The sequence below is a fragment of the Bacillus sp. CCNWLW194 genome, assembly GCF_037120585.1.
GTDB lineage: Bacteria > Bacillota > Bacilli > Bacillales > Bacillaceae_G > Bacillus_A > Bacillus_A basilensis.
This window is the reverse complement of sequence record NZ_JBBBBL010000011.1, coordinates 57672-115342: the sequence shown is the minus strand read 5'-3', so window position 1 is coordinate 115342 and position 57671 is coordinate 57672. Positions and strand designations below refer to the sequence as shown.

Annotated in this window: 49 protein-coding genes and 2 pseudogenes (1 of these 51 only partly in view); 45 read left to right on the top strand and 6 right to left on the bottom strand. The window is 36.1% G+C overall.

Annotation, left to right across the window (positions count from 1 at the left end):
- From V7S50_RS23310 to V7S50_RS23260, 11 genes and pseudogenes are all read left to right on the top strand, one after another.
- A protein-coding gene (locus V7S50_RS23310) for an ABC transporter ATP-binding protein (RefSeq protein ID WP_242255148.1) crosses the window boundary here: on the top strand, positions 1 to 644 show its 3' portion. Its footprint begins 250 nt before the window's first position; 644 of the gene's 894 nt are visible here — the last part of the coding sequence; its start codon lies beyond the left edge, outside the window; its stop codon occupies positions 642 to 644.
- Entirely contained in the window at positions 637 to 1443 is an 807-nt protein-coding gene (locus tag V7S50_RS23305) for an ABC transporter permease subunit (protein ID WP_242255150.1), read from the top strand. The genes V7S50_RS23310 and V7S50_RS23305 overlap by 8 nt, the downstream gene beginning before the upstream one ends.
- Positions 1444 to 1493: 50 nt before the next feature.
- Positions 1494 to 1865, top strand: coding sequence for a VOC family protein (locus V7S50_RS23300; protein ID WP_242255152.1), 372 nt, complete (start codon positions 1494 to 1496; stop codon positions 1863 to 1865).
- A gap of 127 nt (positions 1866 to 1992) precedes the next feature.
- A complete protein-coding gene (locus V7S50_RS23295; RefSeq protein ID WP_242255154.1) occupies positions 1993 to 2526 on the top strand; it encodes a sigma-70 family RNA polymerase sigma factor in 534 nt (177 codons plus the stop codon).
- A gap of 12 nt (positions 2527 to 2538) precedes the next feature.
- Positions 2539 to 3537 carry an anti-sigma factor gene (locus V7S50_RS23290; protein WP_242255155.1) on the top strand — a complete coding sequence of 333 codons (999 nt, stop codon included), beginning with the start codon at positions 2539 to 2541 and terminating at the stop codon, positions 3535 to 3537.
- 17 nt (positions 3538 to 3554) lie between these two features.
- Entirely contained in the window at positions 3555 to 4592 is a 1038-nt protein-coding gene (locus V7S50_RS23285) for an LCP family protein (RefSeq protein ID WP_242255157.1), read from the top strand.
- Between the two features lie 205 nt (positions 4593 to 4797).
- Positions 4798 to 6060, top strand: a pseudogene (locus tag V7S50_RS23280) (dicarboxylate/amino acid:cation symporter).
- A gap of 347 nt (positions 6061 to 6407) precedes the next feature.
- Positions 6408 to 8111, top strand: a complete 1704-nt coding sequence (locus V7S50_RS23275) for a peptide ABC transporter substrate-binding protein (protein ID WP_242255159.1) — start codon at positions 6408 to 6410, stop codon at positions 8109 to 8111.
- 306 nt (positions 8112 to 8417) lie between these two features.
- On the top strand, positions 8418 to 10124 hold the full coding sequence (locus tag V7S50_RS23270) for a peptide ABC transporter substrate-binding protein (protein ID WP_000728445.1): 1707 nt from the start codon (positions 8418 to 8420) through the stop codon (positions 10122 to 10124).
- Between the two features lie 285 nt (positions 10125 to 10409).
- Positions 10410 to 12116 (top strand): peptide ABC transporter substrate-binding protein, encoded by a 1707-nt coding sequence (locus V7S50_RS23265; protein ID WP_242255161.1) that lies wholly within the window; start codon positions 10410 to 10412, stop codon positions 12114 to 12116.
- Positions 12117 to 12232: 116 nt separating this feature from the next.
- Positions 12233 to 12952 (top strand): class I SAM-dependent methyltransferase, encoded by a 720-nt coding sequence (locus V7S50_RS23260; RefSeq protein ID WP_063221258.1) that lies wholly within the window; start codon positions 12233 to 12235, stop codon positions 12950 to 12952.
- 41 nt (positions 12953 to 12993) lie between these two features.
- Here the strand turns inward: V7S50_RS23260 and V7S50_RS23255 are convergent, their stop codons facing one another.
- Positions 12994 to 13383: a hypothetical protein gene (locus tag V7S50_RS23255; RefSeq protein ID WP_147808916.1), complete on the bottom strand. Its 390-nt coding sequence runs from the start codon at positions 13381 to 13383 to the stop codon at positions 12994 to 12996.
- A 134-nt stretch (positions 13384 to 13517) separates the two neighbouring features.
- Between V7S50_RS23255 and V7S50_RS23250 the strand changes: the two genes are divergently transcribed.
- The 4 genes from V7S50_RS23250 to V7S50_RS23235 all read left to right on the top strand — a co-directional run bounded on the left by V7S50_RS23250 (position 13518) and on the right by V7S50_RS23235 (position 19831).
- Positions 13518 to 13853, top strand: a complete 336-nt coding sequence (locus tag V7S50_RS23250) for a hypothetical protein (protein WP_242255163.1) — start codon at positions 13518 to 13520, stop codon at positions 13851 to 13853.
- A 251-nt stretch (positions 13854 to 14104) separates the two neighbouring features.
- Positions 14105 to 16204, top strand: coding sequence for a vWA domain-containing protein (locus tag V7S50_RS23245; RefSeq protein WP_242255165.1), 2100 nt, complete (start codon positions 14105 to 14107; stop codon positions 16202 to 16204).
- Positions 16205 to 16276: 72 nt separating this feature from the next.
- Complete coding sequence (locus V7S50_RS23240; protein ID WP_098608083.1) at positions 16277 to 19639, top strand: tubulin-like doman-containing protein; 3363 nt, start codon at positions 16277 to 16279, stop codon at positions 19637 to 19639.
- A 57-nt stretch (positions 19640 to 19696) separates the two neighbouring features.
- A complete protein-coding gene (locus V7S50_RS23235; protein ID WP_001116178.1) occupies positions 19697 to 19831 on the top strand; it encodes a hypothetical protein in 135 nt (44 codons plus the stop codon).
- Between the two features lie 78 nt (positions 19832 to 19909).
- Here the strand turns inward: V7S50_RS23235 and V7S50_RS23230 are convergent.
- A pseudogene (locus V7S50_RS23230) lies at positions 19910 to 20281 on the bottom strand (Ger(x)C family spore germination C-terminal domain-containing protein); the annotation flags it as partial.
- Positions 20282 to 20572: 291 nt separating this feature from the next.
- Here V7S50_RS23230 and fdhF point away from each other — a divergent pair.
- The 17 genes from fdhF (at position 20573) to V7S50_RS23145 (ending at position 36033) form a co-directional block, all read left to right on the top strand.
- Positions 20573 to 23512 (top strand): formate dehydrogenase subunit alpha, encoded by a 2940-nt coding sequence (gene fdhF / locus V7S50_RS23225; protein WP_242255167.1) that lies wholly within the window; start codon positions 20573 to 20575, stop codon positions 23510 to 23512.
- Positions 23513 to 23524: 12 nt separating this feature from the next.
- On the top strand, positions 23525 to 24007 hold the full coding sequence (locus V7S50_RS23220; RefSeq protein WP_000729893.1) for a DUF1641 domain-containing protein: 483 nt from the start codon (positions 23525 to 23527) through the stop codon (positions 24005 to 24007).
- A gap of 115 nt (positions 24008 to 24122) precedes the next feature.
- Positions 24123 to 24467, top strand: coding sequence for a DUF2294 domain-containing protein (locus tag V7S50_RS23215; protein ID WP_000039582.1), 345 nt, complete (start codon positions 24123 to 24125; stop codon positions 24465 to 24467).
- 16 nt (positions 24468 to 24483) lie between these two features.
- Entirely contained in the window at positions 24484 to 25281 is a 798-nt protein-coding gene (gene fdhD / locus V7S50_RS23210; protein WP_242255169.1) for a formate dehydrogenase accessory sulfurtransferase FdhD, read from the top strand.
- A 20-nt stretch (positions 25282 to 25301) separates the two neighbouring features.
- Positions 25302 to 26318, top strand: coding sequence for a GTP 3',8-cyclase MoaA (gene moaA, locus V7S50_RS23205; protein WP_242255171.1), 1017 nt, complete (start codon positions 25302 to 25304; stop codon positions 26316 to 26318).
- A 189-nt stretch (positions 26319 to 26507) separates the two neighbouring features.
- Positions 26508 to 27287 (top strand): formate/nitrite transporter family protein, encoded by a 780-nt coding sequence (locus tag V7S50_RS23200; RefSeq protein ID WP_242255173.1) that lies wholly within the window; start codon positions 26508 to 26510, stop codon positions 27285 to 27287.
- 24 nt (positions 27288 to 27311) lie between these two features.
- Complete coding sequence (locus V7S50_RS23195; protein WP_242255175.1) at positions 27312 to 28328, top strand: molybdopterin-synthase adenylyltransferase MoeB; 1017 nt, start codon at positions 27312 to 27314, stop codon at positions 28326 to 28328.
- An 18-nt stretch (positions 28329 to 28346) separates the two neighbouring features.
- A complete protein-coding gene (moeA, locus tag V7S50_RS23190; protein ID WP_242255176.1) occupies positions 28347 to 29654 on the top strand; it encodes a molybdopterin molybdotransferase MoeA in 1308 nt (435 codons plus the stop codon).
- Positions 29635 to 30099, top strand: a complete 465-nt coding sequence (moaE, locus tag V7S50_RS23185) for a molybdopterin synthase catalytic subunit MoaE (RefSeq protein WP_242255178.1) — start codon at positions 29635 to 29637, stop codon at positions 30097 to 30099. The genes moeA and moaE overlap by 20 nt, the downstream gene beginning before the upstream one ends.
- A gap of 4 nt (positions 30100 to 30103) precedes the next feature.
- Entirely contained in the window at positions 30104 to 30340 is a 237-nt protein-coding gene (gene moaD / locus V7S50_RS23180; RefSeq protein ID WP_242255181.1) for a molybdopterin converting factor subunit 1, read from the top strand.
- A gap of 55 nt (positions 30341 to 30395) precedes the next feature.
- Positions 30396 to 31445, top strand: a complete 1050-nt coding sequence (locus V7S50_RS23175) for a P-loop NTPase (protein ID WP_242255183.1) — start codon at positions 30396 to 30398, stop codon at positions 31443 to 31445.
- Between the two features lie 15 nt (positions 31446 to 31460).
- Positions 31461 to 31685 carry a group-specific protein gene (locus tag V7S50_RS23170; protein ID WP_242255185.1) on the top strand — a complete coding sequence of 75 codons (225 nt, stop codon included), beginning with the start codon at positions 31461 to 31463 and terminating at the stop codon, positions 31683 to 31685.
- Between the two features lie 42 nt (positions 31686 to 31727).
- Entirely contained in the window at positions 31728 to 32126 is a 399-nt protein-coding gene (locus V7S50_RS23165) for a hypothetical protein (protein WP_242255187.1), read from the top strand.
- A 168-nt stretch (positions 32127 to 32294) separates the two neighbouring features.
- Positions 32295 to 32543, top strand: coding sequence for a DUF1294 domain-containing protein (locus tag V7S50_RS23160; RefSeq protein ID WP_016086864.1), 249 nt, complete (start codon positions 32295 to 32297; stop codon positions 32541 to 32543).
- A gap of 90 nt (positions 32544 to 32633) precedes the next feature.
- Positions 32634 to 33575 (top strand): EamA family transporter RarD, encoded by a 942-nt coding sequence (gene rarD, locus V7S50_RS23155; protein WP_063221240.1) that lies wholly within the window; start codon positions 32634 to 32636, stop codon positions 33573 to 33575.
- A gap of 79 nt (positions 33576 to 33654) precedes the next feature.
- Positions 33655 to 34080 carry a divergent PAP2 family protein gene (locus V7S50_RS23150; RefSeq protein ID WP_063221239.1) on the top strand — a complete coding sequence of 142 codons (426 nt, stop codon included), beginning with the start codon at positions 33655 to 33657 and terminating at the stop codon, positions 34078 to 34080.
- Positions 34081 to 34179: 99 nt separating this feature from the next.
- Positions 34180 to 36033 carry a terpene cyclase/mutase family protein gene (locus V7S50_RS23145; RefSeq protein WP_242255189.1) on the top strand — a complete coding sequence of 618 codons (1854 nt, stop codon included), beginning with the start codon at positions 34180 to 34182 and terminating at the stop codon, positions 36031 to 36033.
- 73 nt (positions 36034 to 36106) lie between these two features.
- Here V7S50_RS23145 and V7S50_RS23140 read toward each other — a convergent pair whose 3' ends face one another.
- The gene (locus V7S50_RS23140) at positions 36107 to 36256 is read right to left on the bottom strand and encodes a YfhD family protein (RefSeq protein WP_001035815.1); all 150 of its coding nucleotides are present in this window, start codon (positions 36254 to 36256) and stop codon (positions 36107 to 36109) included.
- 133 nt (positions 36257 to 36389) lie between these two features.
- On the opposite strand from V7S50_RS23140, the gene fabG reads away from it, so the two are divergent.
- Positions 36390 to 37130 (top strand): 3-oxoacyl-ACP reductase FabG, encoded by a 741-nt coding sequence (fabG, locus tag V7S50_RS23135; protein WP_242255191.1) that lies wholly within the window; start codon positions 36390 to 36392, stop codon positions 37128 to 37130.
- A 50-nt stretch (positions 37131 to 37180) separates the two neighbouring features.
- On the opposite strand, the gene dhaS is transcribed toward fabG, so the two are convergent.
- Positions 37181 to 38665 (bottom strand): aldehyde dehydrogenase DhaS, encoded by a 1485-nt coding sequence (gene dhaS, locus V7S50_RS23130; RefSeq protein WP_000080279.1) that lies wholly within the window; start codon positions 38663 to 38665, stop codon positions 37181 to 37183.
- Positions 38666 to 38938: 273 nt separating this feature from the next.
- Here dhaS and V7S50_RS23125 point away from each other — a divergent pair, with 273 nt between their 5' ends.
- From V7S50_RS23125 to V7S50_RS23100, 6 genes are all read left to right on the top strand, one after another.
- The gene (locus tag V7S50_RS23125) at positions 38939 to 39217 is read left to right on the top strand and encodes a YhdT family protein (RefSeq protein ID WP_000656237.1); all 279 of its coding nucleotides are present in this window, start codon (positions 38939 to 38941) and stop codon (positions 39215 to 39217) included.
- Between the two features lie 3 nt (positions 39218 to 39220).
- On the top strand, positions 39221 to 40660 hold the full coding sequence (gene panF / locus V7S50_RS23120) for a sodium/pantothenate symporter (protein ID WP_242255193.1): 1440 nt from the start codon (positions 39221 to 39223) through the stop codon (positions 40658 to 40660).
- Positions 40661 to 40729: 69 nt separating this feature from the next.
- Positions 40730 to 41710, top strand: a complete 981-nt coding sequence (locus tag V7S50_RS23115; RefSeq protein WP_242255195.1) for a nucleoside hydrolase — start codon at positions 40730 to 40732, stop codon at positions 41708 to 41710.
- 117 nt (positions 41711 to 41827) lie between these two features.
- Positions 41828 to 42937 (top strand): serine hydrolase, encoded by a 1110-nt coding sequence (locus V7S50_RS23110; RefSeq protein ID WP_063221232.1) that lies wholly within the window; start codon positions 41828 to 41830, stop codon positions 42935 to 42937.
- Positions 42938 to 43038: 101 nt separating this feature from the next.
- On the top strand, positions 43039 to 44547 hold the full coding sequence (argH, locus tag V7S50_RS23105; RefSeq protein WP_242255197.1) for an argininosuccinate lyase: 1509 nt from the start codon (positions 43039 to 43041) through the stop codon (positions 44545 to 44547).
- A gap of 66 nt (positions 44548 to 44613) precedes the next feature.
- On the top strand, positions 44614 to 45447 hold the full coding sequence (locus V7S50_RS23100) for a GNAT family N-acetyltransferase (protein WP_242255198.1): 834 nt from the start codon (positions 44614 to 44616) through the stop codon (positions 45445 to 45447).
- A gap of 35 nt (positions 45448 to 45482) precedes the next feature.
- On the opposite strand, the gene V7S50_RS23095 is transcribed toward V7S50_RS23100, so the two are convergent.
- A complete protein-coding gene (locus V7S50_RS23095) occupies positions 45483 to 46232 on the bottom strand; it encodes a (S)-benzoin forming benzil reductase (RefSeq protein ID WP_242255201.1) in 750 nt (249 codons plus the stop codon).
- Between the two features lie 116 nt (positions 46233 to 46348).
- Between V7S50_RS23095 and V7S50_RS23090 the strand changes: the two genes are divergently transcribed.
- Positions 46349 to 53821 carry a DUF7507 domain-containing protein gene (locus tag V7S50_RS23090; protein ID WP_309259189.1) on the top strand — a complete coding sequence of 2491 codons (7473 nt, stop codon included), beginning with the start codon at positions 46349 to 46351 and terminating at the stop codon, positions 53819 to 53821.
- 47 nt (positions 53822 to 53868) lie between these two features.
- Here V7S50_RS23090 and V7S50_RS23085 read toward each other — a convergent pair whose 3' ends face one another.
- Positions 53869 to 54426, bottom strand: coding sequence for a CatB-related O-acetyltransferase (locus tag V7S50_RS23085; RefSeq protein WP_242255204.1), 558 nt, complete (start codon positions 54424 to 54426; stop codon positions 53869 to 53871).
- Positions 54427 to 54561: 135 nt separating this feature from the next.
- On the opposite strand from V7S50_RS23085, the gene V7S50_RS23080 reads away from it, so the two are divergent.
- The 5 genes from V7S50_RS23080 (at position 54562) to V7S50_RS23060 (ending at position 57502) form a co-directional block, all read left to right on the top strand.
- Positions 54562 to 54903: an ASCH domain-containing protein gene (locus tag V7S50_RS23080; RefSeq protein ID WP_242255206.1), complete on the top strand. Its 342-nt coding sequence runs from the start codon at positions 54562 to 54564 to the stop codon at positions 54901 to 54903.
- Complete coding sequence (locus V7S50_RS23075) at positions 54900 to 55295, top strand: NUDIX hydrolase (RefSeq protein ID WP_098555688.1); 396 nt, start codon at positions 54900 to 54902, stop codon at positions 55293 to 55295. Before V7S50_RS23080 ends, V7S50_RS23075 begins: the two co-directional genes overlap by 4 nt.
- Before the next feature lie 86 nt (positions 55296 to 55381).
- Positions 55382 to 56002, top strand: a complete 621-nt coding sequence (locus V7S50_RS23070) for an acetate uptake transporter (protein WP_000070938.1) — start codon at positions 55382 to 55384, stop codon at positions 56000 to 56002.
- Between the two features lie 140 nt (positions 56003 to 56142).
- Positions 56143 to 56586: a flavodoxin gene (locus V7S50_RS23065; protein WP_001062756.1), complete on the top strand. Its 444-nt coding sequence runs from the start codon at positions 56143 to 56145 to the stop codon at positions 56584 to 56586.
- Between the two features lie 16 nt (positions 56587 to 56602).
- Complete coding sequence (locus V7S50_RS23060) at positions 56603 to 57502, top strand: WD40/YVTN/BNR-like repeat-containing protein (RefSeq protein ID WP_097951645.1); 900 nt, start codon at positions 56603 to 56605, stop codon at positions 57500 to 57502.
- Positions 57503 to 57671 lie beyond the last annotated feature (169 nt).

Below are 57671 nucleotides of genomic sequence, written 5' to 3'. Positions count from 1 at the left end.
CTTTTATTGAAGGAATGAATGGATTAGACTTTCTAAAGTTAATGCAAGGAATGCGCGGATTACAGGATACGAAAAGACGAGATGAACTAATAGAATGTCTACAATTTGATGTGAAAACACCAATTCGTAAAATGTCTAAAGGAATGAAGCAAAAAGTAGGGATTGTTGCTGCTTTTATGCATGATCCAGAAGTGCTAATCTTAGATGAACCAACATCTGGACTCGATCCACTTATGCAGCAAGTGTTTATAGATTTAATATTAGAGGAAAAGCAAAGAGGAAAAACAATTCTTATGTCGTCACATATTTTCACTGAGATTGAACGTACATGTGACCGAGTAGCGATTATTAAAGATGGGCGTCTTGTAACGGTTGAAAATATTCACGATTTACAAAGTATGAGACGACAGGTAATAGATGTAACCGTATCATCGCAAGAAGAGATTGAATCTCTTACACAATGTAATTTGCAATTTGAAACGGTGAAAGGTAGAGAGGCATCGATTATTGTGCAAGGAAACTATCAAACTGTTTTACAAACACTTTCAAACTATAATGTAACGGCACTTCAAACGAGAGCAATGGATTTAGAACATTTATTTATGCATTATTACGATAAGAAAGAAGGGGTAAAGCATGAATAAGCAATTGTTTTTAGCTAGTTTGAAAGAAACACAAAAAAGTATTTTGAGTTATGCAACTGGTGCAGCTCTTTATTTATGGTTATTAATTTGGATATTCCCTTCAATGGTATCAGCGAAAGGGTTAAATGAATTAATAAGTGCTATGCCTGATAGTGTGAAAAAAATTGTTGGTATGGAAAGTCCGATTCAAAATGTGATGGATTTTTTAGCTGGTGAGTACTATAGTCTATTGTTTATTATCATATTAACAATTTTTTGCGTTACAGTTGCGACACATTTAATGGCACGACATGTAGATAAAGGAGCGATGGCATATTTATTAGCGACACCTGTATCCAGAGTAAAAGTTGCAATCACGCAAGCTGCTGTTCTCATATTAGAACTACTAATCATCGTAATTGTCACATATGTAGCGGGTATATTGGGTGCAGAATGGTTTTTAAAAGATAATAACTTAAATAAAGAATTATTCCTCAAGATAAACGTAGTCGGAGGGCTCATATTTTTAGTAGTTAGCGCTTATTCATTTTTCTTTTCTTGTATATGTAATGATGAAAGAAAGGCACTGAGCTACTCAGCGAGTTTAACTATTTTATTTTTCGTACTAAATATGGTAGGCAAATTAAGTGATAAGTTAGAGTGGATGAAAAGTCTATCGTTATTTACACTGTTTCGTCCAAAAGAAATTGCTGAAGGAACGTATAATATATGGCCGGTAAGTATAGGTTTAACTGCTGGAGCGCTTTGTATATTTATAATAGCAGTTGTTGTATTTAGGAAGAGGGATTTACCGTTGTAAAGTAGAAAGTCCACTGAGAAAGTGGGCTTTTTTTGATGAGGAGGAAACGAATGAATCATTTGTTCCGGGTGCAGCTATATGTAAATGATATAGAAAAGTCATTATTGTTCTATGAAGAAGTAATTGGTTTAAAGTTGTATAAAAAAGGTATGCATGCAGCACGTTTTAATCACGACCAGTTTTCTTTATTACTAGTTAGTGATTCAACATTGAATGAAAATCACTATTTTTACAATCAAAAAGAAATGAAAGGGAATGGCTTTGAACTAATTATTGTTGTCGACCGAATTGAAGAAGTATATGAACGTTGTAAAGAGAAGCGATGCAAGATACAAGAAGAAATTCAAACTTATCCGTGGGAGATGAGAGGATTTAAAGTTGTGGATCCAGATGGGTATTTCCTTAGGATCACGTCTAAGTAAAGGTAAACATGAAGAATGTTTACCTTTTTTTATGAAAATATTCAAAAAAATGAACCTTTTTCTAGGCTCATCCGTCTAATACATGTAAAGTTAAATTTGAAGTGAGGATGAAACAGGAGGAGCAATTGTGAAAGTAATCCCTTTATATAAAATGTTTGTAAAAGAAGAAACGGATGTTTCCTTAGCGAAAAAAGGTGACCATGAAGCATTTATGACGCTTATACATACAGAAAAAGTGAAGATGTATCGTATTGCAAAGGCTATGTTACGTGATGAGACAAATATAGAGGATGCGATACAAACAACAATTTTAAAAGCCTATGAAAATATAAAAAGATTAAAGAAGGAAGAGTTTTTTCAAACTTGGTTAATTCGAATTTTAATGAATGAATGTAATAACATTATTAGAACGTATAAAAAGATAATTGTGACAGAAGAGAATGATTACAATATGAGTGCGTGCGATCAGTATGAAGATATAGATTTGTGTAATGCGATTCAATCGTTACATGAAGAGTTAAGAGCTGTCACGGTGCTGTATTACTATGAAGATATAAATCAAGATAGCATTGCGAAGCTTTTAGAAATACCAAAAGGAACAGTGAAATCGAGATTGTCGCGCGCGAGGGAACAGCTGCAAAAACAATTAAAGATGGAATAGGGGGTGTATAGGATGGATAATGAAAAATTATTTGATGAGAAATTAAAAAAGAAAATAAAAGATGAAAATATTATAGTGCCACCAGAGTTAAATGAAAAGATTAATAGTACACTACATAATCTTCCGGTAAAAAAGAAAGGCTACAGAGTGTATATGATGGTTATAAGTGCTGCTGTTCTAGCACTTTCAATTGTATCTATGTCGGAGTTTTCTGATCAAATTTTTGCTCAAAACGGCGGAGTCTTTGAATATGTAAAGAAAAAGGCGTTTTCTGATTATGAAAATGAAGAGGAAATAAAATCGAATGTAAATTATCCAGATAAAGAAAAAATTCATGAAAAGATGCTGGATTCCATTGATCATTTTAAAAATATTTCAGGACAATTTGAGGAATATTCTAGCTCATCAAGAATTGCTACAACATATAAGTATGCAATTGATACGGAGAAACAAAGAGGTATCTCTTCGAAAGAAGATAAACTAGCGAAAAAACGAACAATTATATATAACGAGGGTAAGAAAAAAGAATTTGATGATGCGAAGTATACATATAAAGAGACGAAATGGAGCTCGGAAGAAAGGAATAATGAACTATTAAAATTAAATCCTACGGAAAGATTATTAAGAAAATCAGGCGAGAAGAAACGATATGATGATGAATATGTGGGATTCGCGAAGTATAGTATTCAATCAGAATTTGCTGATTTATTAATTCGATATAAAGATTGGAATTATAAAGAAACGAAGTATCTTGGACTTGATTGCTACAAAATAGAAGGGACAATAAATATAGAAATGCCTGTAAGTACATCTGAAGATTTAAGAGGGAAATTTGAAATGGTTGTAGAGAAAAATACAGGGATTATGTTGAAGTTTCTTAGTTTCCACGAAGGTATGATTCAATATTCGATCACGACTGAATGGATACAAATAAACAAAGGATTGAAAGAGAATGCCTTTCAAAAGGATAGCGTTAATTATGAGAAATTGAAAAATATATTAGATGAATAGAAAACGGAGGGAACGATATGGAGAATACCTCTTCTTCAAGAGAAAAGAAAAATAAACGAAAATATAAAAAGACAACGATAATAAGTGTATTGTTAGTAGTATTACTATTTGGCGGAGTTGGATATGGTACTGACGTATATATGAAAACTTCTAATCTCGTACAAAAATCAAATGTTAATTTAGCACGTGGTGAAAAATCAAATTTACGTGAGGAAACTGTTAAACCGATTACCAATAATGTTTCACTTTTAATTATGGGAATTGATGAAAATCAAGAACGACAAAAGGAGTATAATGGTGCATTTCATACAGATGCACTACTGTTAGCTACTTTTAATAAAGACGATAAAACAGTGAAACTAACGAGCATACCACGTGATACATACACATATGTTCCGGTTGAAAAGAAAAAAGATAAAATAACGCATGCATATGGAAGTGGTTTCATTAAAAATGGTAAAGATGGAGGGCCGCAAGCTTCAGTGGAAGCAGTAGAAAAATTATTACAAGTGCCTGTTGATTATTTTGTGAAGTTTAATTTTAATTCATTTACTAAAATTGTTGATGGGTTAGATGGGATTGAAGTAGATGTCCCAGTTGAATTTACGGAGCAAAATAGTAAAGATGAAGCTGACGCAATCCATCTGAAAAAAGGACTACAAAAATTAAATGGGGAAGAAGCACTTGCTCTAGCAAGAACGCGTCATATTGATAGTGATGCAATGAGAGGGCAGCGGCAACAACTTGTTATGGAAGCGATTTTAAGTAAATTAAAAAGTGTAGGATCGATTACGAAGCTAGAAAAAATAGTTGAGGCGGTTGACGGTGATTTTAAAACAAATTTAGCAATGAATGATATTTTATCTTTCTATAAATATGGTTTAAATTGTTCGGTTGAAAAAATTCAATTAGCAGGTGATGATTTATACTTACCTAATGGTCCAAACGGCCAACGTGTATATTATTATAATCCTAATAAAAAAGATTTACAGAGTTTGAGGAATACTCTTAGGACACATCTAGGATTAAGTGAAAAGGAGATTGAGGAGAATTAAAGCAGGCATAATGTCTGCTTTTTTATTATGTTTAATAGTATGTATTTTATCTATAAATGTTATATACTATTTTCAAATTTAAGGTAATAGTGTAACGTAAATTTGTGGTTTAAGTTAAATAACAGGGGGGGCTATTACATAGAATATATGATTAGCAATTATTGAAATAATATGGGAGAAATGAAAAAACAGGGGAGTATTAAAAATGAGAATTGTAAAAAATTTAACATTCCAAGTTATTGTGGCAATTATTTGTGGTATTGCAGTAGGAGCAATTTGGCCGAGTGTTGGACAAGAGATGAAGCCAATTGGTGAAACGTTCATCAATATGATCAAAATGGTTATTGCACCGATTATCTTTTTAACAATTGTGCTTGGTATTGCAAGTATGGGAAGTATGAAAAAGGTAGGTCGTGTTGGCGGAAAGGCACTATTATATTTTGAAATTGTTACAACAGCGGCTTTAATTATTGGTATCATCGTAGCAAATGTTGTTCGTCCAGGAGATGGATTAGATCCTTCAAAACTAAAGGGCGGAGATGTTTCACAATATGTACAAAGTGGGCAAGAAATGAAATGGATGGATTTCTTTTTGCATATTGTGCCGTCTAACATGTTTGAAGCATTTGCAAAAGGTGATATTTTACAAGTGTTATTCTTCTCAATTTTATTTGGTGCAGGGTTAACGATGCTAGGGAAAAATGGACAACCAGTTATCGACTTTTTTGAAAGATTATCGAAAGTATTTTTTAACATTTTATCCATTGTAATGAAATTAGCACCGGTTGGAGCATTCGGTGGAATGGCATTTACAATTGGAAAATACGGTTTAAGCACGCTCATACCACTTGGTAAACTAATGATTTGTGTATATGCGACAATGGCATTATTTGTTTTTATTGTATTAAATTTTATTTGTAAACTGTATAAATTTAGTTTGTGGAAATATTTATCTCACATTAAAGAAGAATTACTCATTGTTCTTGGGACATCATCATCAGAATCAGTACTACCGCGAATGATGACAAAGATGGAAGACTTCGGATGTTCGAAGCCGGTAGTAGGTTTAGTCATTCCGACGGGATACTCTTTTAATTTAGATGGAACAACGATTTATTTATAAATGGCTACTATATTTTTAGCGCAAGTCTTTCACGTCGATCTTTCACTAGGTCAACAATTAACTATAATAGCTATTTTGTTAGTTACATCTAAAGGAGCAGCGGCAGTAACAGGCGGAGGATTTATTGTACTAGCATCTACCTTATCTGCAATGAATGTTATTCTATTAGAAGGGTTAGCACTATTACTTGGGGTAGATCGTTTCATGTCAGAAGCACGTGCTATCGTTAATTTAATTGGTAATGGTATTGCGACTGTAGTTGTTGCAAAAAGTGAAAATGAATTTGATAATGAGAAGTATATGAAAATAGTAGAGGAAATGAAAAGAGAGAAAATGGTCGGATAAAAAGTCAGCTTTGCTGACTTTTTTATTTTTGTAGAAAAGGGGTTTGTTATAATATACATTATTTATTAACAATAATTTACAAGTGTTTTATAGCTAAGGGATATAAAGACTATTAAATCAGTACATATAATTCAATGAGGTATAGTGTTTTAAAAGATTATAGAATTTTTATGAATATTACTGTAAAAAAATAATTTTTTAAAAATTTTCAATAATAACACTTTACAAAACTCAAAAAATTAGTAGAATAATAGTTAATAAGAATCTTCTGATAAATATATAAAGAAAAACAGAATTATCAGAAAATTCTTAAATGAGAGCGTTAAGAATTAGGGAGGGTACAGAAAGTGAAAAAGAAAAAAATGAAAAAACTAACAGCAGTTGTAGCACCAGTTTTAGCAATGAGTATGGCATTAACAGCATGTTCTACATCAGGTGGAGATAAGAAGACAAGCACAAATTCTAGCTCTGGCGGAGATAGCAAATCAGAAGAAAAATTAGCAGCGAAACAAGTGTTCAATAAAACAGAAAATCAGGAAATCCCAACAATGGATACTTCAAAGAGTACAGATACTTTGGGTTCTCAAATTTTAGGGAACACAATGGAAGGATTATACCGTTTAGATAAAGAGAATAAACCAATCCCAGCTGCGGCAGAATCAAGTACGAAGAGTGAGGATGGTAAAAAATATACATTTAAATTACGTAAAGATGCAAAATGGTCAAATGGTGATCCTGTAACAGCGAAAGATTTCGTGTTTGCATGGCAACGTTTATTAGATCCAAAAACAGCTGCTGAGTATGCATTCATTGCATTCCCAATTAAAAATGCAGAAGCGGTTAATAAAGGTGAAAAAGCTGTAACAGAACTAGGAGTTAAAGCAGTAGATGACCTTACTTTAGAAGTTGAATTAGAACAAGCAGTACCATACTTCTTAAACTTAGTAGCATTCCCATCGTACTATCCATTAAATGAGAAATTCGTAAAAGAAAAAGGGGATAAATACGGTTTAGAATCTGATACAACTGTATATAACGGACCGTTCGTTCTTACTGATTGGAAGCATGAGCAAGGTTGGAAACTGAAGAAGAATGATCAATATTGGGATAAAAAGACTGTAAAATTAGATGAAATTAACTATAGTGTTGTAAAAGAGCCAGCAACTAATGTGAATTTATATGATAGTGGTCAAATTGATTTCTCCTTATTAACAGGTGAATTTGTTGACAAATATAGAAATAATAAAGAGGAATATGGGGTGTATAACGAACCAAGTACGTTCTTTATACGTTTAAACCAAAAACGTGGTGGACAAGATACACCATTAAAGAGTAAAAAATTACGTGAAGCAATTGCGCTATCAATTGATAAAAAGAATTTAACAAATGTTATTTTAAATGATGGGTCAAAACCTGCAGATTATTTAGTGCCGAAAGGCTTAGCAGCTGGAGCTGATGGGAAAGACTTCCAAGAAACGTTTAAAAACGGTATTAAACCAGATGCGAAAAAAGCAGCTGCTGCATGGGAAGAAGCGAAAAAAGAACTTGGAAAAGATCAAGTTACAATTGAGTTTTTAAACTATGATACTGGTAATGCGAAAAAAGTTGGGGAATATGTAAAAGATCAAATTGAGAAAAACTTAAAAGGTGTAACAGTAAATATTAAACTGCAGCCGTTTAAACAAAAACTTAAATTAGAATCAGATCAAGATTATGATATTTCATATGGTGGATGGAGCCCAGATTATGCGGATCCAATGACATATTTAGATATGTTTGAAAGTAAGCACTCTCATAACCAAATGAGTTTCTCTGATCAGAAATATGATGAAATAATTAAAAAAGCTGGTGGGGAATTAATGAGTGATGCGAAGAAACGCTGGGAGGAACTAGGAAAAGCAGAGAAATTACTTCTTGAAGAAGATGTAGCCCTTGTACCTTTATATCAAAGTGCTAGATCTTATGTTATGAAACCGCATGTAAAAGGTGTTGTGAAGCATAATATTAGCCCAGAATACAGCTATAAGTGGGCATATGTTACTGAAAAATAATAGAGTTGAAAAAGTACTTCAAAGCAGTCTACATGCCTTGAAGTACTTTTTTTATTGTACAATTGAACGTGAAAATGAAAGAGTAGAGAAGAAATGAAATGTAGTAGATGGAGGATACGTGTAGTATGTCATAGAAAATAGAATGTTACTATCGTTAAGTAAAATAAATTTTCTAAATATTTTAAAAATAACTTTACAAAACTAGAAAAATTAGTAGAATATTAATTAATAAGAATTTTCTGATAACTAGTTATTAGAAAATCTCTCAAAATTAGTTTCGTACATATAATTGGGGAGGGTACAAAAATGAAGAAAAAGATGAAAAAGTTCACGGCGGTTGTAGCGCCAGTTTTAGCGATGAGTATGGCGTTGACAGCGTGTTCTGGGTCTGGTGGGGAGAAGAAATCAACTACGACGTCTAGTGGTGGTGGGGAAGAGAAAAAATCTGAAATTAAATACGCGGCAAAACAAGTGTTAAATCGTACAGAGAATCAAGAGATTCCGACGATGGATGTTTCAAAATCTACTGATACATTAGGTTCTCAAATTTTAGGGAACACAATGGAAGGTTTATATCGATTAGATAAAGATAATAAGCCGATCCCAGCTGCAGCAGAATCTAGTACGAAAAGCGAGGATGGCAAAAAATATACATTTAAATTACGTAAAGATGCAAAATGGTCAAACGGTGATCCAGTAACAGCGAAAGATTTCGTATACGCATGGCAGCGCTTACTTGATAAAAATACAGCTGCAGAATATGCGTTTATTGCCTTCTATATTAAAAATGCAGAAGCAATTAATAAAGGTGAAAAGCCTCTAACAGATTTAGGAGCAAAAGCGGTAGATGATTATACGCTAGAAGTAGAATTAGAAAAACCAGTACCATATTTCTTGAATTTAATGGCATTCCCATCTTACTATCCTTTAAATGAAAAGTTCGTAAAAGAAAAAGGAGATAAATTCGGTTTAGAAGCAGATACAACGTTGTATAACGGACCGTTCGTTATGGCTTCATGGAAACATGAACAAGGATGGCAGCTAAAGAAAAATGATAAGTACTGGGATAATAAGACTGTAAAATTAGAAGAAATTAACTATAGTGTAGTAAAAGAAGTTGCTACGAAAGTAAACTTATATGATACAGGATCAATTGATTTCACACTATTATCAGGAGAATTCGTTGATAAATATAAATCGAACAAAGAAGAGTACGGTGAGTATTCAGAAGCAAGTACATTCTTCTTACGTTTAAATCAAAAGCGTAACGGACAAGATACACCGTTAAAGAGCAAAAAACTACGTGAAGCAATCGCGTTATCAATTGATAAAAAAGGTTTAGCAAACGTTATTTTAAATAACGGTTCAAAAGCAACAGATCAATTAGTGCCAAAAGGGCTTGCGACAGGACCAGACGGTAAAGACTACCAAGATACATTTAAAAATGGTTTAAAATATGATCCGAAAAAAGGTGCAGCAGCTTGGGAAGCAGCGAAAAAAGAACTTGGTAAAGATCAAGTGACAATTGAATTACTAAGCTATGATGATGGAACTGCGAAAAAAATTGCTGACTACTTTAAAGATCAAATTGAGAAAAACTTAAAAGGTGTAACGGTTAACACGAAAATTCAACCGTTCAAACAAAAATTAAAATTAGAGTCAGCACAAGATTATGAAGTTTCGTTTGCAGGTTGGAGTCCAGATTATTCGGATCCAATGACATTTATTGATATGTTTGAATCGAAGAGTCCATATAACCAAATGAGTTATTCGAATCCAAAATATGATGAAATGGTAGCGAAAGCAGGTAATGAATTACTGTCTGATCCGAAGAAGCGTTGGGAAACGTTAGGAAAAGCAGAGAAATTATTCCTTGAAGAAGATGCAGGATTAGTTCCTTTATATCAAACAGGAAGAGCGTATGTAATGAAACCGAATGTAAAAGGAATTGTAAAACACAACATTAGTCCAGAATATAGCTTTAAGTGGGCTTATGTAACGGAAGGTAAATAATAAAAAAGAGCGTGTTTAAAAGTAGATAAGTTATTTTTAACACGCTCTTTTTATATTCAATTAAATAGAGAAGAATAAGAAATGTGGTACTGACATATAGTAGATGGGGGAGAATTCGTATAGTAATAATAGTAAAATACATAGTTACTATAAAAATAAAATTATTAAAACTTCAAAAATGAGGGTAATTAATAGCATGTTAATTGGTGAAAAGGTATTAATAATTATGTTCATAGAAAATCTCTCAAAGTTAGTTTCGTACATATAATTGGGGAGGGTACAAGAATGAAGAAAAAGATGAAAAAATTCACGGCAGTTGTAGCACCAGTTTTGGCAATGAGTATGGCTTTAACAGCATGTTCTGGATCTTCTGGTGGGGAGAAGAAATCGACTACAACGTCTAATAATGGTGGGGAAGAGAAGAAGTCTGATATTAAATATGCGGCAAAGCAAGTGTTAAATCGTACAGAAACGAATGAAATTCCGACGATGGATACTTCCAAAAATACAGATACACTTGGCTCACAAATTTTAGGGAATACGATGGAAGGTTTATATCGCCTTGATAAAGACAATAAGCCAATCCCAGCTGTAGCAGAATCTAGCACAAAAAGCGAGGATGGTAAAAAATATACATTTAAACTACGTAAAGATGCAAAATGGTCAAACGGTGATCCAGTAACAGCGAAAGATTTCGTATTTGCATGGCAACGTCTAGTAGATCCAAAAACAGCTGCTGAGTATGCATTTATCGCTTACTATATTAAAAATGCGGAAACAATTAATCAAGGAAAAGGAGAAGTTTCTACATTAGGTGTAAAAGCGGTAGATGATTATACGCTTGAAGTGGAACTAGAAAGACCAGTACCATATTTCTTGAACTTAATGGCATTTGCGTCTTACTATCCATTAAATGAAAAGTTCGTGAAAGAAAAAGGGAATAAATTCGGTTTAGAGTCTGATACAACACTTTATAATGGTCCATTTGTGCTTACTGATTGGAAGCATGAGCAAGGTTGGAAATTAAAGAAAAATGAGCAGTATTGGGACAAAAAGACTGTAAAACTAGAAGAAATCAATTATAGTGTAGTAAAAGAACCAGCTACTAGAGTAAATTTATATGACACAGGTGCGATTGATTTCACACTTTTATCAGGTGAATTTGTTGATAAGTATAGAAATAATAAAGAAGAGTTTGGCGCATATTCGGAAACAAGTACGTTTTACTTACGTCTAAACCAAAAACGTGGTGGGCAAGATACACCGTTAAAGAGCAAAAAACTACGTGAAGCAATTGCATTATCAATTGATAAGAAAGCTTTAACGAATGTTATTTTAAATGATGGTTCAAAACCAGTGGATTACTTAGTACCAAAAGGTTTAGCGAGTGGACCAGACGGTAAAGATTTTGCAGAAACGTTCAAGAATGGTTTAAAACAAGACTCCAAAAAGGCAGTGGCAGCCTGGGAAGAAGCGAAAAAAGAACTTGGAAAAGATCAAGTAACAATTGAACTGTTAAATTATGATACTGGTAATGCGAAAAAAGTTGGGGAGTATGTAAAAGACCAAGTTGAAAAGAATTTAAAAGGTGTAACAGTAAATATTAAACTGCAGCCATTTAAGCAAAAACTAAAATTAGAATCAGACCAAGATTATGATTTCTCATATGGCGGCTGGAATCCAGATTATGCGGATCCAATGACATACCTTGATATGTTTGAAACAAAAAATTCGCAGAATCAGATGAGCTATTCAAATTCAAAATATGATGACATTATTACTAAAAGTAAGACGGAATGGATGGCTGATGCGAAAAAACGTTGGACAGAGTTAGGGAAAGCAGAAAAATTGTTAATTGAAGATGATGTAGCGCTTGTACCTTTATATCAAAGTGGTAGATCATATGTTATGAAACCAAATGTAAAGGGGATTGTGAAACATAATATTAGTCCGGAATATAGCTTTAAATGGGCGTATGTAGAAGAGAAATAAAAAAAAAGAGAAGAGCATTTTCAAGTTGCGGTATAGCACTAGGAAATGCTTTTTTTATGTGCACGATTTATTGATGGGTGAATATATGTATTATAGAAAATTTAAAGGAGAATTCTATGAAACGAAACACATACATCGATTTCTTAGCGTATTACGGAATAGGGAGTGCTCATCCTGGCGGTTTTACGTTAACAAAACAATTGTTAGCACAACTGCCTTTTAGATATGGAGCTAACGTCCTTGAGATAGGCTGTGGTACGGGGAAAACAGCAGCGTATATGACAAAAGAATGTGGTTATAAAGTAACGGCGGTTGAACAGAATGAGATTATGATTCAGAAGGCGAAAGATAGATGGTCGTTTGAAGGAATAGACATTCAATTAATTGAAGGAAAGGCAGAGCAATTACCTTGTTTGCATGACTCATTTGAATTGGTACTCGGAGAATCGATACTTGCTTTTACAGAGAAAGAAAGGGTTATCTCGGAGTGCTATCGTGTATTACAGAAGGACGGAAAGTTAGTTGTAATTGAAATGATTATTAATGCCCACATTGGGAGGGAAGAGGAAGAGAAAATCGCCCAATTATATGGCATGAACGAACTATTAACTGAGAGTGAGTGGATTCAATTATTTCAGAAAGCAAACTTTAGGCGGGTTACAATTGCTGGCGGTGGCACAATTGCAGAAACAATCTCTAGCTATATAGAAGAGCCAGAATGGAATGTATCACAATTTATTCCGAATGAGTTATATGAGGCATGGGTACAGCATGAAAATGTACGACTTATGTACCAACATATTTTAGGCCATCGTATTTTTATATGTGAAAAATAAAGAAAAAGAGTTGGCTAAAGGTAGTCAACTCTTTACTTATGTTAAATGAAAAATAATGCAGCCAATGTAATTCCGAAGATGAAACCAAATCCGAGTTCAACACCCCAGCCACAACCGCCGCCTCCCCAGCCGCCGCAACTACCACAACCACGACCGCCACATCCACAGCCGCTGAATCCACCACCACAACCAAATCCACAACTATCACATCTGTTAAGGCCGCCGCAAAGATCACAACCACCGTTTGCATATGCGTCGTAGTATCCGAATCCTGAATCAAAAGATGAGTGCTGTTGCACTGGTTCAATCCATACAGAGCTATTTGTCACATCAATTATTTTCCCTAAATGAATGCGACCATCACGATCTTCAATGCGAACGACTTTACCGAAATAACGTCGGCACGTATCATAACATTTTTGTCTATGCATGTTCTTTCCTCCTTCCGCATTACAGTAATACGATATGTAAAGGGGACAAGTGCGGCTTGTACGAATGTCCTAACTATCATAATTGTTATAGGAAAGGGGAAATATAGGAAGAGGATATATAAGGAGGAAAAGTCATGAAATCTACAGATCAGTTTCAGACATACGAAGTACCGTGGGAAGAGTTTATTGAAGCATTGCGAGAGGAAATGAAGAAGCAAGTAGGGGCAGACATTATTGATACAGTAGTTTGCAATTTAGAAGATGGCTTTGAAGTGTATACATATGTGCAGGGGGATTTGGATTTTGAATATAAGGAAGCACTGGAAAGAAAATACGGGAGCGATGCAAAAACTCCTAATGTGTTAACGATTATGTTATTAGCTAGTATTTATAGTACAAGTGAAGAGAATATACGCTTGCATACGGATAATAAAGATAATCCAGTTGTTAAGGTATATGTGAAGCAATAAATCAAACTTTTTGCTAAGTGTTTTGAATATAAAAAGTAGGAAAAGTCTGTTTTAAGTGTAGAGCTTAAACAGGCTTTTTTTACTTATATAATGGGGTAGAGAGTGCGAGAGGAAATATTACCAAGTTAATATAACTATTTACATAATAATTTTATGGTGTGTTCGTTGTCCTAAAATACAAGTCATATATCTTGTATCCTCTCATAAATTTAAACATAGGAATTTGTCTACAAAGGTGGCGAAGCCTCATCATGAAAATTCGAATTTGTGCCACATTCATGTTGTTTCTATTTATATGGTTACATCCTTTTTGGACTTTTGCAAAAGGAGAGGAGGCAAAGGAAAGGGTTGTTTCACTTGTATATGATGATTCGGGCAGCATGAGAAATAACGATCGCTGGAAATATGCCAATTACGCTTTGCAAAGTTTAGTTGCGCTATTAGATGAAAAAGATAAATTTTCCTACGTTCCAATGAGCAAGCCGAATGATCCATTAAACATTTCGTTAACGAAGGATAAGAGACAAACGGAAATTGAGGGAATTGGAGCATGGAAAACGTATTTAAATACTCCGTTTAGCGCAGTAGAAACCGCGATGCAATCTATAAAAAAGGAAGCAGATATAGATGGGAAACGTGAATTTTGGCTTATTGTATTAACTGACGGGGCATTTAATGATTTAGAGAAAGATAAGGTTGGCGGAAAAGAACAAATTACACAGAAGTTAGCACAGTTTAAGAAAGAAATGGATGTAAAAAAGATATCGTTACATCCAATTTTAATTACGATGGAAGAGGATTTAGGACAGCAGGAAAAGGCACAACTAAATACGTTTAAAGAAATATGGAAGAAAGAGATAAATGGAGTTACGATGCCATCTAGTGGAGAGGATGGCATCGTAAAAAGTGTCAATCAAGTGGCAGCATTAGTAGCAAATCGTGATCCATTCTCCTCTGTTGAATCGATTGTAAAAACGAAAGTAGTAGGAAAAAAAGTAGAGATTACAACACCATTTCCTTTAAAGCGTATGACACTTGTACAACAATCACCTTCTTTGTCTAATTATCAGGTCACACAAATTTCTAAACCATTACAATTACAATCTTCTTTTTCCATACATGCACCAGGAGAAGCGAAATTATTCGGAAATATAGTTCATATAAGTACGGAAAATGAGGAAGTTATTAAACCAGGAACTTATACGATAGAAGTGGACCAGGATATTGAGAAAGAAGGGTTACAAGTACTTGTTGAACCGGCGCTTAATTATACGGTTTCTACTTATGACAAAGAAGATAAGGATAGAAAAAAAGTTGAGGAAATGTATGAAGATGTGACAGCTGTTATTGAAGCAAAGCCTACTGAGTTGCCAGTTCAGTCTTCTTACTTCCAGGCAGAAGTAGAAATAGACGGAAAGCAATATGCAATGAAGTGGGACGATAAAAGACATGTGTTTTATTACGAAACTAAGCTTACTAAAGGATTAGTACGTGGGAAAGTTCATATGAACATAAAAGGATTCTACAGACAGACGAAAGAATTTAAAATTGAAACAACTAAAAAGCCTGAATTATCACTTCAAACTGTCACGAAAGATTATGAAGAAAAAGTATCAAATTTAGAGAATAGTAAACCGTTTATTATACAACCACAGTTAGATGGTAAGCCGATGAAAGAAGAGGCTGTAAAGAAACTATTAAAATCTACTGGTGTCACATCTAAACAATCAATCAACTATGAAATAAAACAACATGGTAATCAAATTTATATTTATCCTCGACCTCATTACTCCGACACATTCAATTTTACAGATACCGGCACCGTAGAAGCTACCATCGTAGTGCAGGATTCAAAATTACAAGAAGTAAAGAAAAAAATATCACTTCATATTCAAAATGCACCGTTTTATGAAAAGTATGCGCTTATTTTTAAGTTTGTTATTCCTATCACTTTATTACTGTTAATAGTAGGAATAATCGTTTTAGGATGGATTGTCCGTCCAAGATTTCACCGTAAAGCACTATTGTATTACGAATGGGATCAAGAGGTAGCGAAAGATTGGTTATATCAATCTGAGCCAGAGTTACTTAAAAATAAATGGTGGAAACATTATTTTGGTATTCCGTATAGAGCAGAAAGAAAGACTGTGCAATCCGTTACGTTTATAGCAAAGAAAGGATCGAAATCAATATTTGTAGCGAAAGAGTCACAAGTAGTAGGAATGATTATTGATGGGATGTTTATAACAGAGGATGAGGTTGGAATGGAACATAAGACATTATATCCAAATGAACTTTTAGTAATTGATAGAGGATATGGTAAGGAGATTTATAAATACGAGTGTGAATAATAGATGGGGAAAAGAGTAGAGTACTATCTTCCCCCCTCTTTTTAAACAAGCAAGAATAGGAAGGTGGTTCACATGACGTTACAAGTTCCAACAATATTAATTGGTTTAGGTGGAATCGGTAGTACTGTGACACATCAAATATATGAAAGGCTACCTGAGGAGCGCCGAAAAAAGGTAGCAATGCACGTATTTGATACTGATGTGAATACATTGAGTAAATTTGATCATATTCGAAAGTTTAAGACGCAAACGAGTTCTAGTAAAACGCCTAGGGAGTATATTGCGGGAGATCCGACGATTCCAGAGTGGTTTCCAATGGACCCGACTATACTTGATAAACCACTGACAGAAGGAGCAGGACAGTTGCGCGTTATTTCACGTCTAGCGTTACGTGCTGCAATGAAAGAAGATAAACTCACCTCCTTTTGGCAAGAAATCGAGAAAATTTTCCCGGTTACAAGTGATCAAACGGAATATGGTGTGCGTGTCATTATAGTAACATCACTAGCGGGTGGAACAGGTTCAGGGATGTTTCTACAAATTGCATTATATTTACGTGAAATGCTTCGGAAGAAATTGCAACACCACAACATTTTAATACGTGGTGCGTTTCTAATGCCTGATGTGTTAGTGAAGACGAGAACGGTTAGTGCGAAAGAATTTGAAACGGTGCAAGCAAACGGCTATGCATCGTTAAAAGAATTACATGCCATTACACTCGGTTCTACCGGAGAATTATCAAAACGCGGTGGCGTTACAATTGAATTAGAATATCGACCTGACCAAGTAGATGAAGACGGCAGAACGAATCATACAATTAAACAACATCATTTACCGTACAATTATTGTTTCTTATACGATTACGAAAATCTGCATGGACACCATCTGCATAATTTATCAGATTATATGGAGCAAATGGCAAATACGATTTATTTACAGTTATTTAGTCCGATGTCTGCAAATCATTTTGCACAGGAAGATAATCAAATTCAGCAATTAGCAGAATCAAGCGGGAAAGGACGATATTGCGGGGCAGGAACGGCAAAGATTATTTATCCATATGAGCACGTGTTAAAATATTGTGCTTTAAAATGGGCCGTGCAAGGTTTAGATGAATCTTGGCTTCATTTAGATCAGTTGTTTCAAGAGAAGAAGCAAAGATATGACCAAGATGTAAAACGTGGTATGCAGCGTGAAAAGCCAGAGCGCGGGAAAAGTTATTTAGAAGACTTAGAACATCTTGCTACTCGTCCTGAACAGGCTCATATTTTCTATAGACAAATGTACAATGAAACACGTGAAGGAGCAGAAGGCGGTAAGGTCGGTGTTGCGAAATCTAAACTGTTTTTAGAAGCTGTAGAAAGTTATGTACAGCGTACGGTGCAAAAAGACGAGGAATTAAATCGTCTGCAGCATGAGTGTAAAATTTCGGCTGCGAAGCTGAAAATGATGGAGCAAATGAAAGGTGAAGTAGCAAGGGTGGATCATGCGGTTCGTTTATATGCGTATGCGATTCCAAGCCGTGTACATGAACATGTAACGACACTATTGTATGACATGATTGAATCAGACCGTTTTTCACCAAGTGGTTCTGAGGGACAGTCATATCAACTAAATACATGGTTTTTAAAGAAAACAGATCCTGTTCATCCAGTATCAGCTCGTTTTATGTTGTATGAAATTCGAAAACAGTTAGTAGAAAAAATGAATCGACTACATGAAAATAATGAGCAAAAGCGTAATTTAATTCAAAACTACGATAAGAAATTTAATGTGAGTAATATTGATGGAACGGTAACAGCTGTGCGCCGAGTAGAAATTGCGCAGCAACAAGGCTGGTTTGGAAAAATGATTAATAATCAGCAACGTTTGTTTAAAAAAGAATTTGAAGATATTGTAACGCAGTACGTACACAAATTAAACGAGTATCGTAAAGAAATGCTATTAGAACTCGTGTATCAATCACTATATCAAGCAGTTAACAAAATGATTCAATATTGGGAAAGGTTTTTTGATAATTTACATGAAACACGTGAAAATTTATTGTTTGAAATTCAAAAACGAAGCAAGGAATTTGAAGGGAAAACAAATCCAACGAATGTATACGTATTAGCTGAAGAGAAGTTGCAAGAAAAGATTTGGCAAGATATGCAGCAACATTTAAATTTAGGTGTATTACCGAAAGATATATCTGCGGAAATTTATATGAGTTTGTACGGGGAATATTGCCGAGATGCGAAAACAGAAGAGATTCAATCGAAAAAGGTAGAAGACTTTTATCGTGAGCACATATTAAGTTATTGCTACGATGAATTACAAATACGCTATCGTGATAAATTAGAGCTAAATATCGTTGAGGCGTTACGCAAAGAAGCGGATTATAAGAAGCGTGATCGTGATGAATACGTTCGTGAAAAAATTGAAGACTTGTTCCATTTAGCTAGCCCATTCGTGCCAAAAGTTTCCCATCATAGGGAATTACAATATTGGGGGATACACCCATCTTTAAAGAAAGAACTGCAAGAGGAATTAATTCAAGAAATGTTTAAAGAAAAAGATACAGTACACGAAGCTTTTTCACCATTTGAAGTCATTTGTTATCGTGCGCATTACGGTTTATCTTTGCAAGACTTTCCTAAGCTTTCATCTGGACATATTGCAAATGGATTTATGAATGATAAAGGTGATTATTTTCAATCTTATTATCGCCGTGTGAATAAATTAAATAGTAAAAAATCTAGTTTAACACCGCATTTAGATAAGTATTGGCACTTACCAGCATTCATGCCAGATTTAAATGCAACGCAAACGAAGTTAGATTATGATAAATGTAATCGAGCTCTTCTATACGCGTATATATATCGCTGGATTAGTTTAGTTGCTGTTGATGGCCAGTTCGTGTATCAATATAACGGTGTTGGACGTAGCTTTTTAATTCAGTCGATGGGAAAAAATATTTCAAGCGAAAGTTACAAATTACACAGAGCGTTGCTCCATAACCCATTTATTTATGAAAACATCTTGTCCAGATTTGAAGAAGAACAAGAAAAGGCGATGATACAAGGTGGACATTTATATACACATCCATTTGTATTAGGTGCTCAAGATATTAGATGGCTTCGTAAAGAGCATGTCCATAATATTTTAGATATGATTTTAATGTATGACCGTGAAGCAAAATATGACCCAACGTTAGAAGAAACTTCTGATGAATTATTAAGGTTATTCCTTGATGAAATTGAGTTATATTTCCAAAACTATTACGGTACAGGTGCCGATATGGTTGCAAAGAAAGAGAAAGAAATGTTTATTAAACAATTGTGGGATCGTTCGTACGCAAAAGGTTATGTAGATCCAAATAGTGCTCCTTATAAAAAGTGGCAAAATTTATTAAGCGTTCATGATGAAGAAGAAACGCCAAAAACGAATGTATAATGAATGAAAAGGGAATCCTTAAAAGTGGCAATACAACTTTAGAAAAGAGGGATTCCGATGCCGTTTTTAGGAAGTGTATATCAAATATTTGGATTGTATCCAGAAATTTATTATGGGATGATTTCAGCTGAACTCGCAGAGCAGCAAAGATTGGAACAAGCGGAAAACGAAGAACCAGAAACAGAAGCGTAACTATATAGGAAGCTTCAAAATAAAAATGATACACGCTACTTGCTCTTTAAACGTATAAGAACAAGTAGCGTGTTTTTGCTATTTAATAATCTCGTTTTCTAAAATTTTAATAGTAGGTTTTACTTTTACAGTAGCTTTTGAAAAAGCACTAGGCCAATCGCTTTCAACCTCTTTCCATTTCTTATATTGAAATGCTCTCGCATAATCACCAAATCCGAATGGATCGAGTTGCTGTTTTTGAATTTTGTGGATTAAATCGTTTAAATCTTCGTTTAGTTGTTTCGTAATAAGTGAAGTTAATTTCTTTTTATCAGCATCTATATTCATGTTGAATGTCATCTCAGATACCGCTATATTAAAATTCATTTTTATATTAAATTGGAAGCGATTATCGCTATAGCCGGTCCTGATTTTTCGTTTCATAGTAAGAACATTTATTGTTGCGAAATCGCCACTGATTATAGTTTACTTTATATGGGCTATTATGGATAGTTTCATACGGACATATGCGTAGTTTAAATTTTATATTGTATATTTTTAAATTTAACGCTATAATTATAGTGTTAAAGATGGAATCGTGATATGACCTGTTATGAATCTATCGTTTTATTTATGAATAAATGGATTGGTATTTTAGCAAGATGTGCTAATAAACTACTCCACCATGATAATAACGTGCCGAAATGTGGTGCGTATATTTTCGTGGTGGAGTTTTTTTATTCTCAAAAAGGGGGAAAGACCATGAATGACAACATGGTTCATATTACAATTGACGGAAAAAAGTATACAGCGGAGCCCGGTTCAACGATATTGGGTGTTATTAATGAGAACGGGGTTGAACATCCGCAAATTTGTTACGTGCCAGAAGTAGATCCTATTCAAACATGTGACACTTGTATTGTAGAAGTTAACGGAAAGTTAATGCGCTCTTGTTCGACAGTGGCGACGGAAGGTATGAACATTGAACTGGCTTCTGGTCGAGCGAAAGAAGCACAAACAGAGGCGATGGATCGGTTACTAGAAAATCATTTATTATACTGTACAGTATGTGACAACAACAATGGGAACTGTAAGTTGCATAATACAGCAGAATTAATGGAAATTGAACATCAAAAATATCCTTATGAACCGAAAGTAGATGTAAGTGAAGTTGATATGACGCATCCATTTTATCGCTATGACCCTAATCAATGTATTGCATGCGGTCAATGTGTTGAGGTGTGTCAAAACTTACAAGTAAATGAAACGTTATCGATAGACTGGGAAGCGGAACGCCCACGAGTTATTTGGGATGAAGGAGTAAATATTAATGATTCTTCATGCGTTAGTTGTGGTCAATGTGTAACGATTTGCCCTTGTAACGCTTTAATGGAGAAAACGATACTTGGTGAAGCTGGATTTATGACGGGATTAAAACTAGATATTCTTGAACCGATGGTAGATTTAATTAAAGAAGTTGAGCCTGGATATAGCGGTATTTTTGCGGTATCAGAAGTGGAAGCGGCTATGCGTGATACTCGTACGAAGAAAACGAAAACAGTATGTACATTTTGTGGTGTAGGTTGTTCATTCGAAGTGTGGACGAAAGGGCGTAAAATCCTTAAAGTACAGCCTTCTTCTGATGCACCAGTTAACGCAATTTCTACTTGTGTAAAAGGAAAATTTGGCTGGGATTTCGTAAATTCTAAAGAACGAATTACGAAGCCTTTAATTCGTAAAAATGGAACGTTTGTTGAATCTACATGGGAAGAAGCGTTGAATGTAGTTGCAAGTAAACTAGGGTCTATTAAAGAAGAGTACGGTAAAGACGCTATCGGTTTTATTTCTTCCTCTAAAATTACGAATGAAGATAATTATGTGATCCAAAAATTAGCTCGACAAGTATTTGAAACGAATAATATTGATAACTGCTCACGTTATTGTCAATCACCAGCGACAGACGGATTATTCCGTACAATTGGTATGGGCGGAGACGTTGGAACGATTAAAGATATCGCACAATCCGGTCTTGTTATTATTGTAGGTTGTAATCCGACAGAAGGTCATCCTGTTTTAGCTACACGTATTAAACGTGCGCATAAATTACACGGACAAAAATTAATTGTGGCTGATCTTCGTAAAACAGAAATGGCAGAGCGTTCAGACGTCTTTATTAGTCCAAAACAAGGAACAGATCAAGTATGGCTAATGGCTGTTACGAAATATATGATTGATCAAGGTTGGCACGATCAACAATTTATTGATGAGAACGTAAACTTCTTTGAAGATTTCAAAGAGAGTCTTACAGAATATACACTTGAATACGCAGAAGAAATGACTGGCATTTCAAAAGAAACACTTATTCAAATGGCTGAAATGATTCGTGATGCAGATGGTACATGTATCCTTTGGGGTATGGGAGTAACGCAAAATACAGGTGGATCTGATACTTCCGCTGCGATTTCAAACTTACTTCTTGCAACAGGTAATTATCGTCGTCCAGGTGCTGGTGCATATCCGCTTCGAGGTCATAATAACGTGCAAGGTGCTTGTGATATGGGTACTTTACCAGGATGGCTCCCTGGATATCAGCACGTTACGAACGATATGGAACGTGCGAAATTTGAAATGGCTTACGGAGTGAAAATTAATAGTGAACCAGGTCTTAATAATATTGAAATGTTGCATGCAATTGACGAGGGGAAAATGAAAGCTATGTATCTTGTCGGAGAGGACATGGCTCTTGTAGACTCTAATGCGAACCATGTACATGAAGTGCTATCAAGCCTTGATTTCTTCGTTGTGCAAGATGTTTTCTTATCTAAAACTGCTCAATATGCAGATGTTGTATTACCGGCAGCACCGTCTCTTGAAAAAGAAGGTACTTTTACAAATACAGAACGACGTGTACAAAGACTCTATCAAGTTCTTCCTACGCTTGGAGATGCGAAGCCAGACTGGTGGATTGTGCAGGAAGTTGCGAATAAATTAGGTGCAAACTGGAATTATAGCCATCCGAGTGAAATATTTGCTGAAATGGCAAGTTTATCACCACTATTCTCACAAGCAAACTATGAAGTACTTGAAGGATGGCATAGTTTCCATTGGGGAAGTTTTGATGGATCGAATACACCACTACTTTTCCAAGAAGGATTTAACTTCCCGGATAAAAAAGCTCGTTTTGCGATTGCTGACTGGGTACGTCCAGCTGAATTCCCAGCGGAGTTCGATCTTCACATTAATAACGGGCGTATGCTTGAGCATTTCCATGAAGGGAATATGACAAATAAATCAACAGGTATTCAAACGAAAGTACCTGGCGTTTTCGTTGAAGTTTCTCCAGCACTTGCAAAAGAACGCGGAGTGAAAACAGGTTCATTAGTTCGTCTCATTTCTCCTTTTGGAGCGTTAAAATTACGTGCACTTGTAACAGATCGTGTAAAAGCGAATGAGTTATATTTACCGATGAACTCTACTGACAATGAAACGGCAATTAATTTCTTAACAGGTCCTGCAGTTGACACACGTACGAATACACCTGCTTATAAACAGACGAAAGTACGTATGGAAGTGTTAGAAGTTGATGGCGAAAATCCGATGCCAAAAGCGAACCCACGTAATAAAAAACGTCACCCTCAAGCCGGTATTGAGGTACATCGTAAGTGGGCGCGTCAAGGGTATGTGCATTTAACGGATAAGTAGGAGGAGAAAAATATGGCTGCACCTATAAAAATGATTCAAAAACAAGAATTAACTGAGGAAGAAATAAAACAGCAAAAATTAGATGATTTAAAAGAGCTTCTAGCTAATAATGAAGACGCTCTAAATCAAATGTTTAATATAGTAGGGGAATTGAATGATATTGGCATGCTAGAAGCAGCAAATTCTATGCTAAAGGCGAAAGAACCAATCGCAAAGATTGTTCTTGGCCAAGTGACTCGTGAGCCTGTTACAAATTTAATTAATAATATGATGGGGGCTGCGGGTGCTTTAACAGAACTTGATCCGGAGCTTACGAAAAAGCTTATAGGTAGCTTATTAGTAGGGCTAGAAAAGGGTAATGAACATCTAGAGAGTAATAAAAAAGTAGGGGTATTCGATCTTATGAAAGTATTGAAAGACCCAGATATTAACCGTGCTATCGGGTTTGGGCTTCATTTCTTAAAAGGTATGGGAAAAGGATTAAAAGAAGAATAAACTTCATTAAGTGAACCTTTTCGCCCAAATGTTTGTACGAAATAGTTTGGGCGGAAGGCTCATTTTGGTAAAATATATAATAAAGTAAAATGAGGCTTTTGGGAGGTATAATTGTATGTCAAAAAAAGTACATGAATTTAATGATATGATACGAAAACTTCGAAAAGAACTTTTCGGAAAAGGGCCAGAACGAATTCATACTGTTTTTGCAGAAAACATGGCGATCGCGACTCTTTATGGAAACTTAACACCTACTGAAAAATTCATTTCAAGTACGATGGACGGTGCGGAAATGGTCCATATGGCTAGAACGAAAATGATTCAAGAAGTATATGCTGCGAATTCCCGTGAACATTTGGAGGAACTTGTTGGAGCGAAATTAGTGAACCTATTTTCAGATATGAAAGTAGAAGAAGATATTGCAGTTTCGGTATTTGTTTTTGATAAAAATATAACGTGAGAGAAGGATACTGATCGTGAAACCGATACAGGTAGAAAGAGAAATCTTTCGTTATGAGCAAGGGGCGTTTAAACATATAGAGGACAGCATTGTAACAGAGTTTCCAGTCACGATTAAAATGAACGGACAGGAGTTTGTTACAATGGTTAGTACTCCAGAATATATAGAAGATATGGTAATAGGCTTCTTAGCATCTGAAGGAATCATTCGGAAGTATGAAGATATTGATGACATATGGGTGCAAGAGAAAGAAGGATTTGTACATGTCACGACGGCAAAAGTAAATCCGTATTACGAACAAATGCAAAATAAACGTTATATTACTTCATGCTGTGGTATGAGTAGACAAGGATTTGTCTTTGCAAATGATGCATTAAGCGCAAAGAAAATGAATGGCGTGCATGTACAAGTTACTGCAGAAGACTGTTTTCGATTAATGAAAGAAATGCAGCAATCTGCTGAGACATTTCGTCATACAGGGGGCGTTCATAATGCGTCTTTGTGCGATGTGAATGGTATTATTTTAAGTCGAATGGATATCGGAAGGCATAATGCGTTAGATAAAATTTACGGTTATTGCTTAAAAAATAATATTTCTATAAGAGATAAAATCATTGTTTTTAGTGGTCGTATTTCTTCGGAAATATTATTGAAAGTTGCAAAAATTGGTTGTGAAATTATATTGTCAAAATCAGCTCCAACTGAGTTGGCTTTGCAGCTAGCAGAAGAATTAAGTATTACTACGATAGGATTTATTCGGAATCAATCCTTAAATGTATATACGCATCCAGAGCGTATTTTAAATATAAAATAAGTAAAAGCGAGGCAATAAATATGAAATCTTTCACATTAGACAAACTACAACGTCCTTTAAAGGATTTACGTATTTCTGTTACTGATCGCTGTAATTTTCGCTGTCGTTATTGTATGCCAGAAGAAATATTTGGTCCTGATTATTCGTTTTTGTCTAATGATAAAATTTTATCTTTTGATGAAATTGAAAGAATAACACGTATTTTCGTTTCTTTAGGTGTACGAAAGCTACGAATTACAGGTGGAGAACCGTTACTTCGAAGAGGGCTTCCAAAGCTTATCGAGCGCCTTAATAAAATAGATGGTGTGGAGGATATCGGCTTAACAACCAATGGATCGTTACTTAAAAAGTTTGCTCCTGATTTATATAAGGCGGGTTTATCACGTGTGACAGTTAGTTTAGATTCCTTAGAAGAAGAGCGTTTTTTCTATTTAAATGGTAATAGAAGCAAAGTACAAAGGGTTCTGGAAGGAATACAAGCTGCAGCTGAAGTTGGTATGAAAATTAAAATAAACATGGTCGTTCAAAAGGGGAAAAACGAACAGGACATCTTGCAGATGGCGCAATACTTTAAGGAAAATAAGCATATTCTTCGTTTTATTGAGTATATGGATGTTGGAAATTATAACGGTTGGGAGTTAAAAGAGGTTGTCTCTAAACAAGAAATAGTAGATGCGATTCATCAAGTTATGCCATTAGAACGGATAGAAGCGAATTATGCAGGTGAGGTTGCGACTCGCTATCGTTATATTGGAAGTGATGAAGAAATAGGTATTATTTCATCAGTAACAGATTCCTTCTGTTCCTCATGTACGAGAGCACGTATTTCTGCAGAAGGAAAATTATATACGTGTTTGTTCGCTTCTAAAGGAAATGACTTGAGAGAACTGCTTCGATCTGACTACACTGACGAGGAAATAACAGATATCGTACGCGACATATGGAACAACCGAGAAGATCGTTATTCAGATGAACGCTTAAGTAATAGTAATAAAAAAGCTATGCCTAAAATTGAAATGTCACATATAGGTGGTTAATATAAAGTTGACATAAAAGTGAAAAATGGAAGGTGTACAAGAATTGTAGATTTTCTATTTTATAGTAAAAGTGATGATTGATCTCTCTGTAAAAGATGTGCAGAGAAATTAAGCAGCATTCAAAAACCTTTATTTTGAAGAGGTTTTTTGAAGCTGCTTTTTTATTTGGAGAAAATGGAGGAATTAGTAATGGCATTTCATAAACCGGAACAAATTGCTGAGCTTGTCATTGAGGCCGGTGTTCAAAAAGTAAGTCAGACCTTGCCAGCAATGCTTATTCTCGGTTTTTTAGGAGGAGCATTTATTTCGCTCGGTTTTTTACTTAACATTCGCGTTTTAGGTAATTTACCTGAGCGCTGGGGGAGTTTAGTAAATGTTTTAGGAGGAGCGGTTTTTCCTGTTGGACTCATGTTGGTCGTATTAGCAGGAGGAGAATTAATTACCGGAAATATGATGTCAATGTCTATGGCGCTTTATGCAAAGAAAATTACATTGGTCAGTGTGCTGAATAACTGGATTTGGATTACTTTCATGAATTTTGTAGGAGCTATTTTCGTAGCGTATTGTTTCGGCCATCTTGGCGGATTAACAGAGGGGGATTATTTAAATAAAACAGTAGCGATAGCGGAAGGCAAGTTACATGAATCTTTTGGAAGAACTTTAATTTTAGCAATTGGGTGTAATTGGCTCGTTTGTTTGGCGCTTTGGCTCGCTTATGGGACAAGTGATTTTGTCGGAAAAATAATCGGAATTTGGATTCCAATTATGGCATTCGTAGTGATTGGATTTCAGCAAGTAGTAGCAAATATGTTTGTCATCTCAGCAGTTATTTTTGCAGGTCATCTGACGTGGATGGATCTTGCTAGAAATTTTGTTCCTGTTTTTATTGGAAATGTAATTGGAGGAGCTGGATTTGTTGGATTTGCTTACTTCTCTTGTTATCAAAAACAACATTCTAATATGAAATAGAGTTCGTGAGAGGGAGGGTATGTAATGGCTGAGCGGTATTCACGACAACAGTTGTTCAAACCAATTGGGAATGGAGGGCAAGAAAAAATTAGAAATAAACATGTGTTAATTGTAGGAGCAGGCGCATTAGGAAGTGCAAGTGCTGAAAGTTTCGTACGTGCAGGTATTGGCAAGTTGACGATTATTGATCGTGATTACGTTGAATGGAGTAATTTACAAAGACAACAATTGTACTCTGAAGAAGATGCGAGAGAGAAATTGCCAAAAGCAATTGCTGCTAAAAATCGGCTAGAAAAACTTAATTCGGAAGTACAAATAGATGCTTTCGTAATGGATGCATGTGCAGAAAACTTGGAAGGACTATTAGAAAATGTTGATGTAATAATTGATGCAACAGATAATTTCGATATCCGATTTATAATAAATGATTTATCACAAAAACATAATATCCCGTGGGTATATGGTTCTTGCGTTGGCTCGTATGGTATGAGTTATACAATTATTCCGCAAAAGACACCGTGTTTACATTGTGTGCTGAAGAACATTCCAGTTACAGGTGTGACGTGTGATACAGCTGGAATTATTAGCCCGACTGTACAAATCGTCGCAGCATATCAGGTGGCGGAAGCACTCAAAATTTTAGTAGAAGATTTTTCAACTATTAGAAAACCATTTTTCATGTTTGATATATGGAGTAATCAAAACCATTTTATAAAACTAGGGAAAATAAAAACAGACGCTTGTCTCTCATGTGGTTTGAATCGAACTTATCCTTATTTATCATACGAAAACCAAACGAAGGTAGCTGTTTTGTGCGGAAGAAATACAGTTCAAATTAGACCGGTAGAAAATAGACAGTACAATTTTGATGATATAGAAAAAGTATTAAGTAAACTAGGAAAAGTAGATCGGAATCCGTATTTACTATCTTGCCAAATAGATGAGTACCGCGTTGTTATTTTTCGAGATGGTCGTGTTTTCATTCATGGTACAAATGATATTTCGAAAGTGAAACAATTATATTATCGCGTATTCGGTTAATAGAAAGGGTTGTCAATAATGGAAAGAAGAGTGCCAATTACGGTTGAAGACGCTGTTCGTAAAGTAATGGGATTTGCTCATAAAGGATTAAAGGAGCTACTACCTATTGAATTAGCTTATGGACGTATATTAGCAGAGGATTTAGTAGCTGACCATGATGTACCTTCATTCAATCGTTCCCCGTATGACGGATTTGCTATTAGAGCAGAAGATACGAATTTAGCAAGTTATGAAACGCCAATTGTATTTGAAGTAGTGGGTGAAATTGGTGCAGGATCGCTATTCGATGAGAAAGTAGGTCCGTTTCAAGCAGTTCGAATTATGACGGGAGCACAGATTCCGAATGGATGTGATGCAGTTGTTATGCTAGAGCTGACTCGTCAATATGAGGAGGCTGGCAGTAAGTATATGGAATTGAAGCGGTCATTCAAAGCGGGCGATAATATTTCTTTTCAAGGTGAAGATGCTCGTAAAGGAACGGTTCTTGCAAAGAAAGGAACATACATTCATCCAGGTATTTCAGCTCTTCTTGCTACGTTCGGGTATAGCGAGGTGCCAGTTGCGAGAAAGCCTGTAATTGGACTATTAGCGACTGGCAGTGAATTACTGGATGTAAACGATTCATTACAGCCAGGGAAAATCCGAAATAGTAATACGTATATGATATTGTCTCAAATTCGAAGAGCAGGCGGAAGAGTAAAATATTTTGGGAAGTTTAGCGATGATTTTCATACGTGTTTTACGGCTGTAAAAGAAGCATTAAGCCAAGTAGATATGCTCATTACAACAGGTGGTGTATCAGTAGGGGATTACGATTATTTGCCAGCTATATATGAAAAATTAGGTGCATCAGTTCTTTTCGATAAAATTGCAATGCGGCCAGGAAGTGTTACGACTGTAGCGCAATTAAATGGCAAGTTATTATTCGGTTTATCAGGAAATCCATCTGCTTGTTACGTAGGATTTGAATTGTTTGTAAGACCTTGTATTCGAACGTATATGTTTAGTGAAAAAGCACATGTAAAAAGAGAAAAAGCGTTATTAGGAGAAGACTTTTTAAAGCCAAATCCATTTACAAGGTTTGTACGAGGAAAACTAACATATAACGAAGGGCAGTTAATCGCTTATCCGTCAGGGTTTGATAAATCTAGCTCAGTTTCTTCTCTAGCAGAGACAAATATATTTATTGTACTTCCAGGTGGTACGAGAGAGTATAAAAAAGATATGTTCGTAGATGTTCTCTTGTTGGAAGATAACGAAGGTAGTGAATGGCCTTGGACATTTTATAAAGTGAGAGGTGATTCTAATGGGACAAGTGCTATTTGAAATTGTCGATATACCGATTGTAGTTGAAGAAGTAACGAATAAAGTCGCAAGAAGAGAAGCAGGTGCGATTACAACTTTTATTGGTACAGTGAGAGAATTAACAAAAGGAAAACGAACGCTACATTTAGAGTATGAAGCATATAAACCGATGGCAGTAAAACAACTTACGAGAATTGGGGAAGAAATAAATGAAAAGTGGCCGGACGCAAAAGTAGCAATTACGCACCGAGTAGGACGGCTAGAAATAATGGATATTGCGGTAGTCATTGCAGTTTCATCACCACATCGTAAAGTAGCTTATGAAGCGAATGAATACGCGATTGAACGTATAAAACGAATCATCCCAATATGGAAAAAAGAATTTTGGGAAGATGGAACGATGTGGATTGGAGATCAACTTGAAAATACACCTTATCCAGAAGGAAAACCGAAGAAGGAAGAATGAGAAGATGATTACAATTTTACTGTTCGCAAATTTGCGTGAGGAAGTCGGATTAGATCAATTAGTAATTTCCGAGAAACAAGAAATGACAGTTCAGCAATTAAAGGGATGGCTCAAAGCAAACTATTGTTTACAATCGCTTGATAGAGTGATGGTGGCTATTAATGAAGAGTTTGTAACGAATGAAGAGATGATAAAAGCTGGAGATATAGTCGCATTAATCCCGCCCGTTAGCGGGGGGTAATAAGGATTTGTAAGATGTTGTATATAAATTAGAATTATGAGAAGGGATGAGTTCTATGATTACTCAAGAACAAATAATGAATGCGTTAAAACATGTGGAGGATCCAGAGTTACACAAAAGTATTGTAGAATTAAATATGGTTAGAAATATACAAATGAATGGAACAGAGGTTAAACTTGAAGTAGTGCTAACGATTCAAGGTTGTCCGTTAAAAGCAAAAATTCAACAAGATGTGGAAGAGTCTCTTCAGGCAATTGGCGCCTCTAAAGTGGATTTGACATTTGGTTCTATGACACAAGAAGAACGAGCTGCGCTAACAGAGAAGTTAAAGAAAAATAGTAGAACAGAAACTGGTATGCCGAGCATGCTTCGCCCTGATTCAGGGGTACGATTTATTACTGTAACGAGCGGAAAAGGTGGAGTTGGCAAATCAACGGTGACAATTAATCTTGCAACGGCTTTAGCTCGTATGGGCAAAAAAGTGGGGATATTAGATGCAGATATATATGGTTTTAGTATTCCAGCTATGATGGAAACGAATCAAAAACCAACGATGATTGATCAAACAGCAATTCCAGTCATTAGTCACGGTGTTAAAATCATGTCGATGGGATTTTTTACAGAAGGAAATAACCCGGTTATGTGGCGCGGACCGATGTTAAATAAATGGATTCAAAATTTCCTTGCGAATACGCACTGGGGAGAATTAGATTATTTACTGCTTGATTTACCACCAGGTACAGGAGATATTGCCATTGATGTTGCAGCTATGATTCCGCAGGCGAAAGAAATTATCGTTACAACACCACACAATGTAGCTTCATTCGTAGCATTTAGGGTGGGGGTAATGGCAAAACATACGAAACATGAGATTTTAGGTATTGTGGAAAATATGGCTTATTTTGAAGAACAAGATGGATCGAAAAATTACCTTTTTGGAAAAGGCGGTGGTGAAATGTTAGCAGAACAATTGCAAACGGAAGTAATCGCACAAGTACCTTTTGCAAAACGGGAAGAAAATAACGGTTCATCTGTATATGATGAAGATTCTCTTGTTGGAGAAGTGTTTACAACGTTAGCGGAAGATATTATTTATAAAGGATAGAGGAGGAATTTTTTTATGGGGTGTAATATTGATCATTCTATTGAAGATGTAATGAATAAGCTTGAAAGTCAAAAGAGTTTTTTACCGGAAGTGATTTTTAAAGAGGTAAAGGGATTTTTGCAAGGTAATCATTCGCAGGAAATATTAAATGTTGTCTTTCATCTTCTAAAAAAGTATGACTTAGTTAGTGAAGAAGAAAGAGAGACGAGAAATACTCAATTATTGCTGATTATAAAATAAATACGCTTTGGCTTTTGTTTTGTAACAGGAGGGGTAAATGTAATGAATATGAAGAAGATGATTGAAACGATAGAAGCAACAAAAATGACTGGAGAAGAATTATCGATTGCTCATTTACATCAAAAGCTTGTAAAGTTATATAGTCAAAAAAATGTAACTGATTATACGGAGTTATTAAAATATATTTTATCATTATCCGTGCAGCTGGATTTACATTTCGTATTGAAATATTTTGGTATGCGACCGGTTGTTGCTACAGATGAGCGTATGCAATTTCAAGAGATATTTAAATGCTTAGCTAAGAAAGACGATAATGGGGAATGGTTTTTAAATTTTGTTTCTTTATATGTAGGGCTAATTGTAGTTCTTCATTTTGATGAAAAAGAGATTGAGAGAAGTTTTTTCGATGCTATAGTAGTGGGGGAAGTAAATGAAATATAAGATTCTGCTCATAACATCTTTCTATTTAATTGCTATAACTGCGATTTTAATTGGTTATATAAATATGAAGGTAACGAATTAAAATAGTTTGATAAAAACTGTTCTTCAGTTGTTTCCATCGTTTTTTCATGTTACCATTAAGCGAATTTTTCATAGGGAGAGAAAGCGATGAAATGGATTTATTTTATTATTATTAACGTTATAGCTTTTAGCCTTATGGGGCTTGATAAACGAAAAGCGAAGAAGAAACAGTGGAGAACGCCAGAAAGTACGTTGTTTTTATCAGCAGCAGCTGGTGGCGCAGTTGGTGCTTGGATCGGTATGTATATGTTTCACCATAAAACTCATAAAAAGAAATTTGTTTTCGGTATACCGTTACTTGTCGTTATCACAGTATGTTTACTTTTTGCTGTATGAGAAATGTCGAAAGAATTGCAGAGTGATTATTGGTAAAGTGAGCACGTGGGACCGTATAATGGAGAAAAACGAGAAGAGGAGAAAAGGAAGATGGGGAGTCAATCAGCACAGCAACAAAAAGGGATCATATATGCGGCTGGTGCTTATACGATGTGGGGAATCCTACCAATCTATTGGAAATGGGTTGAGGAAGTTCCGGCCGATGAAATATTAGCGCATCGCATCGTTTGGGCGTTCGTTTTTATGTTACTTGTATTAGGTGTTACGAAGAGATTTCGCCAGTTTATTGGGGAGTTCGTGAATCTTTTTAAACGACCTAAATTATTAATGTCATTAACAATAGCTTCAGTCTTGATTAGCGGAAACTGGTTTGTCTACATATGGGCCGTTAATCATAATCATGTCATTGAAGCAAGTCTTGGATATTATATTAATCCGCTTATTAGTATTTTACTTGGTACAGTCGTTTTAAAGGAAAAGTTAAACTTTTGGCAATATGTTGCAGTTGGTTTAGCTGGATTAGGGGTTATCATTTTAACAGTACGTTTCGGGGCTATTCCGTGGGTTTCTCTATCACTTGCCTTTTCATTTGGGTTATATGGATTAACGAAAAAATTGTTAAACTATGATGCCACAATTGGACTTACGATGGAAACGATGTTAGTAACGCCGTTTGCGGTTATTTATCTCATTATGACAGGAGTACATGGCTTCGGTTCATTTGGATCTATTTCCATGTTATCGACGTTACTTTTAATAGGAGCAGGTATCGTTACAGCATTACCACTTTTTTATTTTGCAAAAGGAGCACAACTTATTCCGCTTTATATGGTAGGATTTTTACAATATATTGCACCAACGATTAGTTTAATTTTAGGTGTATTCGTATTCGGTGAACATTTCACATCTACTCATATGATGGCATTTTTCTGTATATGGGTTGCGTTATTTGTATTTTCGGTAGCGAAAACAAAGTTCTTAGTACAGAAACAACCGAAATTTATAAAAAATAAATCAGCAAAAGTATCATAATGCGTAGTATTTTCTACGCATTTTTCTTTATACTTATATTATATAGAATTTCCATTATAGTCAGTGAGGAGCTGAGAACGTGGAAACAATTTTACATAATGATCCGCTTATGGCCGCTGTAATTTCGTGGTTTTTAGCACAGTTTACGAAAGTCATTTTTAAATTAGTCAAAACGGGCGAATTTGATTTTGCAAAGTTTTTCGCTTCAGGTGGGATGCCAAGTTCTCATGCTTCAACTGTGACAGCGCTCGCGACAGGTGTTGGCGTTGTGGAAGGTGTGGAAAGTACCATATTTGCTGTTGCTGCTATTTTTGCAATCATTGTTATGTATGATGCTTCAGGAGTAAGGCTTGCAGTAAGTAAACAGGCGAAAATATTGAATGAGTTTTTTCACGGTAGACAAACAGAATATAAGAAGTTAAATGAACTTGTCGGGCATACACCGTATGAAGTAGTAGTCGGTGCCTTATTAGGGATTATTGTCGGGGTAGGATATTGTTTATGAGCAGAACATTTTATATGTTCTGCTTTTCTTTGTTTTCATACATATTCAGCGACTTTTTTGAATATCGTTATACGGATTTCGAAAGGGTGGGTGAGTAACTTGCTATTATATGAAAAAGTGCATGAAGAAATAGTAAGAAGAACAACTGCACTTCAAACGATGCAACGGCAAGATGGTACGTGGCGGTTTTGTTTTGAAGGAGCTCCATTAACAGATTGCCATATGATTTTTTTATTAAAATTATTAGGTAGAGATAAAGAGATAGAACCGTTTGTAAAAAGATTAGCATCACTCCAAACAAATGAAGGAACATGGAAATTGTATGAAGATGAAGTGGGTGGTAATTTATCTGCTACAATTCAATCTTATGCTGCCTTGCTTGCTTCGGAAAAATATACAACAGAAGATACGAATATGAAGCGAGCGGAAATGTTTATAAATGAGCGTGGCGGGGTAGCGCGTGCTCATTTTATGACGAAGTTTTTATTAGCAATTCACGGAGAGTATGAATATCCTTCGTTCTTTCATTTACCAACACCAATCATGTTTCTACAGGATGATTCCCCCTTCAGTATATTTGAATTGAGTAGCTCAGCACGTATCCATTTAATTCCGATGATGCTGTGTTTAAATAAAAGATTTCGAGTAGGGAAAAAGTTATTGCCAAATTTAAATCACATTGCGGGCGGAGGCGGAGAATGGTTTCGGGAGGATCGGTCTCCGTTATTTCAAACGTTATTAAGTGATGTAAAACAAATTATATCGTATCCACTTTCGTTACATCATAAAGGATATGAGGAAGTCGAACGGTTTATGAAAAAGCGTATTGATGAAAATGGAACGTTATATAGTTACGCAACTGCCTCGTTTTATATGATTTATGCTTTACTCGCGTTAGGACATTCTCTTCAATCATCAATGATTCAAAAAGCGATAACTGGGATAACGTCTTATATATGGAAGATGGAAAGAGGAAATCATTTGCAAAACTCTCCGTCAACTATATGGGATACAGCTTTACTCAGTTATGCTTTGCAAGAAGCTCAAGTTCCGAAAGCAAGTAAAGTGATTCAAAATGCATCAGCGTATTTACTAAGAAAACAGCAAACAAAGAAAGTAGATTGGAGTGTACATGCACCGGATCTCTTCCCAGGTGGTTGGGGCTTTTCGGATGTGAATACGACGATTCCAGATATTGATGATACAACTGCTGTGTTAAGAGCATTGGCGCGAAGTAGAGGGAACGAAAATGTAGAAAATGCTTGGAAGCGAGCGGTTAATTGGGTTAAAGGATTGCAAAATAATGATGGTGGTTGGGGAGCTTTTGAAAAAGGGGTAACGAGCCGTATATTAGCAAATTTACCAATCGAAAATGCGAGTGATATGATTACAGATCCTTCTACACCAGATATTACAGGGAGAGTGCTAGAGTTTTTCGGGACGTATGGACAAAACGAATTGCCTGAGAAACAAAAACAAAGTGCGATAAATTGGTTAACGAATGCACAAGAGGAAAATGGATCGTGGTATGGGAAATGGGGGATTTGTTATATATATGGTACGTGGGCGGTTATGACTGGTTTACGGTCACTAGGAACTCCATCTAGCAACCCATCATTAAAACGAGCCGCTTTATGGCTTGAACATATACAGCATGAAGATGGTGGCTGGGGAGAATCTTGCCACAGTAGTGTGGAGAAAAGGTTCGTTACTTTACCATTTAGTACACCATCCCAAACAGCATGGGCGTTAGATGCCCTCATTTCTTACTATGATAAAGAAACGCCAGTCATTCGAAAAGGTATTTCATATTTGCTCTCCAACCCTTATGTAAATGAAAAATATCCTACTGGAACAGGCTTGCCAGGTGGGTTTTATATTCGTTATCATAGTTATGCTCATATATATCCGTTGCTTACTTTGGCTCATTATGCAAAAAAATATAGAAAATAAACCGAGAGATGTCTCTCGGTTTATTTTGTTGGGTAGTAGGTCCCTTTTGAAAAGAATAAGGTTGTGATGTACCTTATTTTTCGGTTGATTGGCGTTTTTGACGTGCATCAGCGGCATTTGCACGTGCGTTTGCTTCTAAGTCATTGTGGTCAGCGAGTTCGCGAGAGAACTCAACATCAATGCCATCAGTTGCTTTGCTTTGTTTGAAATTCTTTTTGTTCATTCGACATAATCTCCTTGCACTTTATGCGACGTTGCAAAGTTAGTTTGACACAAATAGACTTTTTTATACAAAGAGGAATTGGAAAGCAAAAAGCCGAAATATACAGTATAAGTAATAGAAATGGGGGATAGGAATGGAGTTTTTAAATGGGAAAACAGCTGTTGTAACAGGAGCTGCACAGGGAATTGGAAAAGAGATTGCAAGGGTTTATGCAAAACTAGGGGCGAAAGTATTAATTAGCGATGTAAATGAAGAGAATCTACAAAAAACGACAAGTGAGTTATCAGATGAAGGATATGAAGTGTGCTCATATCGATGTGATGTGAGTAATCAAAATGAAGCAAAGTCGTTAATTGAATATGCGGTTCAAAAATTTGGTACATTACATATTTTGGTGAATAATGCTGGGATTACAAGAGACGCAATGTTACATAAAATGGAGAAGTCTGCTTGGGAACAAGTATTACAAGTGAACTTAACTGGAGTTTTTTATTGTATGCAACCAGCGCTTCTTTACATGAGACAACAAGGGTATGGACGCATTATTAATATATCTTCAATTAGTAGAGAAGGAAACATAGGTCAAGCAAATTATGCGGCTACAAAGGCAGGAGTTGTCGGTTTAACGAAAACAGCAGCGAAAGAAGTTGGAAGCTTCGGTATTACTTGTAATGCGATTTGTCCGGGTTTTATGGATACAGATATGACAAAAACGATACCAGATAAAGTGAAAGAAAAGATGGTTGGTGCTATTCCAGTTGGTAGAATTGGAACGCCAGAAGATATTGCGAACGCAGCAGCTTTTTTAGCATCAGAATACGCATCTTATATTACAGGTGAAGTATTAAATGTGAGCGGAGGACTGCAAGTTTAAAGGAATACATAATGAAAAGAACCTGACCAGGTAGGTCAGGTTCTTTCTCATTAATTTAAGTTAAGCCAAACGCTCTTTACTTCTGTATAGTTATTTAATGCGTAAGATCCCATTTCACGGCCAAGACCGGATTGTTTAAATCCTCCAAATGGAGATGCTGCATCAAAGACGTTATAACAGTTTACCCATACTGTACCTGCACGTACTTTACTTGCAACATAGTGTGCTGTTTTAACATTTTCTGTCCACACACCAGCCGCTAAGCCGAATTGTGATTTATTTGCACGTTCAATTACTTCATCAATATCGTTAAACGGTATTGCAGAAATAACTGGACCGAAAATTTCTTCTTTTGCGATCGTCATTTCATCATTTACGTCAGCGAATACTGTAGGAGAAACGAAGTAGCCTTGATCGAATGGATTACTTCCTCCGCATAGTACTTCAGCTCCTTCTTCAATCCCTTTTTCAATGTAGCCCATTACACGTTTTTGTTGTTCTTCAGAAACGAGAGGACCAATTGTTGTTTCAGGGTTAAGACCGACACCTTGATTTAGTTTTTTAGAATAGAGGACGAGATCAGCCATGACATTATCATACATTTTCTTCGGAACAAATAAGCGTGACCCAGCAGAGCATACTTGTCCTTGGTTAAACATAACACCAGAAAGTGCACCAGGAATCGCGCGAGATAAATCAGCATCTGGCAAGATGATATTTGGTGATTTACCGCCTAATTCAAGTGTAACGCGTTTTAATGATTCGGATGCTTGTCGCATAATTTGTTTACCGACAGGAGTAGAACCGGTAAATGCAATTTTATCAACGAGTGGATGATTAACGAGAGCTTGTCCAGCTGATTCACCGAATCCAGGTACGATATTAATAACACCTTTCGGGAATCCAGCTTCTTCAATTAATTCAGCTAAGTATAGAGCAGATAGTGGAGTTTGTTCTGCAGGTTTTAAAACGATTGTACATCCTGTAGCAAGCGCTGCTCCCATTTTCCACATTGCCATAAGAAGCGGGAAGTTCCAAGGGATAATTTGACCAACGACACCAACAGCTTCATGGCGTGTATAGTTAAAGTAATCACCGGAAACAGGAATTGTTTGACCAACGATTTTCGTAGCCCATCCAGCGTAATAGCGCATATGCTCAATTGCAAGTGGTATGTCTGCTGCCATTGTTTCACGGATTGGTTTTCCGTTATCTAATGTTTCGAGCTGTGCAAGCTCTTCTTTATGTTCTTCCATTAGATCAGCCAACTTGTACATGAGACGGCTTCGCTCAGCAGTGCTCATACGAGACCAAGGACCTTCGTCAAAAGCCATACGAGCTGCGACTACAGCTTTATGAATATCTTCGCGACCAGCTTCAGAAACGACGGCAAGTGTTTCACCAGTTGCTGGGTTAGGTGTTTTAAATGTTTTACCGGAAGCGCTTTCAATGAAAGATCCATTCACATATAACTTTTTTGTACCTTGAAGAAACTTTTCTACCTTTTCATGAAGATTTACAGCTAGTTGACTCATTGTATAACCCCCTTGAAAATATAATGTAAACGCAGTACGAGACGGCGCTTATTCCGAAATCAAGGATGTGGAAACTAGATGGAAAGCCTCTAATTAAAATCATAATTAATAAATACTGAAAATTCAAATTTCATTTGTGTTACAATTGTAAAAAATATGTAATGTAAGAGAAGCTTCTATATGATTATAAAAAATCCTGCTTGTTTTTGCTTTCTAGTAGGAAAAACTAGAAGAACAATGGTACAATAATACATCGTGAGAGGAGGGGGAAAAATGAAAGATTATCATGATGATCCACGCTTTAGAATAGCCCATAGAGAAGCGTTAATTGGTCTTGGACTTGCTATTATTAATTTTATAATATGGTACGGATTTGCTTATGGGCTTGGTAGTAAAGATCCGAGTGAATATACATATGTATTAGGTTTTCCCGCATGGTTTTTTTATAGCTGTATCGTTGGATTTATCGTTATGGTTATTTTACTTAGTTTAGTTGTTCGTTTTGTATTTCAAGATATTTCACTCGATGAGGAAGAAAAAAGTGAGGAATAATAGATGAATTGGTATGTAATCATTCCAATGATAATTTCGTTTATCGTTGTATTTTTAATTGGTGTATATGCTTCAAGACGCGTGCAAGCAACTGCTCATAATAAATTTTTGCAAGAATATTTTCTTGGTGGGCGTGAGCTTGGCGGTTTATTATTAGCGATGACAATGATTGCTACATACGGTAGTGCTAGTAGCTTTATTGGTGGTCCTGGTATTGCTTACAATATGGGGCTGGGCTGGGTACTACTATCTGCGATTCAAGTTGTAACAGGGTATATCGTTTTAACGGTTATCGGTAAAAAGTTTGCAATTATCGCTAGGAAAATGGAAGCCATTACTCTTATCGATTATTTAAAGGGAAGATATAATAATAAAGCAGTCGTGATCCTTTCTGCGTTATGTATTATAATCTTTTTATTTTCAGCAACAGTAGCCCAGTGGGTCGGCGGTGGACGATTAATTGAGTCGCTAACGGGTTTATCTTATACAACAGCACTATTTTTATTTACTTTCTCTGTACTTGTGTACGTATTAATTGGTGGATTTCGTGCAGTTGCGCTATCAGATACACTACTAGGTATTATCATGTTGGTTGGAACGACAATCATTTTAATTGCTACTGTCATTGCTGGTGGTGGAATTGAAAAGATTATGCAGGAACTTGTTCAAATTAATCCAAATTTAATTACACCATTCGGAGCAGATGGCAGTTTAACGAAATCATATGTCACATCATTTTGGATTTTAATTGGAATTGGCGTTGTAGGTTTACCGCAAATTAGCGTGCGTGCCATGTCTTATAAAAATTCAAAAGCTATGCACCAAGCTTTAATAATTGGAACAGTTGTCGTTGGTACAATTATGATTGGTATGCATTTAACAGGTGTATTTGCAAGAGTAGTACTTCCAGGTATAACGGTACCAGATAAAGTAATGCCGCTACTCGCGATGGAAGTGTTGCCACCTTGGTTAGCTGGAGTTTTCTTAGCTGCACCAATGGCGGCGATTATGTCTACAGTAAACTCGCTATTGTTACTTGTAAGTTCATCAATCATTAAAGATATATACGTAAATTACATAAATAAAGATGCGGCAGACAGTACGATTAGAAAAGGAAGTTTATGGATTACTGCTATCGTAGGACTGCTCGTTTATGCGGCAGCAATTAAACCACCAGATTTTTTAATATGGTTAAATTTATTTTCTTTCGGTGGATTAGAAGCAGCATTCATTTGGCCGATCGTATTAGGGTTATATTGGAGGAAAGGAAATGCAACAGGAGCGCTTGCCTCCATTTTAGTTGGAGTAAGCTCATATATGTGCATTCATCTTCTCTATCCAAATCCATTCGGTATACATACAGTTGTATTCCCGATTTGTTTTGCGTTTATTGCTTATATAATTGGAAGTATGATTGCTGTGAAGAAAAACAGTATAGGTTAGATGAAAAACGCAGTCCGTATAGGGCTGCGTTTTTTCGTATAAATTTGTTCTTTTTTATTCTGTATATGTATGACTATTCATAAATTAATAACAATTGAGGGGATGGAGTTGAGGGCGATGAAAAAAGTATTATTTTTAGGAGACCCGGGAATTGATGACTCGCTAGCCATAATGTATGGGTTGTTGCATCCTGATATTGATATTGTTGGTGTTGTAACGGGGTATGGAAATGTAACACAAGAAAAGGCAACAAGTAATGCGGCATATTTATTGCAGTTAGCAGGCAGAGAAGATATACCAGTTATTAATGGTGCGAAAATCCCTTTATCTGGAGATATTACAACGTACTATCCAGAAATTCACGGGGCGGAAGGTTTAGGGCCAATTCGACCTCCGAAAAGTCTTTCTCCAAATATAAAGCCTTTTTGTGAGTTTTTCGACATTCTTGAAAAATATAAAGGAGAATTAATTATCGTTGATGCTGGTAGGTCAACGACACTTGCGACAGCATTTATTTTAGAAAAACCATTGATGAAGTATGTGAAGGAATATTATATAATGGGCGGTGCTTTTTTAATGCCTGGAAATGTTACACCAGTCGCAGAAGCGAATTTTCATGGTGATCCCATTGCGTCACAATTAGTGATGCAAAATGCCAAGAATGTGACATTGGTGCCGCTTAATGTTACATCTGAAGCTATTATTACGCCAGAGATGGTAAAGTATATTACGAAACATTCTAAAACGAGTTTTAATAAATTAATTGAACCGATTTTTACGTATTATTATAAAGCCTATAGAAAGTTAAATCCGAAAATAACAGGAAGTCCAGTACATGACGTCGTTACAATGATGGTTGCGGCGAATCCGTCAATATTGGATTATGTGTATCGTCGTGTAGATGTAGATACAGTGGGGATTGCAAAGGGAGAAAGTATTGCTGATTTCCGTCCTCAACCTGATGCAAAAGCCTTAAAAAATTGGGTGCGAATTGGTTGGTCATTACATTATAAAAAATTTCTCGAAGACTTCGTAAAAATTATGACGTAGACATAATGGGAGAATACAAGTTAAAATAATGGAGATGATTACTAAAATAATCATCTCCATTATTTTGTTTGTAAGAGATAGATAGAGAAGAGTTACACAATAGGAGAGGAATTTTACTTGAAAAAAACTATAGTATGCGCAGTGATTGTGGGTATTTTCGTTTTGCTAATATCGGGTAACTTTTTAGTGAAAAAAGTATGGAGTTCGAATAATGATGATGCGCAGTATATCGCATCCTTTATTGAGGAACATAAAGATGAAAAAAACAGTGCGCTTTTAGTAAAGAGAAATGATAAAATTGTTTATTCTGTAAATCCCAATGTTGTATTGCCAGTTGCTAGTACGATGAAATTAATTGTGGCGCTTGAGTATACAAAACAAGTTACAGAAGGGAAAATTGATTCGTCTCGTTTCGTTTCCATTAATGATGTGAATCGGTATTATGTGCCGAATACAGATGGTGGTGCGCAAGATAGATGGCAAAGGTATTTGGAGAGAACAGGCAAGATAACTGAAGGAGCGGTTTCTTTAGAAGAAGTGGCAAAAGGAATGGTTAAGTTTAGTTCAAATGCTAATGCTGAATATTTAATGGAAGTGTTAGGATTAGATAATATTAATCGAAATTTACAAAGTTTATCACTTCCAGCACATCAGCCACTATTTCCGATTGTTTCATCTTTATATATCCCTGGATATTTGCATAAAGAACTACATGTTCCGAAATATAAAATAGAGAAAAAGTTAAAAGAAATGTCTCAAGAGCAATATCGTGAATATGCGATGATTATTCATGAACGCTTAAAAAAGAAAGGACCATTATTACAGAAGGAAATTCCTCTGTATTTAGAGGAACGTTACGATAAAATTTGGTCAGATCGATTACCAGCGGCTTCTGCAAATGATTATATGGTACTGCTTCAAAAGGCAAATCATAAAGGTGGCCTGACAGAAGCAGAAGAAAAAGTATGGGCAAATATCGTTGAAACAGATATGAGCGCTAAGAAATACCGTAAAACATTTAGACATGCAGGGCAAAAAAATGGCTATACGCCATGGACAGTTACAAAAGCAGTTTATGCGATGGATAAACGCGGGAACTGTACAGAAATAGTGTTCTTAGCAAATAATTTAAATGAGGACGACAGTGCAGAAATACGGAAACATTTAGCAAACTTACATTTCCAAGTGTTGCAAAGTGATAAGTATGATGCGACTTTTATTAAATAAACTCGGTGCTTAAAGCGCCGAGTTTATTTTTATGTACAAGCACTTTTTTGCCATCACTGGGTATGATGGGTAGTAATACTTAGGTGAGAGGGGAAAAGGTGATGAAACAAAGTAAAGAAGAGTTTATAAAGAGTGAAGGCGCTGATTTCCCTGGGAAAACATATGTAGATTGTGTATTACAACATGTATTTGACTTTCAGCGTAATTATTTACTGAAAGATATGTTTCAAGTGCATAAAGCACATATTATGATGCTGACGGAAGAAAGTGTAATGAAAATAGAAGAAGCTAAAGTTATATTAAACGCACTTAAAAAAGTAGAGGGAATACAAAAAAATCAATTGCTATATACAGAGCAGCATGAAGATCTCTTTTTTTTAGTGGAACATTTAATTTCTCAAGAAGCGAAAAGCGATTTTGTAAGTAATATGCATATTGGTAGAAGTAGAAATGATATGGGTGTAACGATGTATCGCATGAGTTTAAGGCGATATGTGCTACGATTAATGGAACATCATTTGTTATTGCAAGAAAGTATGCTGCAACTTGCCGATGATCATAAGGAAACGATTATGCCAGCTTATACACATACACAACCAGCGCAGCCAACAACATTTGGTCATTATACGTTAGCGATTTATGATACGATGCAGAGAGACTTAGAAAGAATGAAACGAACGTACAAACTTTTAAATCAATCGCCAATGGGAGCCGCTGCTCTTTCTACAACAAGTTTCCCAATTAAACGAGAGCGAGTTGCCGATTTACTTGGATTCACAAATGTAATTGAGAACTCATATGATGCTGTCGCTGGAGCGGATTATTTATTAGAGGTTAGCTCGTTACTTATGGTAATGATGACGAATACGAGTAGATGGATTCATGACTTCTTACTATTAGCGACGAAAGAATATGATGGTATTACTGTTGCAAGGCCATATGTACAAATTAGTAGTATTATGCCGCAAAAGCGAAATCCAGTTTCAATTGAACACGCCCGTGCAATTACGAGTAGTGCTTTAGGGGAAGCATTTACAGTATTTCAAATGGTTCATAATACACCATTTGGTGATATTGTCGATACAGAAGATGACTTGCAGCCGTATTTATATAAAGGAATTGAAAAGACTATTCGTGTTTTTTGTATTATGAATGCAGTCATTCGAACGATGAAAGTAGAAGAAGAAACATTGAAAGATCGTTCCTATAAACATGCAATTACGATAACTGATTTCGCAGATGTTTTAACAAAAAACTATGATATTCCATTTCGGCATGCTCATCATGCAGCAAGTGTTATTGCAAATATGTCATTGGAGCAACAAAAGGAGCTTCATGAATTACATTTCAAAGATGTAAATATTTACTTACAAGAAAAATTTAAAATACATTTATTGGAAAAAGAGTGGGAAGAAATTATATCGCCAGAAGCATTTATTCAAAAAAGAAAGGTATACGGTGGACCGAGTAAAAAAGAAATGGAGCGCATGATTAAAAATCGAAAAGAGTCATTTCAAAAAGAAGAAGAGGTATTTGAAAAGGAAAAACAGAGAATTTTACAAGCGGAAAATGATTTGAATATGTTAGCTTTGAATATTATTGAATCGTAAAAGAAGGATTTAATGAATTAATCGCCAATACTTAATGAAACTATAAATAGAGAGAAGAGATTGTCGATGATTCAATTACATGTATATGAAGAGATTCTTAATTTTAAAGAAGAGGTTACACCATTTTTAGAAAAGAATGAACAGGAAAACAATCTCATATTAGGTGTATTACGAATGGTCCAACAACCGATATTTATGGGGGTAGCAAAACAAGAGGAAGAAATTGTAATTGTATTTCTTCAAACAGAAGAAAAGAAACAAATTATTGTTGCTACGTCTGAAATGATGGAAGAGGACATCGTGGAACTTGCAAAAAAATTAGCGGAAGTATATCCAAATGTTCCTGGATTAATCGGTAATAAGAAAATTGTACAGAGATTAGCGGAAGAGATTGCAGTGTTAGAAAATAAGAAAACTACGGTTGTGATGGAGCAAGGTATATATGAATTAAAACAAGTGAAGAAAAAGTGGGACGGAGATGGAGTCTTTCGAGAAGTAAGTAGTGATGAGCTAACATTAATAGAACAGTGGATATACAAATTTTGCGAAGATGTGAAGCTTCCTACTACGAAAGAAGAAGCGAAACAAACCGCTCATACATTAATTACTAACCGTCGTCTATTTGGTTTAGAAGTAGACGGGAAGCTTGTTTCTGTAGCTGCAAAAACGAGACCAACTACAAACAATATAACAGTTAATTTCGTATATACACCGAAAGAAGCAAGGAAAAAGGGATACGCATCTAATTGTGTAGCGGCACTTAGTCAGTGTATGTTAGACGAAGGTTACAAAACAACGACATTATATACGGACCTAGCAAATCCAACATCGAATAAAATTTATCAAGAGATTGGTTATGAGAAGATGATGGAGTCTGTACTTATATTTTTAGAGAAATAGAATGATAAGGCACGCTATTATAGCGTGCCTTTTTGTTATTCATCAATTCGAATTACTTCACCCTGCGGGAAAATCTCAGTTTCTAGTAAGTTACGAATTGCTTTCGCAACGTATTCAGGTGACAGTAGTTTTCCTTCTTCTTTTAGTGTGATGAAGCGGTCTAAATTTATGAAGTCTTCTTTATTTGTTTCACGAATTTGCGCTTGCATATTTGTATCAACAACACCAGGTGCAAAAGCGACGATTTTTACTGGATATTCTTTTTCCACTTCTTCAGTTGCTACGCACTGTGTAAACATATTTACACCTGCTTTCGTTGTGCAATAAGCACCCCATCCGAAATAAGGATTTTTTCCTGCACCAGATGAAATGTTAATAACGCGTTTATCTACTTTCCATTTTTTCGTATGTTTCATGAAAGTAGATGTAAGAATCATAGGTGCAAGTAAATTAATGTGGACGTTCGTAATGAATTGTTCACTTTCTGCTTTTTCAATTGGCTTCATAGGAGCAACTGTACCCGCATTATTAATTAAATGAATAGAGGATACAGTGTCTTCTTGAATAGATGAAATGATTTTGTTAAAGTTCGTTTCTAAATTATGTACATCTTGAAGATCTAAGGAGTGGAAGACACAATTGCTATTATATTGTTCTGCGAGTTTCGTAAGTTCTTTATTTTCTCTTCTAGAAATAGAGATGATACTCGTGTTTTCTTCTAACAATTGCGCGGCGATTGCCTCACCTAAACCTTGTGAAGTTCCTGTTACGATAACATAGCGCATAGTGTAGTAAGCTCCTTTCGTATGTGCGGAATTTTGTTGGACAAAGTACATTGCATAGTTTGTCTACATTTTATAGTATAGAGCACTTTTTACTATAAATGAAATGAGATGATTACGTGCCTTTTTTGAATCGCTTTACAACAACAGTAACTGGTGCCGTCACGTTCACTGGGAACACGTTAGGACTTAGTCCCACATCGCCTGCACCAGGTAATATTTTTGGTACACTTGCTGTTTTTACAACTGTAAATACAGCGCTGCAAGTACCAGGGTTCCCAGCAGGTACAACGGATGACTGGCGATTGAATTCTTCAAGTGCAATTTTAAATCTTCCTGCAGGGAGTAGTATTTTGTATGCAGAGTTAGTTTGGGCAGGAACTTTCCGGACTGATACAGAAGATGTATTACCATTTTTAAATGATAATATTACATTTACAACACCAGCAGGAACGTTTTCTGTTACGCCAGACCCTGCTACCGCGCAGCAAGGTTCAGTAGGAAACCAGTTTTATTATGCTCGCTCTGCTAATGTAACGAATCTTGTTAGTGTAGGTGGGGCAGGAACTTATACGACAGGGGCCGTACCGGCTACAAGAACTTCAGCTGATCCAACAATTAGTCGTTCAGCTGGCTGGACGCTTGAGGTTGTGTATCAAAATGCAAGTTTACCACTTCGAAATTTGTCAGTATATGCAGGTCAAGAAATTATCGATGCTTCATCACCACCAGTTGATGCTACTATTTCTGGATTTGCTACTCCGGCAACAGGAGCTGTAACAGGAAGGGTACTTGTAACTGCCCAAGAAGGTGATTCTAACATTTCTGGAGATCAACTTCGCTTTGGGCCAAATGCGAATACTACAGTTGCGTTATTCGGACCAAGAAATCCCGCGAATAATTTCTTTCAGTCACAAATTTGTAATGACAGTGGAAATTTAGATACGAGCGGTACATTTGGAGATTTGAATCAGCCGTTAGGGGTAGCTTTGGCTGTCCGAAGACAAGGGTGGGATATTACGAATGTAGATGCCTCCTCATCTTTAGTAAACAATCAAACGTCAGCAACTGTTCGCTTCGTTACAAATGGAGATGGATACGCTGCAGCTGGTTTTGGTGTTCAAATTGATGCGACAGGTCCAATTATTAATCCAGTTAAATCGGTTAATAGAACAGTCGCAGGGGTAGGGGATACTCTCACTTATACGATTACGGTTCCGAATACAGGAACAGGAAGCGCAGAAAACGTTGTATTACGTGATAGTATTCCGAGCGGAACAACGTTTGTTACAGGTAGTGTAACGGTAGGAGGCGTAACACAGCCGAATGCGAACCCTGCTAATGGAATTAATTTAGGTACAATCCCAAATAACACGCAAAGAATTGTTACATTTCAAGTTCGAATAACATCATTCCCGAATCCAAATCCTATTTCAAATCGTGCAATGGTGTCATATCAATTCCGTCCTTTCGTCGGTAGTCCACCTATTACAAGTACCTCTTCTTCCAATACAGTACAAACGACAGTGAATCAAGCAACTATAAGTATGCAAAAATCTGTAGATCTACAGACGGCAACGCTTAATGATGTATTAACGTACACGGTTAATGTGACGAACAATGGAAATGTTACTGCAAACAATGTTATTTTTGTTGATAGTATTCCTGCAGGAACAACATTTGTCGCAAACAGCGTTACGGTAAATGGAGTAGCACGTCCAGGAGCAAATCCAGCAAGTAGTATTAATCTAGGAAGTATTAATGCTTCGCAAACGACCGTAGTGCGCTTTCAAGTTCGAGTAACATCGAACCCTCTTGTCAATCCAATTCCGAATCGTGCAAGTGCAACATTTACCTTTACCCCAGTGCCTGGTCAACAACCAGTTTCAGGGCAAGCGACAAGTAATACTGTAGTTACTACTATTAATATAGCTGATATAAGAACGAGAAAAACAGTGGATAGAGCTTTTGCGACAGTGAATGACGTTCTCACGTACACTGTTACAATTGAAAATACAGGAAATGTGCTTGCAACGAACGTTATTTTTCAAGATCCAATCCCAATTGGAACGACTTTCATCCCAAATAGTGTAACTGTTGATGGAGTTTCGCAACCTGGGGCCAATCCAGCGACTGGGTTTACGGTAGCTAATATATCTCCGGGCGGAAGTAGGAGGGTTACTTTTCAAGTCCGAGTGACATCGACGCCATCGGGAGGTACGATTGCGAATCGCGGAAATGTAACTGCTAATTTCATCGTTATTCCGAATCAGCCACCGATAACGATTAATAGACAAACGAATACAGTTGTGACACAAGTTAATACAGGCGGTTTAAATGTAATAAAAGAAGTGAATACAACACAAGCGGCAGTAGGGGACACTTTAACATACACAATTGCCGTTCAAAATACAGGGAATGTTCCGTTAACAAATGTGTTTTTCCAAGACGCTATTTCTTCAGCTGTTTCTTTCGTTGCAAATTCTGTAACAATTAATGGAGTACCGCAAAGTGGATTGAATCCGAATACAGGATTTTCTCTTCCGAATATTACTGCGGCTCAAACCGTTGTAGTCACATTTGACGTAATAATTGTACAGGATCCAGAAAATGAAGATATTTTAAATCAAGCAAATGTAACAGCAAGTTTTCAAGTGAATCCGAGTGAACCACCAGTAACAATCAATGTTCCGAGTAACATTGTGAATACAACTGTACAATCAGGGAATTTTGAAGTTGTGAAATCAGTAAATACAGATGTTGCGACGGTAGGGGATGTTTTAGTATATACAATCGAAATCATAAACGCGGGTAGTGTACCAGCAACAAATGTATTTTTCCAAGATTCAATTCCACAAGGTACATTATTTATTGAAAACAGTGTCTTTGTGAATGGGGTCTTACAAGAAGGGGCAGATCCAGAACTTGGATTCCCGTTAAATGATTTGCCTACTGGTGCGAGTGTAATTGTTACATTTGAAGTATTGATTGATGAAATTCCGCTTGGAAACAACGTTGTAAACAGTGCGAATGTTACAGGAGATTTCCTAGTAAATCCAACAGAGCCACCAATTACTGTAACAGAACCAAGTAATACTGTTATGACAGTTGTGAATTCTTCAGGTTTAAATGTAATAAAAAGTGTAAGCGCTACTGAAGCGGGTGTAGGAGACACGTTAACGTATACAGTTCGTATACAAAATAGTGGAACGGTAGCAGCTACAAATGTATCATTCCTTGATCCAATTCCATCTGGAACAACGTTTGTAGCAAATAGTGTAATAATAAATGGAACGCCTCAACCAGGTTTAAACCCAACAACTGGATTTCCACTTGCTAATATTCCAGTAGGAGGGATGGTAACAGTTACTTTTCAAGTGACGATTACGAGTGTACCACCAAATAGAGTTCTTCCGAATAATGCGAATGTAACTGCTGATTTCCAAGTAAGTCCTCTCCAGCCACCAATTACAATTGTAACGATTAGTAATATTGTTGTGACGCGAGTGAATGTAGGATCACTGAATGTAATGAAGAGTGTAAATACACTGCAAGCAGGTGTAGGAGATACGTTAACGTATACGATTCTTATTCAAAATACAGGAACTGTTCCTGCAACGAATATTATTTTCCAAGATCCAATTCCGTCTGGTACTGCGTTTGTAGCAAATAGTGTGACGATAAACGGAGTCGTTCAGCAAGGCGCGGATCCTATGGTAGGATTCCCGTTACCAAATATTCCGATCGGGCAAACGGCCACGGTTACGTTTCAAGTTACAGTGACGAGTATTCCGAGCGGTGGAAATATAAGAAACCAATCGAACATTACTGCAAGTTTTCTTATAAATCCAGCAAATCCTCCAATAACGACTGTTACAAACAGTAATTTTGTAGTGACGCAAGTAAACACAGCACAGTTAAATATACAAAAATCTTCATCTGTACAACAAGCAGCACTTGGAGAAACTTACACGTATTCTGTTGTTATTCGAAATAATGGAACAGTAACAGCAACAAATGTCTCTTTCATTGATCCAATTGCCCCAGAAACAACATTTGTAGCAAATAGTGTAACGATAAATGGAACGTCACAACCTGGATTTGACCCGAATGTCGGTTTCCCGCTTCCTAATATTGCAGCTGGAACATCCTTGACAGTAACGTTCCAAGTTACGGTAATTGCACCGTCTACACGTGGAGCAGTATTAAATACAGCATCTGCTACAGCCACTTTCTTATTAAATCCTTTACAACCACCTGTAACAACAACGAACTCAAGTAATACAACGGTAGTTACAATACCGTTACCTCCTCCCGGTGAAGTAACCGCAACAAAAACAGTTGACGTTGCAACCGGAGCGGTTGGGGATGTATTAACGTATACCGTGCTCATTTCAAACGTAGGAATTATACCAGTTACAGATGTGTTCTTCCAAGATGTCATACCAGAAGGAACGACATTTGTAGAAGATAGTGTAACAATAGGTGGGGTGCAGCAACTTGGTTTAAATCCAGAAATAGGATTTACAGTTACGCCATTATTAATTAATGGTGGAAGTATTGAGGTAACGTTCCAAGTGACGATTACAGAAATTCCAGATAATGAAGTCATCTTAAATGATGCAGACGTTACATTTACTTCACAACCAAATCCGCAAGAACCACCGATTACGGCAACGATATTAACGAATTTAGTCGTTACGACGATTAATATAGCGTTTGTTTTTCCATTGAAACTAGTAGATAAAGAAGTAGCGACTGTAGGAGAAATATTAACGTATGATGTATTCATCTTTAATTTCGGAACAGTGCCAGCGACGAATGTTCAATTTATTGATACGACTTCCGCGGGAGTAGCATTTGTACCAGGAAGTGTGAGTATAAATGGGGTACCGACACCAGGATTAGATCCTTTCATTGGTTTTACAGTTCCAAATATACCTGTAGATAATTTTGTACGTGTCACCTATCAAGAGATGGTAACTAGCATACCAGAAGGTGGAACGATTGTTAACTTTGTAGACGTTACAGCAACATTTGCTGTAAGTGAAACAGAGCCGCCTATTACGGAGACGACGACAAGTAACACGACATTAACAGAAATAAATGAATCTGGTTTGAATGTATTAAAATCAGTAAGTCAGCCGGTTGTTGCAGTAGGCGATACAATCACATATACAACAGTAGTTCAAAATACAGGGACAGTGGTAGCGACGAATATTCAATATAGTGATGTATTACCGTCCTCTATAGCATTCGTGCCGAACAGTGTAACGATAGAAGGTGTGTTACAACCTGGATTCAATCCTAATAATGGATTCCCGCTTCCAGATATAAATCCAGGTGAAAGTGTAGAAGTAACATTCCAAGTAACAGTGGTTAGTGTTCCATCAAATGGAACAATTGTTAATACAGCAAATGTAACTGGAAGCTTTGTATTAGTACCAGGAGAACCACCGGTGATAGTAAATCAACCGAGCAATACAACACTTACAACTGTAAATAGAGGACAATTTAATGTTATAAAACAGGTAAATAGGGCTGCTACCCTAGTTGGAGATGTATTAACATATACGGTTCAAATAACGAATACAGGAACAGTAACAGCTAATGATGTTCAGTTTATTGATACTATTTCAGCAGGAGCGTCATTTGTACCAAATAGTGTAACGATAAATGGAGCCCTGCAACCAAACTTAAATCCGATTACTGGCTTTGGAGTTGGAGATATACCAGTTGGTGAAACGGTTGTAGTGACGTTTCAAGCGACAGTTACAAACATCCCGGCATCAGGAACAATTACGAACGTTGCAAATATAACAGGAAGCTTTACTTTAGTACCAGGAGAGCCACCGGTTGTAGTAACAGAGCCGAGTAATACGACAATAACAAGGATAAATAGAGGACGATTCAGCGTTATAAAATCTGTAAATAAAGAAGCAACACGTTTAGGAGATACGTTAACGTATAGTGTGCAAGTTACAAATACAGGAACGGTAACAGCGACAAATGTTCAGTTTATTGATGTTCCATCACCTAGTTTAGAATTCGTTCCCGGAAGTGTACAAATAAATGGGATTCCACAAGTAGGTTTAGATCCATTTGTAGGCTTTTCATTACCTGATCTTGCAGTAGGGGATAGTGTATTAATTACCTTTGCAGTAAATGTAATCGCAGTTCCGCCTTCTAGTAGCATTATGAATACAGCGAGAGTAACGGGTGATTTCGAATTAATTCCAGGAGAACCTCCGTTTACAATTACGAATTCAAGTAATACGACAGTCACACCAGTAAATAGAGGCAGTTTAGATATGCAAAAAGAAGTAGATCATTCAATTGTTGGAGTAGGAGAAACGGTAACGTATACGGTTCGAATATTAAATACTGGTACTGCTGATGCGATGAATGTTCAATTTATCGATGTCCTATCTCCGGAAGCTGTTTTTGTACCAAATAGTGTAACTGTAAATGGAGTAGCTCGTCCGGGAGTAAATCCGCAGGTTGGATTTACGATTGTAGACATTCCAGTCGGTGAGACGGCGATTGTAACATATGAAGCTACGATTACGAGCTTTCCAGATGGTGGTACAGTAGTGAACGTTGCTGGGGCGTTAGCAGAATATATTTTAGTACCAGGGGAACCGCCAGTTACAGTGATGGATACGAGCAATACAGTTATTGTAACGGTAAATACTGCAATCTTATTTGTTGCAAAAGGGGCAAACTTTGAAGTAGCAATGGTAGGGGATGTTGTCACTTACGGAATTGCCGTTATAAATGATAGTACAGTTCCTGTGACCAACATCGTGTTAACAGATATCGTTGATCCGAATACGTTATTTATAAATGGCACGGTAACGGTAAACGATGTACCTCTTCCATTTGCTAATCCGAATACCGGTATTCCGTTAGGTGATTTTCAGCCAAATGATGCGGCAATTATTAATTTCCAAGTTGTAATAATAGGAGGGCAAATAAATAACTTAGTCACAAATACTGCTATAGCAAATGGGCTCGCAATTGTAAATCCGAATGAGCCGCCAGTAGTAGTTGAAGGTGATAGCAATACAGTTGTTATTCCGTTTATTCCTCAAAATGTCTCAACGACAGTTGTAAAAACGGCAGATCATCAAACAGCAACGATTGGAGATGTCATTACGTTTACAACAGTTATTACAAATACGGGTGATACTGTAATGCAAAATATCCGTTTTCAAGATATGTTAGATAGTAGTGTTCGATTTGTCCTTGGAAGTGTAACGGTTGGTAATATACCAGTGCCAAATATAAGCTCGGTATCAGGATTTCTTGTAGGGAATTTAAATCCAGGTGAAGCGCGAACAGTTTCGTTCCAAGTAGTAGTTCAGAACGCGCCAAATGGTTCAGGGAATTATATTAATCAAGCGAGTATTCGCTTCGAACATCAAGTGGGCATAGTGTTACCACCTGTTACACAAATAGTAGAAAGTAATATGGTTGTCATTCCGTTTATTCCAACGATTGAACAAATTTGCGAAACAAACTTTAATTGTTTAGATAAAATTCCATTTCAATGTTCTCCGTGTATTCAGTTGCACGGACATAAAAAATAAAAAGAAAAAGAGCATCCTGAAAGAATAGGATGCTCTTTTTGTATTAATCATATAGATTCATTTTCGGACGAGATAAAAAACTCGTTGATTTTGTTTGATAGTAGAAGTGGAATAGCTCCTTTTATAACAGAAATGTCCCAGTCCCACCATGCGAGATTCTCTAGTTTGTCAATCATTTCTTGCGGAAAACGATATCGAATAAATTTTGCAGGATTACCAGCTACAATTGCATATGGAGGTACGTCTTTTGTAACAACACTCTTTGCACCGATAATGGCCCCGTTACCAATTGTAACACCAGATAAAATGCAGGATTGATACCCAATCCATACATCATTGCCGACTACGATATCACCTTTTGAAGAAGGGTGACCAGTAATATGCGCTCCTTCATCAAAAAGTGCATTAAATGGGTAAGTCGTTATCCAGTCTGCACGATGCTCACCGCCAAGTATAAAAACGACTTCTTCTCCTAATGAACAAAACTTACCTATTTTTAATTTCGTTTCATCGTTCCAAGAAAAAATGGTTGGCCCTACTTTACTATAAGTATAATCACCAATATCATATTTATTATATTCAGGTTTTTGATTTAAATATAACATAACAAATTTTGCATCCTCTCTAAAGCAAGTAATGGAACATTATATGCAACTTGGAATAAGTTGAACTGTGTTGTATGAATTGGTAATGAACAAATATAATTAGTAGGCACAACGAATAAAAAAGGAGTGGAATGAATGATATATGAAATGGGGTTATATAATAAACCTTTTCAGTCAATTCAATCAGGAAAAAAAGTATATGAAGTACGTTTATTTGATACAAAACGTCAACTTATAAAACAAGGCGATAATATTGTATTTACAAACCTTACGACAGCAGCAACGATGACTGTAAAAGTAGGAGAAATAAAACGATATGAATGCTTTAAAGCAATGTACGAACAAATTGATAAAAAATTATTGGATTGTGAAAATGATAGTTTAGAGGAAATGTTAGAAAGTACATACAACATATATACGAAAGAACAAGAAAAAAAGTGGGGAACAGTTGCGATTCGTATTGAGGTAATAAAATGATAAGAAATCGCGGCGTAGCTATTATTGTGCAGGAAGGGAAAATTGCTCTTATAAAACGTATTAGAGAAGGGGAAACATATTATGTTTTTCCAGGCGGAGGAATTGAAGAAGGAGAAACACCTGAAGAGGCAACGAAGCGAGAAGCTTATGAAGAATTAGGGATACATATAAAAGTAGGGCATCTTATTACGAAGGTGGAGTATAAAGGAACGGAGTATTATTTTAATGCTCATAGTATAGATGGGATTTTCGGAAGTGGGAAAGCTAAAGAATTCGAGCTGAAAGAGAGAGGGAGTTATATTCCGTTGTGGTTGCCGATACGCGAGTTGGAAAAAGTGAATATAAAACCGTATGAAGTGGTCGGAAGTATATTAGAACATTATAAAATATAAGGTCTGACAACATACAAAAAAAACCATTGACATAGTCTTCTGATTTAAGTATTGTATTCGAGTATGTTTATAATCAGGAGGTTTATATGAGCAATCAAACTACTACACATCATGTGAAAATGACAACAGCAGATCCATCTGGAATTGGTCTATTTGGATTAGCGATGGTAACACTTGTAGCATCATCTCAAAAGCTAGGCTTAACAGATGGCGTTTCTCTTGTATTACCATGGGCAATCTTTTTAGGAGGATTTGCACAAATCTTTGCATGCATTCACGATGCAAAGCATAACAATACATTTGGTACAACAGCATTCGGTGCGTACGGCCTATTTTGGTTAGGCGTTGGAATGACTTGGTTAATTCAACTTGGAGTATTTGGCGAAAAATTAGCACAAGCTGCAGATTCAAAACAGCTTGGTGTAGCCTTTATCGGATATTTGATTTTCACAATCTTCATGACAATTGGTGCAATGGAAACACATAAAGTATTATTTATGATTTTCGTCCTTATTGATTTCTTATTTATCGGTCTTTCATTAAGTACTTTAGGTGTTATGCCGCACGCAATGCATAATTTAGCAGCATATTCTGAACTTCTTATTTCATTATTATCTTTCTATGGTTCAGCAGCAGCAGTGTTAAATACACACTTCGGGAAAGTTGTTTTACCAGTTGGAAAGCCATTTGGTATTTTTAAAAAGTAATAAAAAAGCACAGATGATTGTATAGTCATCTGTGCTTTTTTGTGATGTAAACAGAAATAATAAAAAATATAATTGAAATTGATTATCATTATTAATATAATGAGAATGAGAATCATTTATTGTAAGAGGGGGATGCCGAAGTGGCGAAAATTTTAATAGCTTATGCAAGTATGTCAGGAAATACAGAGAGTATTGCTGATTTAATTAAAGTTAGTTTAGATGCCTTTGATCATGAAGTAGTACTGCAAGAAATGGAAGGCATGGATGCTGAAGAATTATTAGCTTATGATGGAATCATTTTAGGATCTTATACGTGGGGCGATGGTGAATTACCATTTGAAGCGGAAGATTTTCATGATGACTTAGAAAATATAGATTTATCAGGGAAAAAAGTAGCGGTATTCGGGTCAGGTGATACGGCGTATGAACTGTTTTGTGAAGCGGTAACGATATTTGAAGAACGCCTTGTAGAACGCGGTGCAGAGCTTGTACAAGAAGGATTGAAAATCGAACTAGCTCCAGAAGACGAAGAGGATGTTGAAAAATGCAGTAATTTTGCAATTGCATTTGCTGAGAAGTTCTAAGAATGGGAGTGTCAACGTGGAGACAATGTTAAGTGCGACCGCTATTACAAAGTTAAGAGATGGAAAGCTTATGTTAGCTACTACATATAATGGTTTATTTATTGAACAAGACGGAGAATGGAAACAAATTTTAAATGGTTTTCAAAAACGAATTAGGGATTTACATAGCGAAGATAATGTAGTGTATGGTGTAGGTGACGAAGGAATTTTTATTCGTAGTATGAATGGTGGAGAGAAGTGGACGGTTCAACGTTTTCCAACAAAAGCAACGAGTTGGAATGTATGTAGTAATGTACTAGGAACTGTCATTGCTCATGGAGATAAAACGTTGTATCATTCTAATGATTTTGGTTCGACATGGGAAACTATTCATCCATTTCTTGAATATGGTGGCGGGGCACCATCTATTCGATCGTTGTTTTTATATAAACATTACTTATTTATCGGTACGAAAATACATGCTAAATATGGTGGTGTTTGGCTCTTTAATTTGGAGACACGTAAATTAAAGAGGATTAAAATCGTAATGAATCAGATGATCTCAGCGTTGACTTTACACAACTCTTATTTAGTAGCAGCCAGTGGATCATGCAAGGGGATTAGCGGGAATATCTCTTTTTGTAAAATAGATGAAAGTATTGAGAATGAAAAAACATATTGGCACACATGTCAAAGCGAGCAGAAAGCAAGTAGCTATTTAGACTTAAGTGTAGATCAACATGTGCTATATACAACGTCAACGCAAAATAAGGCGGGGATTAGTACTGTTTGTCGTGTACTTTTAGAAGAAGGAATTGTTACAGTATGCGACTCAGTTAAAGGGCATGGCTGGCGCATCGTTAACGAAAAAGAAGGCTATGTTGTAGCTGGATCAGGTGAATCAAAAGCGATGCAGTGGAAGAAAAAAGTTGTATAGCAAAAAAAACTTTGCTTTTATTATATTGATATGATATATTGTATTTAAACCATTTTACTTTTAATAATATAGAGATTTAAATGAGCTGTAACTTCCGAGGAGGATAGCAATGTTAAATCTCCTCAGAGTTGCAGTTTTTTTAATGTCTGACTTATTTTTGTAAAGTGGT

Excerpts from the sequence above, each read along its gene's own strand:
- moaA (WP_242255171.1), top strand. The coding sequence starts at position 25,302 with ATGAAATCTTTCACATTAGACAAACTACAACGTCCTTTAAAGGATTTA.
- V7S50_RS23195 (WP_242255175.1), top strand. The coding sequence starts at position 27,312 with ATGGCTGAGCGGTATTCACGACAACAGTTGTTCAAACCAATTGGGAAT.
- V7S50_RS23265 (WP_242255161.1), top strand. The coding sequence starts at position 10,410 with ATGAAGAAAAAGATGAAAAAATTCACGGCAGTTGTAGCACCAGTTTTG.
- moaE (WP_242255178.1), top strand. The coding sequence starts at position 29,635 with ATGGGACAAGTGCTATTTGAAATTGTCGATATACCGATTGTAGTTGAA.
- moeA (WP_242255176.1), top strand. The coding sequence starts at position 28,347 with ATGGAAAGAAGAGTGCCAATTACGGTTGAAGACGCTGTTCGTAAAGTA.
- rarD (WP_063221240.1), top strand. The coding sequence starts at position 32,634 with ATGGGGAGTCAATCAGCACAGCAACAAAAAGGGATCATATATGCGGCT.
- V7S50_RS23220 (WP_000729893.1), top strand. The coding sequence starts at position 23,525 with ATGGCTGCACCTATAAAAATGATTCAAAAACAAGAATTAACTGAGGAA.
- V7S50_RS23070 (WP_000070938.1), top strand. The coding sequence starts at position 55,382 with ATGAGCAATCAAACTACTACACATCATGTGAAAATGACAACAGCAGAT.
- V7S50_RS23235 (WP_001116178.1), top strand. The coding sequence starts at position 19,697 with ATGCCGTTTTTAGGAAGTGTATATCAAATATTTGGATTGTATCCAGAA.
- fabG (WP_242255191.1), top strand. The coding sequence starts at position 36,390 with ATGGAGTTTTTAAATGGGAAAACAGCTGTTGTAACAGGAGCTGCACAG.
- V7S50_RS23085 (WP_242255204.1), bottom strand. The coding sequence starts at position 54,426 with ATGTTATATTTAAATCAAAAACCTGAATATAATAAATATGATATTGGT.
- V7S50_RS23300 (WP_242255152.1), top strand. The coding sequence starts at position 1,494 with ATGAATCATTTGTTCCGGGTGCAGCTATATGTAAATGATATAGAAAAG.
- V7S50_RS23250 (WP_242255163.1), top strand. The coding sequence starts at position 13,518 with ATGAAATCTACAGATCAGTTTCAGACATACGAAGTACCGTGGGAAGAG.
- V7S50_RS23270 (WP_000728445.1), top strand. The coding sequence starts at position 8,418 with ATGAAGAAAAAGATGAAAAAGTTCACGGCGGTTGTAGCGCCAGTTTTA.
- argH (WP_242255197.1), top strand. The coding sequence starts at position 43,039 with ATGAAACAAAGTAAAGAAGAGTTTATAAAGAGTGAAGGCGCTGATTTC.
- V7S50_RS23125 (WP_000656237.1), top strand. The coding sequence starts at position 38,939 with ATGAAAGATTATCATGATGATCCACGCTTTAGAATAGCCCATAGAGAA.
- V7S50_RS23245 (WP_242255165.1), top strand. The coding sequence starts at position 14,105 with ATGAAAATTCGAATTTGTGCCACATTCATGTTGTTTCTATTTATATGG.
- V7S50_RS23260 (WP_063221258.1), top strand. The coding sequence starts at position 12,233 with ATGAAACGAAACACATACATCGATTTCTTAGCGTATTACGGAATAGGG.
- V7S50_RS23075 (WP_098555688.1), top strand. The coding sequence starts at position 54,900 with ATGATAAGAAATCGCGGCGTAGCTATTATTGTGCAGGAAGGGAAAATT.
- moaD (WP_242255181.1), top strand. The coding sequence starts at position 30,104 with ATGATTACAATTTTACTGTTCGCAAATTTGCGTGAGGAAGTCGGATTA.
- V7S50_RS23100 (WP_242255198.1), top strand. The coding sequence starts at position 44,614 with ATGATTCAATTACATGTATATGAAGAGATTCTTAATTTTAAAGAAGAG.
- V7S50_RS23200 (WP_242255173.1), top strand. The coding sequence starts at position 26,508 with ATGGCATTTCATAAACCGGAACAAATTGCTGAGCTTGTCATTGAGGCC.
- V7S50_RS23080 (WP_242255206.1), top strand. The coding sequence starts at position 54,562 with ATGATATATGAAATGGGGTTATATAATAAACCTTTTCAGTCAATTCAA.
- V7S50_RS23115 (WP_242255195.1), top strand. The coding sequence starts at position 40,730 with ATGACTATTCATAAATTAATAACAATTGAGGGGATGGAGTTGAGGGCG.
- V7S50_RS23285 (WP_242255157.1), top strand. The coding sequence starts at position 3,555 with ATGGAGAATACCTCTTCTTCAAGAGAAAAGAAAAATAAACGAAAATAT.
- V7S50_RS23215 (WP_000039582.1), top strand. The coding sequence starts at position 24,123 with ATGTCAAAAAAAGTACATGAATTTAATGATATGATACGAAAACTTCGA.
- V7S50_RS23140 (WP_001035815.1), bottom strand. The coding sequence starts at position 36,256 with ATGAACAAAAAGAATTTCAAACAAAGCAAAGCAACTGATGGCATTGAT.
- V7S50_RS23255 (WP_147808916.1), bottom strand. The coding sequence starts at position 13,383 with ATGCATAGACAAAAATGTTATGATACGTGCCGACGTTATTTCGGTAAA.
- V7S50_RS23170 (WP_242255185.1), top strand. The coding sequence starts at position 31,461 with ATGGGGTGTAATATTGATCATTCTATTGAAGATGTAATGAATAAGCTT.
- V7S50_RS23095 (WP_242255201.1), bottom strand. The coding sequence starts at position 46,232 with ATGCGCTATGTTATCGTAACAGGAACTTCACAAGGTTTAGGTGAGGCA.
- dhaS (WP_000080279.1), bottom strand. The coding sequence starts at position 38,665 with ATGAGTCAACTAGCTGTAAATCTTCATGAAAAGGTAGAAAAGTTTCTT.
- V7S50_RS23240 (WP_098608083.1), top strand. The coding sequence starts at position 16,277 with ATGACGTTACAAGTTCCAACAATATTAATTGGTTTAGGTGGAATCGGT.
- V7S50_RS23290 (WP_242255155.1), top strand. The coding sequence starts at position 2,539 with ATGGATAATGAAAAATTATTTGATGAGAAATTAAAAAAGAAAATAAAA.
- V7S50_RS23305 (WP_242255150.1), top strand. The coding sequence starts at position 637 with ATGAATAAGCAATTGTTTTTAGCTAGTTTGAAAGAAACACAAAAAAGT.
- V7S50_RS23160 (WP_016086864.1), top strand. The coding sequence starts at position 32,295 with ATGAAATGGATTTATTTTATTATTATTAACGTTATAGCTTTTAGCCTT.
- panF (WP_242255193.1), top strand. The coding sequence starts at position 39,221 with ATGAATTGGTATGTAATCATTCCAATGATAATTTCGTTTATCGTTGTA.
- V7S50_RS23165 (WP_242255187.1), top strand. The coding sequence starts at position 31,728 with ATGAATATGAAGAAGATGATTGAAACGATAGAAGCAACAAAAATGACT.
- fdhF (WP_242255167.1), top strand. The coding sequence starts at position 20,573 with ATGAATGACAACATGGTTCATATTACAATTGACGGAAAAAAGTATACA.
- V7S50_RS23175 (WP_242255183.1), top strand. The coding sequence starts at position 30,396 with ATGATTACTCAAGAACAAATAATGAATGCGTTAAAACATGTGGAGGAT.